This window comes from Corallococcus sp. RDP092CA (assembly GCF_041903675.1).
GTDB lineage: Bacteria > Myxococcota > Myxococcia > Myxococcales > Myxococcaceae > Corallococcus.
This window is the reverse complement of sequence record NZ_JAYESI010000004.1, coordinates 284,358-341,031: the sequence shown is the minus strand read 5'-3', so window position 1 is coordinate 341,031 and position 56,674 is coordinate 284,358. Positions and strand designations below refer to the sequence as shown.

The window sequence follows — 56,674 nt, the reverse complement described above, 5'->3', positions numbered from 1 at the left end:
TCTTCCACGCGACGAACTCCTCCTCGCGCGTGGGCTTCACCTCGTGCTGCTTCTCGCCGCCGTCGTCGTAGCGCACGAGCACGGTGTAGTCCTCCTCGCGCCGCACCCGCTCGTTCGTCCCGGCGGTGAGGTCCGGCCAGCGCGGCGGCCCCTCCGTGCCCTTGAGCTCGCGCGTGTCCACCGGCTTCCACACGTACGTGTCGTAGGAGCACTGCTGCGCGTAGACGGGCTCGTTGCGGTAGCGCGTCTCCGTGTTGCAGTCCTCGTAGGACTCGTTGCAGTACTTCGTCACGTCGTGGCAGACCTCCTCCGCGAAGCCGTTGCCCTTGTCGCGGCGGGTGCACTTCTCCTCGGTGCCGCAGGCCACCTTGCGCGTCTTCGTCCGGCACACGCGCTGGGTGCCGTCCGCCACCCGGCGGGTGCCGCGCTGCCGCGACACGCAGTCGCGGATGTTCGTCACGCCCGCGACCTCGCCCGCGCCGTTCACCGGCATGCGCGGCGAGGTGGTGCTCAGCTCGTCCCGCCAGCCCGTGCGCGTCTCCGGCACGAAGCGCTCCTGCACCACCGCGCGGCGCCAGCTCGTCGCCACCACCTCGCCCTGGATGTCATGCTTCAGGTTGCCCCAGATGCCCACCGCGCAGGTGCCCAGGCAGCAAGAGCTCAGGATGCCCACCGCGATGAGCGCCACCTTCCCGAAGCGGCGGGGCTTGGGCGCGGGCTGCGGGGGCGGCTTGGGGGACAGGTCCGCGAGCGGCGCGGACTTCGCGTCCGAGCCCCGCTCGGCCGAGCACTGCCGGCAGCGCTTGCCATCGCCCCGGTTGGCTGCGCCGCAGTAGGCGCAGAACCAGTCCTCGCCGGCGCCGGCCAGGTCCAGGGCCTGCGCGTCGGTGACGCCCTCGCGGGTGGACCTGCCGGAGGCCGCGTCCACGTCGCCGAAGTCGAACTCGGACTCCTTGCCGGTGAGCTCCCGCGGGTTGTTGCAGGAGGGGCAGTTCTTGTGACGGGCGGGGATGTCCCTGGCGCCACAGGACGTGCAGTTCCAGGTGCCCTCGATGATGCGCCTTCGCTCGGCCATGGGGTGCATCCTAGGGGACCTGTCGCCGTGTGACACATCCGGGTTGGGGGCGCCGTCCTTGTTCCCGCCGGGCCGGAGGTGGGAAGCCGGACCGCTCTCCAGGGATGGGAGCGCGGAGGTTTCTCATGTCGCGTCGAACGGTGGACCGCGTTCCGAAGCACCGGAGGCTGCGCCGCACCCTCTATGGCTTGCTGTTGGCTGCCTCCCTGCTGCCTGGGGGACTCGCCTGCGGCGAGGGGGATGACTACGGGTGCGCCCCCCCCTGCCCGCGCAAAGCGGAGGGCCCCTTGAGCTCGAAGCGGACGGAAACCTGCCCTCGAACCCCTCCTGCGAGGCCTGCCCACCGCATCCTCAAGGTGGCGTCAGGCGCGGCGGGACGCGCTGCGGAGCCTGGGCGAAGCGCTGGAGGGCCACGCTCCGCCGGAGGGGTTGATCCACGACGCGGGCCTGCCCTCGCGCGAGCAGGCGCGGGCCCTGCTCCAGGGCCTCGCGACCCTGACCGCAGAGGGCCGCGCCGCCGCCAGGCTCACACCCAGAGGGCGCGAGGGAAGGGGACCTCCGGCGCGGAGGGCAGGCCCGGACGCAGGGGCCGCAGCATGGGCAGCGACCCCTCCCGCTGCACGCGCACCGCGCCGGGGACCTCGGTGAGCAGGGGGGCCGTCGCGGCCTCCTCCCACCACACCACGCGCCGGAGCCCCGCCGCATGTGCCACGCGGCGGGCCTCGGAGAGCAGCGCCTCCGCCGAGGAGGCCTCCCTCGCGTCCAGCATCAGCACCACCAGCTCGCCGTAGCGCGCGTTCATGGTCCACAGCACGGTGGACTCCCCCACCACGGCGCCGCACGTCCGGGGCCGGGGCCTCGCGAGCAGGTCCGCGTAGATGCGCTCCCGCTCCAGGTGCCAGTCCACCTGCGTGGCGCTGGGCCACAGGAAGAAGGGCGCGTCCGGCCGGCGCATCCTCGCGAGCGCCCCGGCCACGTCCGTCTCCTGAAGCCCGCCGTCCACGGGCCGTCCCTCCGGCGCGGCCGTCGCGTCCAGGTGCCAGTCCCACGCGGGCACCTCCACGTAGCCCGACCGGCGATACAGCGGCGCCCCGACGTCGGAGAAGAGGACCACCGAGTGCGGCCTGGGCGCCACCCGCTCCAGCTCCTCGGCGACGGCGTCCATCAGCCGCGTGGCGTGACCGCGGCCGCGCAGGGCCTCCTCGGTGTAGACGCTGGCGATGGCGTAGCTGTCCCCCTGCGTGAGCTGGCCATCCGCGCCCCGGAGGAAGCTGTCCGTGTGGAAGGTCTCGCACGAGGCCAGCACCCGGACGTCGTCCGCCAGCCACAGCCACGTGTTCATGCCCTCGCGGCTCCACGGGTGCGCGCGCAGCCGCGCTTCGCGCTCCTGGTACTGCGGCACGCTCAGGGGCGAGCCCCACGCGGCGTGGGTGACGGCGTCGCGCTGCGCCTTCTGCGCGTCGGTGGCGAGGACGAGGGTCATGGTGCCGGGCACGCTAGCCACACGCCCCGCTCGCGCGCGAGCGCTACAGCGTCGTGGTGTACGGGAACCGGAAGTGCAACTGCAGATACGCCTGCCCCACGTGGAAGATGCCGTCGCCCAGGGAGTCCGGCAGCCCCAGCCCGCCCAGCTCCTGCGGCACGTAGAAGGTGGACTCCCAGCCCACGCTGAGGAGGAAGCGCTTCGCGAGCTGGAGCTCCAGGTCCGCGCCCAGGCTCGCCCCGGGCCGCAGGAGGTGCGTGTCCGGCAGCGTGTCGGAGAAGATGTACGCGTACGTCAACACCAGCCCCACGCCCAGCTTGAAGCGCACCGGGCTGGAGGACAGCGGCACCCCCAGCCCCAGCGGCTTGAACGTCACCCCGTACATCCCCGTGTCCCGGTACCTGGGGGAGATGATGAGCGAGTCCGGGATGAAGATGGACGGCGAGATGCGCACCTCCTCCATCTGCTGCGCCTGCTTCCGGTAGCGCGCGGGGATGGCGCGCGGGTTCTTGCGCAGCCACTCCTTGTCCAGCACCGCGTCCACCGACAGCTTCAGCCCCGTGTGCAGGAGCTGGTCATCCGCGATGGGCCCGGAGAACACGAACACCGCCGGCCCCACACCCACGTCCACCGGGACGGTGACCTTCTGCGCCGCCAGGGCGACGGCGGGCCACGCGGACAGCGCGAACAGCAGCGGGAGCAGGGCGGGCCTCAAGGGTGGGTCCTCACGTACCGGGTCCAGGGGGGGACCCGCTCTCGGAGACTAGAAGGTCAGGACGCTCCGTGTCCCGCATGCGCTAAGAAGTGCGCGCCGGAAAGGGAGCCGGCCCTTTCACGCTCCCTTGCAGGTCCGCTGTCGCACCTGCCTCACCCAAGGAACTCCGATGGTCTCCGTCGCACTGCTGCTCGCCTCGTCGCTTCAAGCCCAGACGCCCGCGCCCGCCGCCCCGAGCCCCGTCGCTCCTCCTCCGGCCCCCGCCCACGCTCGGGTGCCGCCTCCGCCCCCGCCCCCGCCGCTCGCGGCCCTCCCTGCGGATGCCCCCGCCGCGGAGCGCGCCGCCGCCGCCGCGGAGCGCGCCGCCATCGCCGCGGAGCGCGCCGCCGAGGCCAGCGCCCGGCTCGCGGAGGCCATCGAGAAGCTGGCGGAAGTGACCGCGCGCGGGCCCCTCGTCCCGCCGCCCGCGCCCGTCCCCGAGGCCGCCGCCGAGGCCCCCGCGAAGCCCAGCACCTGGGACGTCAGCGTGGGCCTGAGCCTCATCTCCCTCACCGGCAATGCCTCCACGCTGACCGTGAGCGGCCTGGCCAGCGCGCTGCGCAAGACGGACAAGTGGATCTACTCCGTGAAGGCCTTCGGCGCGTACGGCCGCAGCCGCCCGCCCGAGGTGGAAGGGGAGCCGGAGGCCCTGTCCCAGGTGGTGGCCCTCAACGCGGGCCTCGAGCTGCGCGGGGACCGCCGCTTCACGGAGCAGATCAGCGGCTACCTGCTGGCCGGCGTGGACACGGACCACATCAAGAGCATCGAGGCGCGGCCCTACGGTGAAGCCGGCGCCAGCATCCTCTGGGTCGACACCAAGAAGGACGAGAAGGCCGGCACGCGCGAGGCCACCCTGCGCACCGACTTCGCCTTCCGCTACGCGCGCGAGACGCGCTTCCAGTACTACCCGGTGCGCCTGGACCTGGAGGACGTGGACCTGGGCGGCCCCCGCTTCGGCGCCCTGTTCCGCTACGGCATCTCCAAGGACATCATCTTCCAGGAGGAGGCGGAGATCCTCGTCAGCGTCATCACCGACTCGCGCATCCTCTTCAGCAGCCAGTCGCAGGTGATGGCCAGCCTCACCGACGCGCTGGCCCTGGGCGTGGGCTTCCTCGTGAAGTCCGACAGCGCGCCGCCCCCGGGCAAGGTGTCCACCGACACGGCGCTCTCCTTCAACCTGACCGTCGCCCTGTAGTCCCCGCACGGCGGGCCGCATGCGCCCGCCAAAAGCGACGCGGCGCCTGGGAGGAATCCCGGGCGCCGCGTTCGTGCTTCAGGGGACCTGCGGGAAGCGGGAGCTACTCGTGCACTTCGTGCTCCTGCTTCTTGAGCTGCTCGTGGCCGCCCGCGCGGCCCTCCACCGGGTTCGCGCCGATGTCCACCGCCTGCAGGTCGCTGTACTGCGACCCCGGGGGGTTGGCCAGGCGGAAGCGGGTGCCCAGGTCCATCAGCGAGAAGCCGATGAGCAGCACCACGAAGAGGATGGACACGGCGAACACCAGGCGGTTGGCGCCCTGGTGCTCCGACAGGTGCATGAAGTACAGCGCCACCAGCGTGCCCTTCACGCTGGCGATGACGAGCGCCAGCAGCAGGCCGAAGCTGGGCAGGTGCATGCGGCCGGTGAAGACCGTGACGAGCGTGAGCACCAGCAGGGCAATCCAGATGACCACGTAGCGCCCGGCGCCGTGGTGCTCCTGCATGTTGTGCTCTTCCTGATGCGATTCGTTGGCGATGGCCATGTCGTAACCCTCAGACCAGGTACAGCATCGGGAAGAGGAAGATCCACACCAGGTCGACGAGGTGCCAGTACATGGAGCCCAGCTCGACCTGCGTGTAGTTGTCCGCGCTGAAGTCCCCGACGCGGTACGCGCGCACCGTGGCGAAGCCCAGCACCGTCATGCCGATGATGACGTGCAGTGCGTGCAGCGCCGTGGAGGCGAAGTACACGGTGAAGTACAGCGGCGCGCCCGGCAGCTGGATGCCTTCGTAGAAGTAGTACCGGCCGGGCAGCGTCCCGATGTGGAACTTGTGCTTGTACTCGAAGAACTTGATGACGAGGAAGCCCAGCGCCATCAGGAGGGTGAGCACGTTCATGTGCCCCACCATCGCGTTCTTGCCCTCCTTGGCGTAGTGCACCGCCATGGCGGCGGTGAACGAGGAGGTGATGAGCACCACCGTGTTGATGGTGCCCATCGTCAGGTCCAGGCTGCGGCTGGAGGCCGCCCACGCTTCCGGGAACAGGAAGCGGTAGGCCGCGTAGCACGCGAACAGACCCGCGAAGAGCAGGATTTCCGTGGCGAGGAAGAGCCACATGCCCAGCCGCGCCGCGTGCTTCTGGACGTCCAGCGACGCGAAGTGGGCAGCCAGCTTGGGACCGGGCACCGAGCCCGGCGTCACGTGCGCGCTAGACATCCGACACCTCGCCCTCGGCCTTCTTCGGATCCACGTAGAAGTGCGGCTCCTCGGGGTACGTCGGCTGGGGCCCGATGAAGTTGTGCGTGGGCGGCGGCGACCGGGTCAGCCACTCGTAGCCCTTGCTGTTCCACGGGTTGTCCACGCGCTCGCCGTAGATGAGCGCGTAGGTCAGGTACCCCGCGATGACGAGGAAGCCGAACGCGAGCAGCGTCGCGCCCGCCGTGGACGCCACGTTCAGGGCCTGGAAGCGCTCCGGGTACTCGTAGTAGCGGCGCGGCATGCCCGAGTTGCCCAGCAGGAACTGCGGGATGAACGTCGCGTTGAAGCCCAGGATGATGAGCGCCGCGGACACCAGGCCCCACCCATCGTGGTACATCTTCCCGAACATCTTCGGGAACCAGTAGTGCAGCGCGGCCAGGAAGGCCATGATCGTCGCGCCCACCATGATGAAGTGGAAGTGCGCCACGACGAAGTAGGTGTCGTGCCACGCCACGTCCAGCGACACCGTCGCCACCGCGATGCCCGTCATGCCGCCGAACACGGTGAAGTACAGGAAGCCGCAGAAGTAGGCGAACGGCGTCGTGAACTCCACCGCGCCCTTGTAGACCGTGCCCACCCAGTTGAAGACCTTGATGGCCGTGAACACGCCCACCAGCATCGACAGCACGCCGAACACGCCGGCGTTGAAGGTCGACTGGCCGGACACGAACATGTGGTGGCCCCAGGCGAAGAAGCCCACGAACGCGATGCCCACGCTGGAGTACGCCACCGCGCGGTAGCCGAAGATGTTCTTGCGGCTGAACGCGGAGACGATCTCGCTCATCACGCCGAACGCCGGCAGCACCATGATGTACACGGCCGGGTGGCTGTAGAACCAGAACAGGTGCTGGAAGAGCACCGGGTCACCGCCGCGGGCCACGTCGAACATGCCCAGGCTGAACAGGTTCTCCGCCGTCACCAGGAGCAGCAGCAGGCCGATGACGGGCGTCGCCAGCACCTGGATGCAACTGGTGGCGTAGAGCGCCCACACCATCAGCGGCATCTTGAACCAGGTGATGCCCGGCGCGCGCATGGTGTGCGTCGTGACGATGAAGTTCATGCCCGTGAGGATGGAGCTGAACCCGATGATGAACGCGCCGAAGAGCACCGGCGCCACCGTCGTCGTCGTGTGCGCGCTGTACGGCGTGTAGAACGTCCAGCCGGTGTCCAGGCCGCCGTTGAGCATGCCCCAGAGCGCGAAGGCCGCGCCGGCCAGGTACACGTAGAGCGACATCAGGTTCAGCCGCGGGAACGCCACGTCCTTCGCGCCCAGCATCAGCGGCAGCAGGAAGTTGCCGAAGATGGCCGGGATGGCAGGGATCATGAACAGGAAGATCATGACGATGCCATGCAGCGTGAAGACGCGGTTGTACGTCATCGCGTCCATGATGGTCGGACCGGGCGTGAGCAGCTCGATCCGGATGAGCAGCGCGAAGATGCCGCCCACCAGGAAGAAGAGCAGCACCCAGGCCATGTACATGATGCCGATGCGCTTGTGGTCCACCGTCAGCAGCCACGACTTCACCGTGGTGCCGTCCGTCAGGTAGCTCGGGTGGTGGCCGTGGTCGTCGTGCGCCTCATGGCCGGGGACGGCCCCCGGCGCGGCGATGCTACTGGATGGGGTCATAGGCGGGGCCCTCGGAAGCGGTCTCGCGCACGTTCGCGGTGCGCAGCGTCTTGATGTACTCGACGATGGCGGCCGACTCGGGGCCCTGCAGCTTGCCCTGGTAGGTCGGCATCACGTTCTGGTAGCCGGCGACGATGTGCGCGCCCGGGTCCATCATCGACTGGGTGATGTAGGCCTCATCCACGCGGATGCTCTGGCCATCATCGAGCTTCTCCTCGCGCTCGTACATCCCCAGGAAGGTGGGGCCGATGTGCTTCGAGCCGTCCACCGAGTGGCACTTGAGGCAGCCCTGCGTGCCCACCAGCTTCTGGCCCTGCTCGGCCATGCGGGCGACGGGGGGCACGAGCGACGTGTCCGCCAGCGCGTCCTGCCGGTCCTGCAGGCGGCCGCGCTGCTGCTCCTGCAGCCAGTTCTCGTAGTCCTCCGGCGCGAGCACGACGACCTCCGCCAGCATCTTCGAGTGCGACAGGCCGCAGTACTCGGTGCAGAGCACCTGGTACGTGCCGGGCTTCGTCGCCTCGAACCAGGCCTGCGTGTAGCGGCCCGGCAGCGCGTCCATCTTGATGCGGAAGGACGGGACGAAGAAGGAGTGGATGACGTCGCGGGACGTGATGAGCAGGCGCACCGGGCGGTTGGCCGGCACGTGCAGCACGTTCACGCCGTTGGGGCCCTCCGGGTAGGAGAACTTCCACATCCACTGCTTGCCCATGACGTAGACATCCATCGAGTCCTTGGGCGGAGTGGTGAACCAGGTGAAGTCCCGGAACCCGATGGCGAACCACGCCAGGAAGAACACCAGCGGGACGGAGACGAAGAGGAACTCCGTCTTCAGGTCCGGCACCACGTATTCCGTGTGCTGGTGGGCCTCCCGCCGGCGGTAGCGGAAGAACATGAAGAGCGCCGCGAGGCCGACGCCCGCGGACATCACCATCGTCGTGCCGACGACGAAGTAGTGCAGGAAGTCGACCCGTTCCGCGAACGTGGACGCGCGCTCCGGGAGGAACAGGAATTGATTGGCCAGGTCGCTCATGTAGTCGCGCCTTTCTTCAGCTCGCGCCTCCAGAAATAGATCAGCATCGTGGCCAGGGCGCCGAAGACAGCCAGGGAGCCCAGGCGGATGAACCCGAAGATGTAGAAACCGTACCGCCGCGTGGCGGTGTCATACTTGAAACAGGACATGACGATGCGATCGACGCTCGTCCCGACCCGACCGCCCGCTGCTTCCAGCAGCGAAAGCTTCACGTCCTTGCGGTCGAACGACGTGCCGTAGAGGTAGCGCGAGATGCTCCCCTCCGGCGTGAGCACGGTGACCACCGCGGGGTGGGCGTACTGCTTCGTGCTCGGTTCATACGTGTACTTGAAGCCCACGGCGTCGGCGAGCTTGTGGATGTTCTCGTCGGTGCCGGTGAGGAAGTGCCAGGGAGCCGTCTCCGGCTTGCCCATGGACTGGAGGTACTTGCGCCGCCGCTCGGCGCTCTGCGCCGGGGTGTCCTTGGGGTCGATGCTGACGGTGACGGCCTCGTAGTCCTTGCCCAGCTCCAGGCCCAGCTCGCGCATCACGCGGACCTGCTCGTTGATGACGAGGTTACAGAGCATGGGGCACTCGTAATAGACGAGCGTGAGCAGGGTGGGGCGCGTCTTCGACAGCAGCGTGCCCAGCCGGATCTCCTCCCCCTGGGAGTCCAGGAAGCGGGTCTCCAGGGGGAGCGGCTCCCCCAGGTGCTCCTCGACGTCCACCCCCGTCACCGGCGGGGGCAGGTCGGAGTCCGCCTCCACGATGGCGCGGGGCGTCTTGCCTCCGCCCGGCAGGGCGTGCGCGGGCGTGGCGCTGGTGAGCACCAGCGCGAGCGCCGCGAGGAGCCCGGCGACGCGGGCGGAGGAGGGTGGAAGAAGGGACGGCATGGCGAAGGACGGCTCTGGGTAGGGGGAGCGGGTGGGAGCCTACTTCTTGGGAGCCGGGGCCGGGGGCGCCGCGTGCGGCGCGGGGGCCGGGGCCTCCTGCGGAGCCGGGGCCTCCTGGGGCGCCGGAGCGGGCTCGCGGGCCTTCTGGGCCTCGGTCGTGATGACGTGCTGCATGGCCTGGTCCAGCGGCTTGTGGGCCCTGACGCCCGGCTGGTCACCCCAGCCGTTGTTCAGCGCCTGGTGCTGGCCGCCCAGCTTCTCCGCCGCGCGCCAGTCCTGCTCGAACAGGCGCTGGTTCACGATGCCCACCTCGTACTGGCCCACCGCCGCGGGGCGGGGCGGAGGCCCGTCCGGCTGCGCGGCCTCCATGGTGACGACCTGGATGCGCCAGGCCCACACCGCGCCGACGAGGAAGAGGACCATGGCGCCCACACCGACGCCGATGATCTTCCCCATGACGAGGTGGTCTTCCTCGGCCGCCACGCCATGCGCGCCGACGATGACCCGCGATTCGACTTCGGACTGGGTCTTCTTCATGGCTGCACGTACCTCAGGGACTCCGCGATGTAGGGGTCCTTCACCGGGAAGGTGTACCGGCCGCGCGCCCGGAACAGGGCGTAGCCCACCGAGACCCCGCCCACGCCCACGAAGGCCGTGAGAATCGTCCAGTGGAAGGTCGGCCCGGCCTCACCGGAGAACGCCGGCCAGATGAGCCAATACAGGTCCACGGCGTGCATGAGAAGCAGGTAGGCGGCGGCCACCGCCAGGGTCCCGGGCCGCTCCTTCAGCTTGCGTGACAGCAGCGTGAAGAACGGCAGCACGAAGTGGCCGAAGAAGATGACGAGCGAGACGGTGCGCCACGGGCCGTACATGCGCAGGCCGTACCAGGGGGCCTCTTCCGGGATGTTGGCGATCCACACCAGCAGGAACTGGGAGAAGCCGATGTAGGCCCAGAACGCCGTGAAGGCGAAGATGAGCTTGCCCAGGTTGTGGTAGTGCGGCGTCTTCACCAGGCTGCCGTACAGGTCCTTGCCCTGCGCGTTCACCGTGGCCAGCGCGAGGACGCAGAAGGCGGCCAGGAAGCTGCCGGCGAAGTAGTAGGCGCCGAAGATGGTGGACTGCCACAGCGGGGTGAGGCTCATCAGCCAGTCGAAGGCGGCGAAGGTGATGGTCAGCGCCAGGAAGGGCAGGGCGCCCGGGGAGAAGCGGCGCTGCTTGACGGTGAGCTCCAGCGCGCCGGACTCGTCCTGCTGGGTGCTCCAGCCGTACAGCCGGTGCGAGACGAAGATCCACACCACGAAGTAGAGGGCCTGGCGGAAGGCGAAGAAGGGCACGTTCAGGTAGTGGGCCTTCTTATGGGCCAGGTGCTCCACCTCCACGCCGTGGATGTGCGCGGCCAGCGGGGAGCCGTCCACCCAGGGGTAGAGGTGCTTCATCATCGGGATGAGGGCGAGGATGAGCACCGCGAAGACGGGCACCGCGATGGACATCGTCTCCATGGCGCGGCGCAGGACGATGGGCCACTTCGCCTTGGCCGTGTGGAAGATGGCCAGCATGATGAGGGCGGCCACGCTGATGCCGACCCAATAGGTGAAGCCCAAGAGGTAGCTGAAGCTGGTCGCCTCGGGGTTCATGAAGAAGCCCACGGCGGTGAGCACGAGGCCCACCACGCCCAGGCCGAACGCGGGCACCATCAGCTTGGGCGTGCCGGTGTAGCGCTCCATGGCAGTCATCGGTTCTCCTGCGGGACGGGCTGCGTCCCGGCGGTGCTCCGGGCGGCCTGCAGCGCGCGCACATAGGCGACGACGGCCCAGCGCTCACGCGTGTCGAGCTCACCCGAGAAGGACGGCATGACGCCGTAGCCCTCGTTGATGGCGGTGTAGAAGTGGCCGGCCGGCTTGTCCGCGAGCTCCAGCAGGGACGGCGGCAGGCGCAGCGCCATGTTCTCGGCGACCACGCTGTTGCCGTCGCCGAGCACGCCGTGGCACTGCGAGCAGACGATGTTGTACTTCTTCTGGCCCAGCTCCAGCAGGTGCTTGTCCACCGGCAGCGGGATGGCGTTCACGGCCACGCCGTTGGCGCGGCCCGTGGAGATGCCCGGGTTGCCCACCGGCCGCTCGCGCGGGATGGTGCCGGCGGGGGGGACGCGCATGGCGCGGCCGTCCGGCCAGAACTCGGACGTCTCGTAGTACTCGTACTTGGCCTGGGACTCCATGCGCTGGAGGAACTCCGAGCTGACGTTGCAGCCCGTGAGCGCGGCGAGCCCGGCGGCGGGGATGAGCCACCTCATTCGTTCTCTCCCGACACGACGGTCACGTGGGTCGCGCCCAGCGCCGTCAGCTGGTTCTTGACGTCCGCGGCGTCCGTCCCGGTGGGGTGCGGGATGCTCAGCCAGTAGCCGTGCGTGGACGCGCTGCGGAACTCTTCCGACTCGAAGGCCGGGTGGTAGGGCTGCGGCAGCTTGCTCAGCCCGAGCAGGCCGAAGAAGATGCCGAACGCGGCGAACAGCACGCTCAGCTCGAAGGTGATGGGCACCCACGCCGGGAGGCTCAGCAGCGGACGACCGCCGATGTTGAGCGGATAGTCGATGGTGTTCATCCACGTCTGCATCGTGAGGGCGGTCACCATGCCGGTGAGGCCGCCGCCCAGGGCGATGAAGGGCATGCGGGAGGGCGGCAGACCCAGCGCCTCCGACCCGCCGTGCAGCGGGTAGGGGGAGTAGGTGTCCATGCCCTGGAAGCCCTTCTCCCGCATCTGCCGGGTGGCATCCACGAGGGCTTCCGGCGTGGCGAACTCGGCCAGCACCCAGGAATCAAGGACCTTGGCTTCCATGATGTCAGTGCGCTCCGTGGGTGAGGGTGCCCTCGCCGTGGCTGTTGGCGTGCGCGGCGTGCTTGAGCTCCAGCTGGAGCTCCTTCACCTCGCTCACCGCGACGGCGGGAACGAACTTGAGGAACAGGAGGAACAGGGTGCCGAACAGGCCCAGCGTGCCCACGTAGATGCACCAGTCCACCCAGGTGGGGGTGTAGATGTCCCACGACGAGGGCAGGAAGTCCTGGGAGAGCGACGTCACGATGATGATGAAGCGCTCGCACCACATGCCGATGTTCACCGCGATGGACGCCACCCACATGATGGGGATGCTGGTGCGGCACTTCTTGAACCAGAAGATGTTCGGGGTGATGACGTTGCAGGCGATCATCATCCAGTACACGCCGGCGTAGGGTCCCGTGGCGCGGTTCACGTAGAAGGTCCAGAACTCGTACTGGTTCATGGAGTACCAGGCGATGAAGTGCTCCATCAGGTAGCCGTAGGACACCAGCAGGCCCGTCGCCAGGATGACCTTGTTCATGTTCTCCAGATGGCGGTCGGTGATGACGTCCCGGAGGCCCAGGTACTTGCGGGCGGGCACGATGAGGGTGATCACCATCGCGAAGCCGCTGAACACGGCGCCGGCCACGAAGTAGGGCGGGAAGATGGTCGCGTGCCAGCCCGGAATCTGGGAGACGGCGAAGTCGAACGACACGATGGTGTGCACGGACACCACGAGCGGCGTCGAGAGGCCGGCCAGCAGCAGGTAGCCGATCTTGTAGTTGTGCCAGTGGCGGCCGGACCCGCGCCAGCCGAGGGCGAACAGGCCGTAGATGGTGCGCTGCAGCTTCCCCTTGGACGAGTCGCGCAGGGCGGCCAGGTCCGGGATGAGGCCCACGTACCAGAAGAGCGCGGACACCGTGAGGTACGTGGAGATGGCGAACACGTCCCACACGAGCGGCGAGCGGAACTGCGCCCAGGCGCCCAGGGTGCTGGGGTAGGGGAACAGCCAGAAGGCGAACCAGGGACGGCCCGTGTGGAGCAGCGGGAACAGGCCGGCGCACATGACCGCGAACAGCGTCATGGCCTCCGCGAAGCGGTTGATGCTCGTGCGCCACTTCTGCTGGAAGAGCAGGAGGATGGCGGAGATGAGCGTGCCGGCGTGGCCGATACCGACCCACCAGACGAAGTTGATGATGTCGAACGCCCAGCCGACCGGCTGGTTGTTGCCCCACACGCCGATGCCGCGCGCGAGGGTGTACGTGACACCGACGACCAGCAGGCCCAGCGCCGCGGACGTGATGCCCAGCAGCATGAACCAGCCCTTGCCGGGCTTGCGCCAGACATGGTCGAGCAGCGTTTCATTGAGGGACTTGTCGTCGTGGTGCGGCGCGACGAGGTCCCGGGGCTCGAGGGGGTCGAGCGGGAGTGCGTGTGCGGTCTCGGCCATGACGGTCAGTGACCTCCTTCGTGCGCCGGCGCTTCAGCCGGGGCGGCGGGCACGAGGGCAGGGTTGGGGTTGCGCAGGCGGATGAGGTGGGCGGTGCGGGGGCGGGTGCCCAGCTCGTGCAGCAGCCGGTAGGCACGCTCGTCCTCGTGGAGCTGGGTGACGCGCTGGGCGGGGTCCGCGAGCGAGCCGAAGGCGATGGCCTGCGTGGGGCAGGTCTGCTGGCACGCCGTCTGGAGCTCCTTCTCCTGGATGAGGCGCTTCTCGACGCGGGCGTTGATGCGGACGCGCTCGATGCGCTGCACGCAGTAGGTGCACTTCTCCATGACGCCGCGGTTGCGCACCGTGACGTCCGGGTTCATCAGCATCTTCTCGGTCGGCGTCTTGCCCTGCGTGTAGTGCAGGTAGTTGAAGCGGCGGACCTTGTACGGGCAGTTGTTGGAGCAGTACCGCGTGCCGATGCAGCGGTTGTACACCATGTCGTTGAGGCCCTCGTCCGAGTGCGCGGTGGCGTTCACCGGGCAGACGTACTCGCAGGGGGCCTTCTCGCAGTGCACGCACGCGACGGGCTGCATGACCATGCTGGGGTCGTTCTCATCGCCCTGGAAGTAGCGGTCGATGCGCAGCCAGTGCATCTCGCGGCCGACGCCCACCTGCTGCTTGCCCACGACGGGGATGTTGTTCTCCGCCTGGCAGGCCACGACGCACGCGCTGCAGCCCGTGCAGCGCGACAGGTCGATGGACATGCCCCACTTGTAGCCCTGCTCCGGGGTCTCGGCGTACTGGAAGTCGGGCAGGTTGTTGCGCTTGCCCAGCTCGTACTTGGCCTGGACGGTCTCCAGGACGAACTCCGTCTTCTTCGACGGGTGCTTGAACTCCTCGACGGACATGTCGAGCGCCAGCGGGCGGCCCTCCATGCGCCAGTGGTACTGGGTGCGGGCGAACTTGTGGCTGCCGCGGACCTTGGTCAGCTTCGCGCCGCCGTCGAACCAGGGGGCGTTCACGCTGCGCAGCAGGTTGGCGTTGAAGCCCACGCCCTTGGCCACGACCTCGTGGAGGCCGGTGCGGCCGTAGCCCAGCGCCACGGTGACGGTGTCATCCGCGTGGCCGGGGAGGACGGTGACGGGGACCTGCAGCTTGCGCCCGCCGTACTCCAGCTCCGCGACGTGGTTGTTCTCCAGGTTCAGCCGCTTGGCGGTGGCCGGGCTGAGGATGGCGGCGTTCTCCCAGACGATCTTCGTGATGGGATCCGGCAGCTCCTGGAGCCACGCGTTGTTGGCGAACCGGCCGTCCAGGATCTTGTAGTCGTGGACGAAGTTGATCTCCAGGTCGCCGGCGGCCGGCGGCTGGTAGGCAGCCACCAGCCGGGCCGCGGCGCCCACGTCCGGCGAGGCCGCCACCGCGGAGGCGATGGTGCCGGGGATGACGCCCTCGGAGACCCAGGTCTCCCAGCGGGTCTCGAAGTCGGCGCGGCCGGCCTCGCCGCCCTGCGCGGCCCAGTAGTCGCGCACCAACTGGTAGGCGGGGCGGAAGGGCTCGTCGAGGAACAGCGCGAACAGCTCCGCCTCCGGCACGCCGTTGAAGAGCGGCTGGATGAGGGGCTGCGCGATGCTGACGGTGCCGTCCACCGCGCGGCCGTCGCTCCAGGTCTCCAACTGGTGCGCCAGGGGCACGAACCAGTCGGCGAATTTGGAGGTCTCGTCCTCGTAGTGGCCCGCGTACAGGACGGACAGCGCCTTGCGGTTGGCGTTCTGCTTGGGGTCCAGCACCTCCGCCAGGCCCGCGTCCACCGGCAGGGCGTAGACGGGGTTGGTGGCGGTGATGACCAGCGTGTCCACCTTGCCGGCCTTGATGTCCGCGACCAGCGCGCTGATCTCCGACAGGCCGGAGGCCTCCGGGGCGGCGGCGGGGACGACCTTCACGGTGGTGCCCACGTTGCCCAGCGCGGCGTTGATGGCCTGGGCCAGCGCGTGCACGGCGGCGGGCTGGCGCTCACCGGCGAGGACCACGGAGCGGCCGGCCTTGGACCGGAGGTCCTGGGCCACGGCCTGCACCCACGAGGTGACCTCGGGGCGCACCGCGCCGGCCTTGCCGGAGGCGGCGGCGCCCAGGCTGGCGGCGGGGCCACCCACGGCCTGCGCCAGCGCGGCGGCGATGCCGATGATCTCAGCGGACTTCACGCGCAGGCGGTGGTCCGCCATGCCGCCGGTGATCGACAGGCGGGCCTCCGCCACGTAGAGGCGGTTGAGCTCGCCGTTCTTCGGGTCGCGGCGGTCCGCGAACTGGCGGCTGAGGGCCAGGTTCTCCGGGCGGCTCTCCAGGAAGTCCGCGTCCAGGGAGACGATGATGTCCGCGCGGCCCAGGTCGTAGAGGGCCTGGACCGGCTGGCCGAACAGGGCGCGGTTCGCCTCCGCGGCGGCGGAGTCGGTCGCGGACGCGAACGCGTGGAAGCGCGCGTTGGGCAGCTTCTTCTGGATGCGCGCCGTCAGGTCGCGCAGCGTCGGGGAGCTGATGGGCTCCGTGAGGAAGCGCAGGCGGCTGCCGCCGTCGGCCGCGGCCCGCTGGCTGACGAGGGCGGAGATGTCCTCGGCCAGCACGCGCAGCGAGCGGGGGTTGTTGCCCTGGCGCAGCACGCGGGCGCGCTGCGGGTCATAGAGGGAGAGCAGGAACGCCTGCTCGAAGAGGCCGGCGGCGCCCTGGTTGATGGGGTGCTGGGGGTTGCCCTCGATCTTCACCGGGCGGCCTTCGCGGGCGGTGATGAGCAGGCCGGAGGTGTGGCCGGCCAGCGTCATGCCGGACGCGTAGTGCAGCGGGTTGCCCGGGGTGACCTCCGGCGGCGTCTTCGTGTACGCCACCATCCGCTCATCCTGCGGGCGGGTGCTGCACGCGGTGGCGCCAGCCAGGGCGAGCGACGCGCCCAGCAGCTGCATGAACTCGCGGCGGGCGAAGCCGGTGGGGGGCAGGTCCGCGCCGACGGGGAACTCCGGGCGGGTCTCCTCCAGGAACTCCGGCGTGGCGAGCTTCTCCTCCAGGCCGAGCCAGTACGTCTTGCCGTACGCGCCCTCCGCCGGGACGGCGCGGGTGGAGGCGTGCTCGAGCGCTTCGGTCACGACGTTGTCGTGGGCGTGGGGAGCGGCCTCGTCGCGGCCCGAGACGACCGGGAGCGCGAACGAGGAGGGGGTGTCCTGCGCGGGCGCGCTGTCAGGCTTGGTGTTCATCGGTGGCATGTGGAGCAGCTCGTGCGCGAGTGAACGTCGTATTCCTTGGAGAGCTTCTCGGCGAGGGCCGAGGCTTCCGCCTTATCCGCGGGGGGCGCCCAGGTCATGCTGGTGATGAACTCCGGGGGCCGGAGGTTGGGGCCGGGGTTGCGGTGGCAGTCCAGGCACCAGCTCATCGTCAGCGGGGCGGCCTGCTCGATGGCGCCCATCTGGTCCACGCGGCCGTGGCAGGTGGCGCAGCCGACGCCCTTGCCCACGTGGATGGAGTGGTTGAAGTAGACGAAGTCCGGCAGGTTGTGGACGCGGACCCAGGGGATGGGCTGGTCGGCGAAGAACGCCTTGCGGACCTCGGTGAGGTACGGGCTCTTGTTCCACACCTGCGCGTGGCACGACAGGCACACGGTGGTGGAGGGGATGCCCGCCGACGGGGATTTCTCCACCGTCCAGTGGCAGTAGCGACAGTCGATCTGCTCGTCACCGGCGTGGTGCCGGTGGTCGAACTCGATGGGCTGTTCCACCGGACGCGCCTGATTGGTCACGAGCGGGGAGCGCACGTAGGCCAAGAGGCCGCCGATGGCGATGGCGGGCACGGCGAGGAGCATCGCGGCCGACAGGCGCGACACCGTATTCGTCCAGCGTGGGAAGAGAGGGCCGCTCATACCAGGACCAGGGGCAAGAGGACTGAAGGCGACATGAATGCAGGGGTGGACGCGGGAAAACCGTCCGGCGCGGAAGTCGACGGGGCCATCCCGGTCCCGGTGGACCGGGCGGGCGGTGGCTCCTGGCGCTCAGACGGCAAGGCAGTCACGTCCAACGAACCTCTAGGATGGTGCCGTGGGCGCGGGTCCCTCATGCATTTCCCGACCCAATGCGGCGCGGGACCATCAACCATCAACACGGCAGTGTCAACCATTCTGTGGGGAGTGGGAATAAGGAGCGCTTAGCACCTTCCGGGGTGGTTGCGACAAGTTGCCCGCGCTCGGGGATGAATCCCGCTTCTGGCGATCGGAAGGGGGCATTGCGCGAGGGGACTCTTCCCTCTGGAGATCAATGCCTCTCAGGCGCGCGCTACAGGGTGCGACGGTCCGCGCGACGGCTGAAGAAGAGCTACTGGGCGTCCGGGCCGCGCCAGCGCTCGCGGCGCTTCTGGAGCAGGCGATCCACCAGCTCGCGCGCGCGTGCGTCGCGGTGGAAGTTCGCGTCGTGGCGGCTGCCCTTGCCCTGATTGCAGCGGGCGCAGGCGAGGCCCAGGTTCTCCAGCGCGTCGGCGCCGCCCGCGCCGCGGGGCACGATGTGCTCGATGGTGGCGCGGCTGATCGGCTCGCCATCCAGACTCACGGTGAGGTGGGCGTTGCAGTGCAGGCACTTGCCCTGCCAGACCTCGGCGCCCCGGTGCGGGACGCGCTCGAAGGTGGCGTCGGTGGCGATGATCCCCAGGACTCTCCGGCGCTTGGCGTGGCTCATGGCGCTAGACCTCCACCACCGCGGTGCCGGCGACCGCGTAGACGCGGTCCTTCCTCCCCCGCCGCACGTCCATACCGCCGGTGAAGGCGCTGAACGCGGGGAGGACGCCCACGGCGGGACCCAGGTGGAAGCAGGGCAGCCGCAGCCGGTCCGCTCCGCCCCCGAGCCGCACCATGGGGTGGAGGTGCCCGGCCCAGACGTAGCGACCGGCGGACGGCTCCGGGTGGTGGGCGAAGCGGAACGGGCCTTCGTCTAATACCTCCGCGCGGTCCTCCATCCGCCAGGTGGGCGGAAGCGCCCGGATGTGACGGTCGTGGTTGCCGCGTATCAGCACGACTTCTAGTGAATCATGAGCTTCGCGCCAGGTATTCACGCGGCTGATGATCTCCGCGGTGAGCCCCTGTCGCGAGTGCACGAGGTCCCCCACCAGCAGGAGGCGGCGGGCGCCGGTGGCGGTGAGGGCGGCGGAGAGGCGGGCCAGGTCGTCCTCCAGGACCCCCAGGGGCAGGGGGATGCCGTGCTGCTGGAAGGACTCGGTCTTGCCCCAGTGCAGGTCGGCGACGGCGAGCACGCCGGCGTCCGGCCAGTGCAAGGCCCGTTCCGGGAGCAGCTCCACGTCCGCGTTGGCTACGCGGGTCTGGCATCGGGCTGGGACCATCGCTCCTTGAGGCGCTGCACGCGGTCCAGCAGGGATTCGTTGGACACGCTCGCGCTGATGCGCTCGACGACCAGGGGGAAGCCCAGGGGCGAGGGCCGGGGGACGTGGACGACCTCGACGGGGTTCGCCTCCAGGCGCTCCAGGGTGCGCGCGAGCCGGCCCTGTTCGAGCGGGTGTTCCAGGACCTCGCGGCGCGCCTGTCTCAAGAGGAGGTTGTCCGGATCGTATTTCGCGAAGACGTCGTAGAGGAGCGCCGCGCTGGCCTGCACCTGGCGGGTGGACTTGCGCGCCCCGGGCAGGCCCGGCATCACCAGCCCGGCCACGCGGGCGATGTCCCGGAACTGCCGGCGTGTGAGCTCGCCCAGGTTGACGCTCTCCAGGATGTCCTCGACCAGGTGCTCGCGGGTGAAGAGGGCGGGCCGCAGGGCCTCGTCGAAGGGGAAGGGCGTGGGGGTGAGCAGCTCCAGGCCGTAGTCGTTCACGGACAGGCTGAAGGTGGCCTTCTGGAGGCGCGTGAGGCGCAGGGCGAGCAGCGCCGCCAGGCCCTCGTGCACGCGCCTTCCTTCAAAGGGATAGAGGAAGAGGTGGTGGCCGTCCCGCGTGCGGCAGACCTCCGCCAGGCAGCGGCTGGCACAGGGGATGCGCGACACGCGGGCCTGCGCGTCGAGGATGGGCCACGCGGCGGCGACCTCGTCCCGGGTGACGTCGCCCTGGCGCGCGGCCTCCAGCGTGCGGCGCATCGCGGACGCGAGCGACGTGGACAGGGGCAGGCGGCTGCCGCCCCACCGGGGTGTCTGCGTGGCCCGGGCCTTCGCGGGCTTCACGTAGGCCGTCATGTCCTTGAAGCGGCTGAACTCCAGCCGGCGACCCGCGAAGAGGAAGGTGTCGCCGGGCCTGAGGCGGCTGACGTAGGACTCCTCCACCGTGCCCAGCGTTCCGCCGCTCCAGTAGCGCAGCTGCACGGACGCGTCCGAGGTGATGGTGCCGATGTTCAGCCGGTGCAGCCGCGCGAGGCGCGCGTCGGGCACGCGGAAGCGGCCGTCCACCTCCACCACGCGGCGGAACTCCGGATAGGCGCGCAGCGTGGGGCCGCCTTCGCGCACCAGCGTGAGGACCTGGTCGAACTCCTCATCCGTCAGGGACGCGTAGCTGGTGGCGGTGCGGACCTCGTCGCGCAGGGCCTCGCGGGTGAAGCCTCCTCCCAGCGCGCACGTCACCAGGTGCTGGGCCAAGACATCGAGCGGCCTGGACAGCGGCGTGCGCGGCTCCACCTCGCGGCGCGCGATGGCGTCGCGGGCGGCGGCCATCTCCACCAGCTCGAGCGCGTGCGTGGGGACGAAGAGGATGCGGCAGGTGGCGCCGGGGCGGTGCGCGCTGCGGCCCGCGCGCTGGAGCGTGCGGCCGATGCCCTTGGGGCTCCCTATCTGGACGACGCGCTCCACCGGGCCGAAGTCCACGCCCAGGTCCAATGAAGACGTGCACACGACGAGGCGCAGGCTGCCGTCCTTGAGGCCCCCCTCCACGCGCTCGCGCTCCTCGCGGTCGATGGAGCCGTGGTGCAGCGCGAGCAGGTGCTCCCAGTCCGGGCGCAGGTAGCGCAGGCCTTCGAACCAGCGCTCCGCCTGGGCGCGGGTGTTGGTGAAGAGGAGCGTGGACTGTGTCGGATCCAGCCACTCCGCCACGCGCGGCAACATGGAGAAGCCCAGGTGCCCGGCCCACGGGAAGGCGTCCACCTCCTCCGGCAGCAGGGTCTCCACGTCCACGGGCCGCTGGAGGTCCGCGCTCACCAGGGTGGGCTCGCGGTCCGCGCCCACGACGGTGCGCGCGGCCTCGTCCAGGTTGGCGAGCGTGGCGGACAGCGCCCAGATGCGCGCGCCTGGCGCGAAGTGGCGCAGGCGGGCCAGGGCGAGCTCCACCTGGGTGCCGCGCTTGGTGGCGAGCAGCTCGTGCCACTCGTCCACGATGACCGCGCGCAGCGAGGCGAAGTGCTCCGCCGCCTGCTCCTGCGTCAGCAGCAGGGACAGGGACTCCGGCGTGGTGATGAGGACCTGGGGCAGGCGCTCGCGCTGCCGCTGCCGCAACGAGGAGGAGGTGTCACCCGTGCGGCTCTGCACCTCCAGGTCCGCGTCCAATGCCACCAGGGGTTCGCGCAGGGCCTGCTCCACGTCTCGCGACACTGCTCGCAGCGGCGTGAGGTAGAGGATCTGAAGGCCCTTCGCGTCGCGCTCCGCCACGTCCGCGAGCGGGCCGAGGTAGGCGGCGTAGGTCTTTCCCGCGCCGGTGGGCACGTGGATGAGGCCGCTGTCTCCTCGCGCGTAGGCGGCCCAGGCCTCCTCCTGGAAGGCGTAGGGCGTCCAGCCCCTGGCGGCGAACCACTGGCGGAGCTGCTCCAGCGGTGTGCCCGGGTAGGGCGAGGGGCTTCGGGGGGCGGAGCGCTTCGCGCGGGGGCGCTTGGGGAGCTCGACCGGCGCTCGCGGCGCACGCTCGCCGCGCATGCGGTTGCGGCGGGGCCTAGTGGGCCGCATGGAGCAGCCCCTTCAGCGAGTCGAGCGTGTCCGCGTCCCTGGCGGTCTTGTCCGCGCGCCAGCGCGCGATGCGGGGGAAGCGCAGGGCGATGCCTGACTTGTGTCGCGGGGACGGGGCGATGGCTTCGAAGTGCAGCTCGAACACCTGCTCCGGCTCCACCGAGCGCACCGGGCCGAACTTCTCCCGCGTGTGCGCGCGGATCCATCGGTCCAGCTGGCCAATCTCCTCGTCGGTGAGGCCCGAGTAGGCCTTCGTCACCGGGAGCAGGTCGTCGCCGTTCCACACCGCGAAGGTGTAGTCCGTGTAGAGCGACGAGCGCCGGCCGTGGCCCGGGTGCGCGTAGAGCAGCACCGCGTCCACCGTGTACGGGTCGATCTTCCACTTCCACCAAGCGCCCCGCTTGCGCCCCGTCTGGTACGCGGAGTCCAGGCGCTTGATCATCAGGCCTTCGACGTTGCGCGTCCGCGACTCCTCGCGCAGCTCCGCCAGGGCCTCCCATGACGGCGCCGTCACCGCGGGCGAGAGGGGGAAGCGCGGGTGGTCCCTGAGCAGGGCCTCCAGCCTCGCGCGGCGCTCGCGCAGGGGCAGGCCGCGCACGTCCCTTCCGTCCTGCTCCAGCAGGTCGTAGACGACGAACGCGGCGGGGGCCTCCGCCAGCACCCTGGGCGTGAGCTTCTGTCTGCCGATGCGGCGCTGGAGCCGGGCGAAGGGCAGGGGCACTCCGGCCTCGTAGGCCATCACCTCGCCATCGAGCACCGTGCCTTCTGGCAGGGCGCGGGCGGCCTCGGTGATCTCGGGGAAGCGTCCGGTGATCAGCTCCTCACCCCGGCTCCAGAGGAACACGTCGCCCTGGCGGCGGATGAGCTGGCCCCGGATGCCGTCCCACTTCCACTCGACGAGCCAGTCCTTCAGCTCGCCCAGCGACTCCGCCGGTTGCTCCAGGGGCGACGCGAGGTAGTACGGATACGGGCGCGACACGTGCCCGTCCGACACGTCCGGCGCCACGAGCTGTTCGAAGAACGCCTTCGTCGGCGTCCACGCGCCCATCAGCCGGTGCGCCACGCTGGGCGCTGGCAGGCCCGTGACCTGCGCGATGGCGCGCACCACCAGCGTGCTGGACACGCCCACTCGCAGCTCGCCGGTGAGCATCTTGTTGAGCAGGAACAGCTCGCGGCGGGGCATGGACTTCCACCAGCCCACCACGCGCTCGCGCTGCTCCGCCGCGTCCAGGCCTCGCAGCGGCAAGAGGCGCTCCTCCAACCAGCGTGAGAGGGGGAGCTCCTCGGCGTGCTCGGGCGGGAGGTTCGCTCCGTCGAGCAGCAGGGCAATCACCTCCGCCAGGTCTCCCACCGACGCGTAGACCTCCTCGAAGAGCCAGTCCGGGATGCCCGTCAGTTCCTGCGTCCAGCCCACCAGCAGCTTCGACGTGAGCAGCCGCTTGAGCTTCTGGCCCGTGAGGAAGAACAGGCCCCAGGCGGCGTCCTCCGGCGGCGTCGTGCGGAAGTAGCGCGCCATCGCCTCCACCTTCGCGTTGGTGGAGGTCGTCTGGTCGAGCGTGTCGTAGAGGTCGGCCAGGGCTCGCACGCGTCAGTCCTCCGCCTCGCCCTCGAAGGGCGTGGCGAGCGGCGAGGCATCCACGCCCCGCTCCCTCAGGTAGCGCGACAGCGGGTCGGTGTAGCCGTGCGTGACGAGCACCCTCTGCGCGCGCGTGTCCGCCACCGTGCGCAGCAGGTCCGGCCAGTCCGCGTGGTCGGAGAGCACGAAGCCCCGGTCGTAGCCTCGGCGGCGGCGGTTTCCGCGCACGCGCATCCAGCCGGACGCGAAGCCTGTCTCCGCCTCGCCGAAGCGGCGCATCCAGGGGGAGCCGGCCGCGCTCGGCGGCGCCAGCACCAGCGCGCCCGCGAAGGACGTGCCCTTCTCCGTCTCCGACACCCGCTGCGTGGGCAGCATCGCGATGCCTGCTTCGCGGTACGCCGTGACGAGCCCGCTCACCGCGCCGTGCACGTAGGCCGGCCGGTCCGTCAGCCTGCCCAGCTCCGCCAGCAGCCGCTGCGCCTTGCCCAGCGCGTAGCAGAACAGCACCGCGGAGCGCCCCGCCTCGCGGTTCGCGTCCCACCAACGCAGGATGTCCTGCGCCACGAGGCGCGGATCATCCCAGCGGTAGATGGGCAGGCCGAACGTCGCCTCGGTGATGAAGGTGTGGCAGCGCACCACCTCGAACGGCGCGCACGTGGGGTCCGGCGTGCGCTTGTAGTCGCCGGAGATGACCCAGACCTCGCCCCGGTGCTCGACGCGGAGCTGCGCGCTGCCCAGCACGTGGCCCGCCGGGTGGAAGCTCACGGTGGTGTCGCCCACCTTCAGCGGCTCGCCGTACTCCAGCGTGTCGATGACCGCGTCCGCGCCCAGCCGGCGCTGCAACAGGCTCCGTCCGGGAGCAGCGCCCAGGTAGCGCTGGCTGCCGCTCCGGGCGTGGTCGCCGTGCGCGTGCGTGACGAGCGCCCGCTCCACCGGACGCCAGGGGTCGATGTGGAAGTTCCCCGCCTGGCAATACAGCCCCTGTGGCGTCACGGAAACCAGCGGCGTTCGTTCCTGGTGGGTCGCGGTGGCCACGGTCCTCTAGAAGTAACGAGGCCTTGCGACAGGAGCCACCCGCGGCCGGCGTGGCTGGCGCGCTCCGCTGACAAGGGGGCGGGCGTCCGTCCGGGCCCTGCTTGCGATCCAAACGACGAAGCCAGGGACCGGAGGGCCCCTTGGATGGGGATCGTGGACAGGGGATAAACCTGGAAACCCTCCGCCTCGGGCCCCTTCGTGATGATGCCGTCCGCGCTCCTCGTGTCCCTCACCCTGGCGCAGTCCACCCCGGCCTCGGACGCCGTGCTCGAATACAGCGCGCCGCTGGCGGAGGAGGGCGCGCCGGATCCGGCGTCCTTCGAGTTCACCGCGTTCACGGCGGGGCAGACGGTCTACCTGGGCGTGGACGAGGCCAACCTGCGCGCGAGCGTGGCGGCGGACGCGTCCGTGGTGCGGACGCTGATGCTGGGCACGCCCGTGAAGGTGCTGAAGGCGGGGGCGCGCGCGAAGGTCGGTGACTACGTCAACACCTGGTACCAGGTGTCCGTCGTGGACGCGAAGGACGCGGCCCCTGTCACCGGCTGGGTCTTCGGCAACACGCTCACGCCGTTCCGCTTCGAGGCCGACCTGGACGGGGACGGCGAGCTGGAGGTGGCCACGGTGGTGATGAGCAACGAGTTCAAGGCGCGCGTGCGCGTGCTGGAGCCGGACGTGAAGCCGCCGCGGCGGGTGAGCAGCGTGGACGTGGCGGTGGCGTCCACGAACTACGGCAGCGGCCGGGGCGGTCCGGTGACGGTGAAGCTCGTGCCCGCGAAGCAGGCGGGCGTGACGCTGCTGCAACTGGACTCCTCGCCGGAGCGCTGAAGAGGAAGAAGGCAGGCCCCAGAAGGTTACGGAGCGCGAGGTCTATCAGTGGAAGGACGGCGTGTTCGCCCAGGCGAAGCCCGTCGCGAAGCCGTAGGTGCAGGGCCCGGAAGGCCGGGCACCCGGGCGCCCCTCCGGGTGATGGATGAGGGGCTCAGGGCAATCGACCATGGATGCGCAGGAGCGGAAGGCAGCCTACCGGCAGCGCGCGGAAGCGGGTCAGGCGGTGCCGGTGTCGGTGGAGCTGCCGGCGGACCTGGACACGCCGCTGTCGGCATACCTGAAGCTGGGCGGTGGAAGCCGCGGCTTCATCCTCGAGTCGTGCTACGGCGGCGAGCGCTTCGGGCGCTACAGCCACGTGGGCGTGAGCCCGGCGGGCCGCGTGCGGCTGGACCGGGACGGGCTCACGCTGTGGCGTGGCTCGCGGGAGGAGCGCCGCGAGGGCCGGCCGCTGGACGTGCTGCGCGCGCTGTGGCGCGAGCTGTCCGTGGCGACGCTGCCGGGCGAGGCGCCCTTCCTGGGCGGGCTCGTGGGCTACCTGGGCTACAACGCCACGTCCTGGTTCGAGCCGAGCGTGCCGGACCGCCACCCGCGCGACACGGGCTTCCCGGACTCCGAGTGGCTCGTGGCCGAGGACTTCGTCACCCACGACACGCGCACCCAGACGCTCAGGGCTACCGCCATCGCGCGGCCCGCGCTGCACGGCGGCGTAGCGGCGGCGCTGAAGGACGCGGAGGCGCGCGCGGAGGCGCTGGCGGAGAAGCTGCGCCGGCCGCTGCCGCCGGAGGCCTACGCGGTCGTCCCCGCGCAGAAGAACGCGCCCGCCCCCGTCGCGTGCTGGGACCGCGAGGGCTACGCCCGGGCCGTGGAGAAGGTGAAGGAGTACGTGCGCGCGGGCGACTGCTTCCAGGCGGTGCTCGCGCGCAGGTTCGAGGCGAGGGGCGCCCTCCCGCCGCTGTCGCTCTACCGCGCGCTCCGGCGCGTCAATCCGTCGCCATACCTGTTCCTGGTGGACCTGGGCGAGGCGCGCGCGCTGGTGGGCGCGTCACCGGAGCTGCTGGTGCAGGTGCGCGACGGGGACGTGGTGGTGCGGCCCATCGCGGGCACGCGCCGCCGGGGCGGCTCCGAGGCCGAGGACCAGCGGCTGGAGCAGGAGTTGCTCGCGGACGAGAAGGAGCGCGCCGAGCACATCATGCTGGTGGACCTGGGGCGCAACGACGTGGGGCGCGTGGCCGCGCCGGGCACGGTGCGCATCGAGGACCTGATGATCATCGAGCGCTACAGCCACGTGATGCACCTCGTGTCCCAGGTGCGCGGCAGGCTGGACACCTCGCGCTTCGACGCGCTGGACGCGCTGGCGAGCACCTTCCCCGCGGGCACCGTGTCCGGGGCGCCGAAGATCCGCGCGATGCAGATCATCGACGAGCTGGAGCCCATGCGGCGCGGGCCCTATGCCGGCGCGGTGGGCTACCTGTCCTTCTGCGGCACGCTGGACGTGGCCATCGCGCTGCGCACCTTCTTCGTGGACGGCGACCGCACGATGTGGACCGCCGGCGCGGGCTTGGTGGCGGACTCGGACCCCCTGAAGGAAGCGGACGAGACGGAGGCGAAGGCGGGCGCCATGGCCGCCGCGCTGCGCCTGGCGCGCGATGGAGGCGGGCGGTGATCCTCGTCATCGACAACTACGACTCGTTCACCTTCAACCTGGTGCAGCTGCTCTACACGCTGGGCGCGGAGGTGAAGGTGGTGCGCAACGACGCGCTGGAGGTCGCGGGCATCGCGGCGTCGGGCGCGTCGCACCTGGTGGTGTCCCCGGGGCCGTGCACGCCGCACGAGGCCGGGGTGAGCGTGGCGGCCATCTCCCAGTCGCGCGTGCCGGTGCTGGGCGTGTGCCTGGGACACCAGTCCATTGGCGCGGCGTTCGGCGGGCGGGTGGTGCGCGCGCCGGAGCCCGTGCACGGCAAGGCGGCCCGCATCCGCCACGGCGGCGCCGGCGTCTTCACCGGCCTGCCCCAGGGTTTCCAGGCGGCGCGCTACCACTCGCTGGTGGTGGCGGCGGAGTCCATGCCCGCGGAGCTGGAGGCCACGGCGTGGAGCCAGGACGGGCTGGTGATGGCGCTGCGCCACCGGACGCGGCCGGTGGTGGGCCTGCAGTTCCATCCGGAGAGCGTGCTCACGCCGGAGGGGCCGTCGCTGGTGCGCAACTTCCTGGAGGGGCGGCTGTAGCGGGCGTCACTCCTTCAGGTGCGTGGTGTCGTTCCAGCTCACGAGGACCGGCTGGCTGCCGCCGGCCTCGGAGCCCAGCACGCTGATGGACGCCGTGCCCAGGTGGAACAGCCTGCCTCCGTCCGGGGGCAGGCCCAGCCAGCGCGCGGCGAGGATGCGCAGCATGTGCCCGTGCGAGAAGAGGAGCACGTCGTCCTGGAGGGCTCGCGCCTCCGCGATGAGCCGGTCCGCCCGGGCGCCCACCTGCTCCAGGGTCTCGCCGTTGGGGACGCCGTCCTTCCACAGCGTCCAGCCCGGGCGCGTGGTGCGGATGTCCGCGCCGGTGCGGCCCTCGTAGTCGCCGTAGTTGAACTCCCTCAGGTCGTCCTTCTTCTGGGCCACGTCGCCATAGCCCGCGATGACGCACGTCTCCAGGGCGCGCATCAGCGGGCTGGTCCACACGGCGGCGAAGCGCCACTTGTTCAGCGGCGCGCGGAGCCGCTCCGCCATCTGGCGGCCCTCTTCCAGCAGCGGCAGGTCCGTGCGGCCGGTGTGCTGACTGCTGCGGCTCCACTCCGTCTCACCGTGACGGACGAGGACCAGCTGGGGCGCGCGTGAGTTCATGGCCCCAATCTGTGTCAGCCCGCGGCGGGACGGGAGGGAAAAGTGCGGGGGCTACCGCTTGCGTGTCCGCCACTCCTCACGGCTCTGCCCCCAGAGCTCCACGTCGTGGTCATTGTAGGGCGGAGGCAGCATGCCCATGCGCAGGAAGCGCGAGCCCAGCCGGCGGGCCACCTGCTTCGACGGCTCGTTCGGCGGGGAGATGGAGTGGATGACCTCCGTCCACCCCAGCTGCTCGAAGGCCCAGTCGATGGTGGCCGCCGCGCCCTCCGTCGCGTAGCCCTTGCCCCAGGCGTCGCGAGACAGGCCCCAGCCGATCTCCGGGCCCGGCCAGTCCGCGGGCTGCCAGGGCCCGAGCCGGCCCACCCATCTGCCGGTGGCCTTCTCGATGACGGAGAACATGGAGAAGCCCTGGAGCGCCCAGGAGCCGGCCATGGTGCAGACGGCGCGCCACACCGTGGAGCGCGGCTGGAGGCCGCCGATGTACCGCGCGGTGTCCGGGTCCGACATCATCGCCACGAAGCCATCCAGGTCCTGGAGGGTGGGGGGGCGCAAGATGAGGCGCGGCGTTTCGAGGGTGGGCCCCAGGATGGGCGGCGTGTGCATGTCCGGTCTCCAGGCGCCGGCGACGTGCCGGCGCGTGGAGCGGACCTTAGCGCTTCAGGCCGCGCTTGATGTCCGCGCAGAGCTGCCTCGCCGCGGCTGGGCCGTCCGCGTGGGCGGCCTTCACCAGCGCGCTGCCCACCACGACGCCGTCCGCGTGGGCCACCAGCGGCCGGGCCGTGTCCGCGTTGGAGATGCCGAAGCCCGCCACCACCGGCACGGACGCGGCGCGCTTCACCAGGTCCAGCCGCCGCGACAGGTCCGGCGGCAGCGCCGCGCGCATGCCCGTGACGCCCGCCACGGACACGCAGTACACGAAGCCCCGCGCGTCCCTCGCGATGGCCTCCGCGCGCGCGGGCGGCGTCGTGGGCGCGCACAGCGGCACCAGGTCCACGCCCTCCTTGTCGAACGCGGCGCGGACGCCCGCGCTCTCCTCGGGGGGCAGGTCCGGGAGGATGGTGCCGGAGATGCCCCGCTCGCGCGCGAGCTTCGCGTAGCGCTCCTCCCCCAGGGCCATCACCACGTTGACGTAGGTCATGATGACCAGCGGCGTCTCCGGGCAGCGGCGGCGCACCTCCGGCACGACCTCGTTCAGCACGCGGCGCAGGGTGGCGCCGGCCTTCAGCGCCCGCTCGGACGCGGCCTGGATGACGGGGCCGTCCGCGATGGGGTCGCTGAACGCCACGCCGAGCTCCAGCACGTCCGCGCCGCCCTCCACCAGGGCGGTGAACACGTCCACGGACCTCGGCAGGTCCGGGTCGCCCGCCATCGCGTACGCCACCAGCGCGCCCTCGCCGCGGGCCTTCGCCCGGGCGAACGCATTGCCCAGCTCCGTGCTCATGACCTCACCCCCGTGGCCGGCGGCACGCCGCGCGCCGAGATGGTCGCCACGTCCTTGTCGCCCCGGCCCGAGCAGTTGATGACCAGGTGCTTGCCCTGGCCCAGGTCGCGGGCCAGCGAGCGCGCCGCCGCGAACGCGTGCGACGTCTCCAGCGCGGGGAGGATGCCCTCCGTGCGCGCGACCTCGTAGAAGGCGGCGAGCGCCTCGTCGTCCGTGGCGGTGCGCACCTCCATGCGCCCCGTCTTCGCCAGGTGCGCCAGCTCCGGCCCCACGCCCGGGTAGTCCAGGCCCGCGGAGATGCTGTGCGCCTCTTGAATCTGGCCGTGCTCGTCCTGGAGCACCAGCGAGCGCGAGCCGTGCAGCACGCCCTCCGTGCCCAGCGTCAGCGACGCGCCGTGCTGGCCGGAGTCCAGGCCGTGGCCCCCGGCCTCCACGCCCACCAGCCGCACCGCCGCGTCCGGGATGAAGGGGTGCAGCGCGCCGATGGCGTTCGAGCCGCCGCCCACGCACGCGATGATGGCGTCCGGCAGACGGCCCATGGCGGCCAGCGTCTGGGCGCGGAGCTCGCGGCCGATGACGGCCTGGAAGTCGCGCACGAGGGTGGGGTAGGGGTGCGGGCCCGCCGCGCTGCCGATGACGTAGTACGTGTCCTGCACCTGCGACACCCAGACGCGCATGGCCTCGTTCATCGCGTCCTTGAGCGTGCGCGAGCCGGACTCCACCGGCCGCACCACCGCGCCCAGCGCGCGCATGCGGAAGACGTTGAGCGCCTGGCGCTCCACGTCCAGCGCGCCCATGAACACCTCGCAGGGCAGGCCGAAGAGGGCGCACGCGGTGGCGGTGGCCACGCCGTGCTGGCCCGCGCCCGTCTCCGCGATGACGCGCTGCTTGCCCATGCGCCGGGCGAGCAGCACCTGGCCCACGGTGTTGTTGATCTTGTGCGCGCCCGTGTGCGCCAGGTCCTCGCGCTTGAGCCACACCTGCGCGCCGCCCCAGGCCTCCGTGAGGCGGTGCGCGGGCGTCAGCGTGGTGGGGCGGCCCACGTAGTCGCGCAGCACGCGCGAGACCTCCTCGCCGAAGGACGCGTCCGCCTGCGCCTTCGCGTAGGCCTCTTCCAATTCGAGCAGCGCCGGGACCAGCGTCTCCGGCACATAGCGTCCGCCGTAGCGGCCGAAGCGGCCCACGGCAGTGTCCGTCGTCATGGCACGACTCCTCAGAGGTTGAGGGACCGGACCGCGCGCACGAAGGCGCGCACCGCGTCCAGGTCCTTGATGCCAGGGGAGGACTCCACCCCGCTGGCCACGTCCACGCCGTAGGGCCGGGTGGCCTTCACGGCCTCGGCCACGTTGGAGGGCTTGAGGCCGCCCGCCACCAGCACGGGCAGGCCGCAGTCCGACAGCTGCGTCACCAGCGACCAGTCGAAGGTGACGCCGCCGCCGCCGTAGCCCGGGGCCGCGCCGTCCAGCAGCAGCCCCGCCACGTCGCCCACGCCCACGTAGGTCCGCGCGAGCGCGACGTCGTCCGGGCCGCGCACGCGCAGCGCCTTGATGACGGGCACGCCATGGCCGGAGCAGGCCTCGGGCGGCTCGTCGCCGTGGAGCTGCACGGCGGTGAGGCCGCACTCGCGCACGCGCACGCGGATGTCCTCCGGCTTCGCGTTGACGAACACGCCCACCACGGCGGCCAGCGGAGGCCGCGTGCGCGCGAGGGCCACCGCCGTCTCCAGGTCCACGAAGCGGGGCGAGGGGGGATGGAAGTTGAGCCCCATGGCGTCCGCGCCCGCCGCCCACACGCCCTTCGCGTCCTCGACGCGCGTGACGCCGCAGACCTTGACGAGGACGGTCACGGGCCGCCGCCTTCCAGCCCGAGCAGCCGCCGCAGGGCCCGGCCCGGCTCCGCGTCACGCAGCAGGGATTCGCCCACGAGCACGGCGTTGGCGCCCGCGTCGCGCGCGGCGGTGAGGTCCGCCAGGTGCTTGAGGCCGCTCTCCGCGACCAGCGCGGTGGACCGGGAGCGCAGCGCGGGCATCACCCGGAGCGCCGTGCCGGTGTCCGTCTTCAGCGTGGCGAGGTCGCGGTTGTTGAGGCCGATGAGGCTCGCGCCCGCGGCGAGCGCGCGCTCGGCGTGCGCCTCCGTGTGGGCCTCCACGAGCGCGGCCACGCGCACCTGCTTCGCGGCGGCGATCATCTCGCGGAGCTCCGAGTCTCCGAGCGCGTCCGCGATGAGCAGCACCGCGTCCGCGCCCCAGGCCGCGCTCTCCTCCACGTCGCTGGCGGCGACGAGGAAGTCCTTGCGCAGCACGGGGATGGAGACGGCGGCCCGGACCGCGACCAGGTCCTCCAGGCTGCCGCCGAAGTCCGGCCCGTCGGTGAGCACGCTGATGGCGCACGCGCCGGCGGCTTCATAGGAGCGGGCCACCGCGACCACGTCCGCGTGGGGGAAGGCGCCGCCCGAGGGGCTCTTGCGCTTCACCTCCGCGATGACGTTGACCGGGTGGCCGGGCACGCGGCGCACCAGCGCCTGGGCGAAGTCCCGCGTCGGGGGATGCGCGCCATGCGTGGGGGGCGGGCGCGTGCCCAGCTCCCGGCGCTTGCGCGCCATGATGACGTCCAGCGTGCCGGGCGCCTGCGCCGGCTTCGCCGCCGAGGATGAGGTCGTCATGACGAAGTGCCTCGCGTGCCGGAGGTGTCCGCCGTGAGCGAGCGCACGACAGCGCCCCGCGTGCGGAGGGGCGCGGCTGGCTTCAGGTCGGAGGTGCGCGTCATGCCGCGGCCCTCTGGATGAGCGCCGCGAGCTTGCGCTCGGCGGCCCCGGAGTCGATGGCGTGCTCGGCCCGCTTCACGCCCTCCTTCAGGTCGTCCACCAGCCCCACGATGAGCAGGGCGGCGGCCGCGTTGAGCAGCACCGCCGTGCGCACCCCGTCGCGCTCTCCCGCGAGCAGCGCGCGCAGGCGCTTCGCGTTCTCCTCCGCGTCGCCTCCGGCGATGGACTCACGCGGCACCGCAGTCAGGCCCGCGTCCTCCGGCGTCACCGTGAAGCGGCGCACGGTGCCGTCCGCGCACAGCTCCGCGACCTCCGTGGGCGCGCACGGTGAAATCTCATCCAGCCCGTCGTGGCCGTGCACCACCCAGGCGCGCCGGCTGCCCAGCCGCCCCAGCACGCGCGCGGTCTGCTCCACGCGCTGCCGGTCGAACGTGCCCAGCAACTGGTAGCGCGCCCCCGCGGGGTTCGTCAGCGGCCCCAGCAGGTTGAACACGCTGTGGAACCCCAGGTCCCTGCGCGCCTGCGCCACGTGCCTGAGGGCGCTGTGGTGCGAGGGCGCGAAGAGGAAGCCCACCCCGTGCTCGTCGATGTCGCGCGCCACCTGCGCGTGCGCCCGCTCCATGGACACGCCCAGCGCCGCCAGCACGTCCGCGCTGCCGCAGCGGCTGGAGACCGCGCGGTTGCCGTGCTTGGCCACCGTCGCCCCCGCCCCGGCGACCACGAAGGCCACCGCGGTGGAGATGTTGAAGGTGTGCGCCCCGTCACCCCCCGTCCCGCAGGTGTCGAGCACCACCTCCGCCTGGGGAGCGATCCTCGCCGCGCAGGCCCGCATGGCCTCCGCCGCGCCGAGGAGCTCGTCCTCGGTCTCCCCCTTCATGCGCAGCGCGGTCGCCAGCGCGCCAATCTGCGCGGCGGACGCCTCGCCCGCGAGCATCTGGCCCATGACGGAGGCCATCTCCTCGCGGGAGAGGTCGCGCCGGCCCACCACCTTGCCCAGCGCTTCCTTGAGCGTCATGGGCTATCCCAACCTGACCGCTTCGCGTCCCATCGCGGTGGCGATGGCCCGCACCTCGCCCATGGCCTTCTCGAACTCGGAGAAGTCCAGCGACTGGAAGCCGTCCGACTTCGCGCGCGGCGGATCCGGGTGCACCTCCACGATGAGGCCGTCCGCGCCCGCGGCGACCGCGGCCCGCATCATCGCGGGGACGGCCTTGCGCACGCCGATGCCGTGCGACGGGTCCACGAACACCGGCAGGTGCGTGAGCGCCTTGAGCATGGGCACCGCGTTCAGGTCCAGCGTGTTGCGCGTCATCGTCTCGAACGTGCGGATGCCGCGCTCGCAGAGGATGACCTGGGTGTTGCCGCGCGCGACGATGTACTCGGCCGCCATCAGGAGCTCCTTGAGGGTGGCGCTGATGCCGCGCTTGAGCAGCACGGGCTTGCGCGTCTCGCCCACCGCCTCCAGCAGGCTGAAGTTCTGCATGTTGCGCGCGCCCACCTGGAGGATGTCGGTGTGCTCCGCGACGGCGGCCAGCGTCGCCGTGTCCTTCACCTCCGTCGTCACCAGCAGGCCCGTCTCCTTGCGCGCCTCCGCGAGGAGCGCCAGGCCGTCGCCCTTGAGGCCCTGGAACTCATAGGGGCTGGTGCGCGGCTTGAACGCGCCGCCGCGCAGCATGGTGGCGCCCGCCGCCTTCACCGCCTGGGCGGTGGAGATGATCTGCTCGCGCGACTCCACGGAGCAGGGGCCCGCGATGACGTGGATGGCGGCGCCGCCGAGCGTGAGGTCGCCCACGCGCACGAGGCTGTCCTCCGGCTTCACCTCACGGCTGACCAGCTTGAACGGCTGGGAGATGGCGACCGCGTCCGCGACGCCGGGCAGCACGCGGAAGGGCTCCGGCTCCACCGCGCCCGGGTTGCCGGTGATGCCGATGGCGGTGCGGGAGCCTCCTGGGATCGCGTGCGGCTGCCAGCCGCGGCGGCGGATCTCATCGTTCACTCGCTCGATGTCCTGGGCCGTCGCGTCGGGGCGCATCACGATCAACATGGGGGGACTCCTGCTCTTTCTCTCCAAAGGGCACGCGGGCGGAGACCTGCGTGGGTGTGCCTGGAGCACCGTGCACGGCAAGACCATTGCCGCAACTGTCGGATGCCCGCAACCGAACCGGAGTCTCGCTTGCACGTCCTGGCGTTATCAAGCCACGGTCCGCACGCTCGCTGGACGGGAGGCGGACCATGGCGAAGCGGCCCGGGGTCATCGTGGTGGGCGGCGGGCTCGCGGGCCTGGCGTGCGCGACGGCGCTGTTGGAGGCGCGCGTGGACGCGCACGTGCTGGAAGCAGGGGACGCGCCGGGCGGCAGAGTGCGCACCGACTCTCACGAAGGGTTCCTGCTGGACCGGGGCTTCCAGGTGTACCTCACGGCCTACCCGCAAGGTCGGCGGGTGCTGGACCTCGAGGCCCTCGCGCTCCAACGCTTCATGCCGGGCGCCAAGGTGTGGCGGGGTGGGCGGCTGCACACGCTGGCGGATCCGCTGCGGCGCCCCTTCCTCGCGGTGTCGCACCTGTTCGATGCGCCGGGTGGGCTGGCGGACAAGCTGCGCGTGCTGGAGCTGCGGCAGCTCGCCACGTCCGGCGAGCTGGGAGACTTGTGGCAGCGACCGCAGCAGGAGTCGCGGCGCTTCCTGCGCGACCTGGGCTTCTCCGAGGAGATGCTCGACGCGTTCTTCACGCCCTTCCTCGGCGGCATCTTCCTGGAGCGCGGGCTGACGACGTCCAGCCGGATGATGCAGTTCGTGTTCCGGATGTTCGCGACGGGCCACGCGGCCGTCCCCGCGCGGGGGATGGGCGCCATCCCCGACCAGCTGGCGTCGCGGCTGCCGTCGGCCGCGCTGCGGATGCGCGTGCGCGTGGAGGAGGTGTGGGGACACCGCGTGCGCCTGCCGCGCGGGGAGCTGCTGCACGCGGACGCGGTCGTGGTGGCGACGGAGCCGAGCGCCGCGGCGTCGCTGCTCGTGGGCATGCGGGCGCCCCGGATGAACCGCGTGACGTGCCTGTACTTCGCCGCGCCGGAGCCGCCGGTGGAGGGGCCGTGGCTGGTGCTCGACGGCGAGGGGCGCGGGCCGGTGAACAACGTGGCGGTGATGAGCGAGGTGTCCGCCGCGTACGCGCCCAGGGGCCAGGCGCTGGTGTCCGTGTCGGTGGTGGAGGACGCGGGCGGCGCGGAGTCACTGGAGGCGCGCGTGCGGGCGCAGCTCACGGAGTGGTTCGGCGCGGCGGTGTCCGCGTGGCGGCATCTGCGCACGTATGTCATTCCGGAGGCCTTGCCCGCGCAGCCTCCGCCCGCGCTGGTGGAGCCGCACCGGCCCGTGCGGCTGGCGGCGGGGCTCTACGTGTGCGGAGACCATCGCGAGAACGCGTCCATCGACGGGGCGCTCGCGTCGGGGCGCCGCGCGGCGGAGGCGGTGTTGCAGGACCTGGGGCGCTAGGACGCTGGGGGCGGTAAACTTCATCGAGAGGAAGCGCGGCGAGCAGGCCAGCGGCCAGCCAGTCGAATGGCGGCTGGACGCATTGCCCGCAGCGGACCTAGGGTCGGACGGGCACACTCGTTCTCCAAGGATTCCGCTCATGCTCCGCCGCCTTGCCCTCCTGGGGTTGCTCGGTCTCGTGGCCTGTCCCGGCAGCAAAAGTGGTGATGACGACGACACCAACACCCCCTCGTCGAAGGGGGCCGTCTCGGGGACCCTTCAGCCGTTCCAGGCCGGCTCCGCCGCCGCGAACGGCGGGTCGTCGCTGGACGCGTTCTTCTCCCTGCCGGGCGCGAAGAGCCTGTCGCAGAAGGTCTCCCGGATCCTGGCGGCGCGGGGCGTGTGGCGCACGGGCATCCCGTCCAAGCCGCTGACGCACCAGGCGTCGCTGCTGCCGGGAGAGCTCATCGTCCACTTCGACACGCCCAACCTGTCCGCCGAGGAGGCCGTCGCGCAGGCGCGCGTCGCGGGCTACCACGTCGTGCACCAGGCCTTCCTGAGCGAGACGCAGCACCTGCTCCGCTACGAGGTGAGCCAGCCGCAGGCGATGTCCGGCGGCGCGCCCACCGTGCGCGCCCTCACCGAGGCCGAGCACGTGCGCGTGCTCCAGCAGGTGCAGGCCGTGCCGGGGGTGCAGAACGCGGAGAGCAACCTGCGCGTGCGGGCGCTGGCCGTGCCGAATGATCCGCTCTACTCGCGGCAGTGGCACTACAAGAACATGAACCTGCCGGCGGCCTGGGACCTGGGCACGGGCAGCGACTCCATCGTCGTGGCGGTGGTGGACACCGGCATCACCAAGCACCCGGATCTGAACTCGCGCATGCTGGACGGCGTGGACCTCATCTCCAACGCCGCCAACGCGGGCGACGGCGACGGCGTGGACTCCGACCCGACGGACAACGGCAAGGACCTGCCGAACGGCGGCTCGTCGTTCCACGGCACGCACGTGGCGGGGACCATCGGCGCGTCGTCCAACAACGGCACGGGCGTGGCGGGCGTCACCTGGTCCGGGCGGAACATCCTGCCGGTGCGCGTGCTGGGCACGCAGGGCGGCTCGCTGGCGGACATCATCGCGGGCATCACCTGGGCCAGCGGCGGCAGCGTCCCGGGCGTGCGGGCCAACACCACGCCCGCGCGGGTCATCAACATGAGCCTGGGGGGCAACGGCTCGGCGTCCCCGGAGATGCAGAGCGCCATCAACGCGGCCATCGCGCGCGGGGCCATCCTGGTGGTGGCCGCGGGCAACGAGAACGCGAACACCTCCAACAGCTTCCCGTGCAACCAGCAGAGCGTCATCTGCGTGGGCGCGGTGCGCTTCAACGGCAAGCGCGCCAGCTACTCCAACTACGGCGCGCAGGTGGACGTGATGGCCACCGGCGGCCAGACGAGCGAGGACCGCAACGGCGACGGCTTCCCGGACGGCGTGCTGTCCACGCTGCCCAACAGCAGCAACCAGCCCTCCTATGAGTGGTACCAGGGCACCAGCATGGCCACCCCGCACGTGGCGGGCATCGTCGCGCTGATGCTGGCGCAGGACCCCACCCTCACGGCGGAGGACGTGGAGAACATCCTGAAGGACACCGCGGACCCGTCCAGCCAGTGCTCCGAGGGCTGCGGCGCGGGCCTGGTGGACGCGTACGCCGCCGTGCTGCGCGCCGCGGGCGGCGGGGACACGTCGCTGCCGCCGAAGCTGGCCATCACCACCACGCAGCTGTCCTTCACCGGCGCGTCCTCGCAGTCGCTGACGGTGCGCAACAACGGCGGTGGCACGCTCCAGGTGAGCGTGGCCGTCTCCGGCGCCAACGCCGCCGAGGTGTCCGTCTCCAGCACCTCGCTGTCGATCCCCGCGTACAAGTCCGCGACGCTGAACGTGAGCGTCAACCCGGGCTCGCTGGCGGCGGGCTCCTACGTGGCGCAGCTGGACCTGACCGGCGCGTCGGGCGCGGGCAACGCGCAGGTGCTGGTGAAGTTCCGAGTGGGCGCCACGGATGAGAAGGACGCGCTCATCGGGTTCGCGTACCTGGACGCCGCGGGCGAGGTGCAGGTCGACGACGACGGCGTCGCCCTGGTGCCCGCGGGCGGTGGATACAACTACAACGTGAAGCTGGACCCGCACGACTACCTGGTGCTGGCGTCCATCGACGACACCGGCGAAGGGGACTACTTCGACGACGGCGACCGCGTGGGCTTCTGGCGTGACACCACCCAGGTGGAGACGGTGACGGTCACCAAGGGCAAGACGACCAGCGGCATCAGCTTCACCCTGGTGCCGTACCAGTCGGACGACGACCACCAGCCCACGACGACCATCGGCGGGGCCTGCACGACCAACGGCTCGTGCGGCACGGGCGGCCTGTGCCTCACCGGCACCAGCTTCCCAGGGGGCTACTGCACCCAGGACTGCGTGAAGACGAGCTGCCCGTCGGGCTCGGCCTGCTACAGCAACGACCGGGGCGCCACCGCCTACTGCTTCGTGTCCTGCACGCCGCCGGCCAGCGGCAGCGGCCAGGGAACGTGCCGCTCCGGCTACCTGTGCGTCAGCGACAACGCGGGCAGCGGCGCGTGCCTCCCGCAGTGACGTGAAGGTCCGCTTCGCCGCCGGCGGTGCACGGGTGAACGTGCCCGCCGGCGTCCGTCGCGCCGGGGTACGCTGCCGCGCGCGATGACCGCTTCTCCCGTGGGACCGCCGTCCGCCGATGAAGCGGCCCTGCCTCTCTGGCGGGCCGCGGCCGCGGGCGGCGCGCTGGCCTGGACGGCGCTGGTGCACGCGCACCCGCCGCGCTTCTTCGCCGTCGCTTCCGTCTTCTGCGCCGCATGGCTCGCGGTGACGTGGCGGGCGATGGGCCCCTGGCGCAGGCGCGCGCCCGCCCTGTCGTCGCGGGACGCCGCGTGGGGCGCCGCCCAGGCGGTGGTGCTGTACGCGGGCGCGCGGGCCTTCCTGTGGGCCGGCTGTGGCGGCGTCACGGACGCGCTCTGCGGGCCGCTGCAAGCCATCTACTCGACGTTCGGCACCGGGTCGCTGGGGACGGCGCTGGCCCTGGCGCTGCTGCTCGTCCCCGCGGAGGAGCTGTTCTGGCGCGGCTGGGTGCAGGGCGCGCTGCGTCCCTGGCTGGGGCGGTGGGGCGCCGTCGCCGGGTCGGCGGCGCTGGCGAGCGCGGTGCTGCTGGGGTTCGGTGAGCCCTTGCTGGCCCTGGCCGCGCTGCCCACGTCGCTCGCCTGGGGCGCGCTGGCCGAGTGGCGCCGGACGCCCCTGGCGTCCTGGGTGAGCCATGCCTTGTGGGACGTGCTCCTCGTCGTGGTGTGGCCCGCGACGTGAGCGCGCGTGCCAGAATGCGCGCCCATGGCCTCGGCTCCTGAAATCTGCGTCTTCGGCGCGGGCAGCATCGGCTGTTACGTGGGAGGGCGGCTCGCCGCGGCGGGCGCGACGGTGCGCTTCATCGGGCGCGAGCGGGTCGTCTCGGAGGTGCGCGCGCACGGCCTGCACCTGACGGACTGGCGGGGCGCGGACCTGAAGGTGCCCGCCGCGGACGTGCGCATCGGCACGGAGCCGGACGCGCTGGCCACGGCGGACCTGGTGCTCGTCACGGTGAAGTCCGCGGCGACGGAGGAGGCGGGACGGACGCTCGCGGCGCGGCTCAAGCCCGGGGCCCTCGTCATCAGCTTCCAGAACGGGCTGCGCAACGCGGAGGTGCTGCGCGGGCTGCTGCGCGGCCGCCCGGTGCTCACGGGGATGGTGCCCTTCAACGTCGCGGCGCAGGGGCAGGGCGGGTTCCACGCGGGCTCGGAGGGCACGCTGGAGGTGGAGCGACACGCGGGGCTCGCGCCGTTCCTGGAGGCGTTCGCCCGCGCGGGGCTGCCGCTGAAGCAGCACGCGGACATCGTCGCGGTGCAGTGGGCGAAGCTGCTGCTCAACCTCAACAACGCGCTCAACGCGCTGGCGGACCTGCCGCTCAAGGAGGAGCTGTCACGGCGCGCGTGGCGGCGGTGCCTGGCGCTCGCTCAGGGCGAGGCGCTGGCGGTGCTGGGCCGGGCCGGGGTGAAGCCCGCGAAGCTGACGCCGCTGCCGCCGGGGTGGATCCCCGCGCTGCTGGGCGCGCCGGACGCGGTGTTCACGGTGCTGGCGAAGAAGATGCTGGCCATCGACCCGAAGGCGCGCTCGTCCATGTGGGACGACCTGCACGCGGGCCGCAGGACGGAGGTGGACTACCTCAACGGCGAGGTGGTCCGGCTGGCCCGGCAGCACGGCGTCTCCGCGCCGGTGAACGCACGGCTCGTGGAGCTCATCCGCGAGGCGGAAGGGGGCAACCGTCGCGCGTGGACCGGAGAGGCGCTGCTGGCGGACCTGGAGCAGGCGGAGCGCGCGAACCGGGCGTGAGGCGGCGGCGCGGGAGCCCAGGCCCCGCGCCGCTCGACGCGCCCACGGCTCCTCGACCTGCGCCGGAGGCGCGCGGCGGGTGCCCTCGCCGCGCCCTTCCTTGGAGCCGAGGGGCAGGGCGCGCGGCCCCGCCCCGTGAGGCTCAGCTGGACTGCGTCTGGGGCTGCGTCGCCGTCGTCGCGGCGGGCGGCGGCACCTGGGCGGCGGCCGGGACGCCGTTGTTCGTGGACGTCCCCGCGCTCGCGGCCACCTGCGTGAGCAGCGCCGTCATGCGCCGGGCGAAGCGGTTCGGGTCGCTCAGCGGGCTGCCCTCGGTGAGCAGCGCCTGGTCGTGGAGCAGCTCGATCCACTCGCCCACCTGCGGCGCGGCCGGGTCGCGCGCGAGGAGCCCGCGCAGGTGCTCGATGACCGGGTGCCTGGGGTTGACCTCCAGGATGCGCTTGATGCGCGGCAGCCCCTTGCCGCGCTCCTTGAGCAGGCGCTCCAGGTAGGCCGGCGTGCCGCCCTCCGACACCACCAGGCACACCGGCGAGTCCGTGAGGCGGTCCGACACGCGCACCTCGCGCACGTCCTCCTTCAGCACGTCCTTCATCTTGTCCGTCAGGCCCTTGAGCTCCTCGGACACCTGCTCCTTCGCCTTCTTCTCCTCCTCCGTGGACTGGAGCTTCAGGTCCGCGTTCAGCGCGGAGACCAGCGGCTTGCCCTGGAACTCGCGCAGGCCCTGCGCGGCCCACTCGTCCACCGGGTCCGTCATGAAGAGCACCTCGTAGCCGCGCTGCTTCAGCGCCTCCAGGTGCGGGCTGTCCGCCACCGCCTTCCGGCTCTCGCCGTAGACGTAATAGATGGCCTCCTGGCCCTCCTTCATGCGGCCCACGTAGTCCGCGAGCGACGTGAGCCCCTCCTCGCGCGAGGACTCGTAGCGCACCAGCGCGCCCAGCTTCTCGCGGTACTCCGTCTCCAGCGTGAGGCCCTCCTTCAGCACCGTGCCGAAGGCCTCCCAGAACGCGCGGTAGTCGTCCGGCCTGTCCTTGGCCAGCTTCTCCAGGAGGTCCAGCGACTTCTTCACCACGTGCTTGCGGATGGCGCGCACCACCGCCGAGTCCTGCAACATCTCACGCGACACGTTGAGCGGCAGGTCGTCCGAGTCGATGACGCCGCGCACGAAGCGCAGCCACTGCGGCACCAGGTCCTCGCAGCGGTCCATGATGAACACGCGCCTCACGAACAGCCGCACGCCGCGCTGCTGCTGCGAGTTCAGGTCGAACGGCGGGTGCTTGGGCACGAAGAGCAGGCCGGTGAACTGCTGCGTGCCGTCCGCCTTGAAGTGCGTCCACGCCAGCGGCTTGTCGAAGTCGTGCGTCAGGTGCTTGTAGAACTCCTGGTACTGCTCGTCCGAGATCTCGCTCTTCGCGCGCTGCCAGAGGGCGCTGGCCTTGTTCACCACCTCCAGCGCGGTCTCCGTGGCCTGGGTGTCCCCGCTGCCCACGTGCTTGGTCACCTGGAGCTTGATGGGGTGGCCCACGTAGTCCGAGTACTGGGTGATGAGCTGGCGCAGCTTCCACTCGTCCAGGAACTCCTTCTGGTCCGCCTTCAGGTGCAGCGTGATGGCGGTGCCGCGCGTGGCCTTCTCCGCGGGCTCCACCGTGAAGGTGCCGTGCGCCTCCGACGCCCACTTCCACGCCTCCGTCGCGCCGGCGGCGCGGCTCACCACCTCCACCCGGTCCGCCACGAGGTACGCGCTGTAGAAGCCCACGCCGAACTGGCCGATGAGCTGCACGTCCTTCTGGCCCTTCTGCGCCAGCGCCTGGAGGAACTCGCGCGACCCCGAGTGCGCGATGGTGCCCAGGTTCTTCACCAGCTCGTCGTGCGTCATGCCGATGCCGGTGTCCTCGATGGTGAGGGTGCCCTTGTCGGCGTCCGGGACGATGCGCAGCTCCAGGGCGGGCTCGTCCTTGAGCAGCTCCGGCTCCGTGATGGCGCGGAAGCGCAGCCGGTCCAGCGCGTCGGAGGCGTTGGACACCAGCTCCCGGAGGAAGATCTCCTGGTGGCTGTAGAGCGAGTTGATGACCAGGCTCAGGAGCTGCTGGATCTCCGCCTGGAATGAATGGGTTTCCCGCTGGGGATGGGTCTCTGCGGACATGAAGGCCTCCGGGCGCCGGCTGACGCGCCAATGCCCTTCCCCATAACCATGCCCGCCGGCTTGTCGAGAAGAGGCAATCCACCTACACCCGCCGCTGGGAGACAGGGGCGGGTTGGGGTAGGGAAGGGGGCATGCCCAAGTCCAGAACCCTGCTGCCCCTGCTCGGCGCGCTGCTCCTGTCGGGCGCCGCCTCCGCCCAGGAAGCCCCCGCCCGCCTGCCCGACGCCGCGACGCTGAAGCGGATGACGGCGCGCTTCGCCCCCGTGGACGTCAAGGTGGACGTGTCCAAGCTGCCGGACGCGGAGAAGCGCGCCCTGGCCAAGGTCCTCCAGGCCGCGAGGATCATGGACCCCCTCTTCCTGGGCCAGGCGTGGGCGGGCAACCCGACGCTGCTGCTGGACCTGGTGGAGGACACCACGCCCCTGGGCAAGGAGCGGCTGCACGCGTTCCTCCTCAACAAGGGCCCCTGGTCCCGCCTGGATGAGGCCCGGCCGTTCATCCCCGGCGTGCCGCCCAAGCCGGACGAGGGCAACTTCTACCCCGCCGGCGCCACCAAGGCGGAGGTGGAGGCGTGGGTGAAGAGCCTCCCGGAGGCGCAGCAGCACGCGGCCACGGGCTTCTTCACCACGCTGCGCAAGGGGCCGGATGGCAAGTTCATGACCGTCCCCTACAGCGTGGAGTACCAGGGCGAGCTGGGCATGGCCGCGCAGCTCTTGCGCGAGGCCGCGGCGCTCACCCAGCAGCCCACGCTCAAGCGCTTCCTGGAGACGCGCGCGGAGGCGTTCCTGTCCAACGACTACTACGCGAGCGAGGTCGCGTGGATGGAGCTGGACGCGAGCGTGGAGCCCACCATCGGGCCCTACGAGGTCTACGAGGACGGCTGGTTCAACTACAAGGCCGCGTTCGAGGCCTTCATCGGCCTGCGCGACGACGCGGAGACGCAGAAGCTGGCGAAGTTCAGCGCGGAGCTCCAGGAGCTGGAGAACAACCTCCCGATCGAGCCCGCCCTGCGCAACCCGAAGCTGGGCGCGCTGGCCCCCATCCGCGTCATCAACAGCCTCTACTCGTCCGGCGACGGCAACCGGGGCGTGCAGACGGCGGCCTACAACCTGCCCAACGACGAGCGCGTGGCGGCGGAGAAGGGCACCAAGCGCGTGATGCTGAAGAACATCCAGGAGGCCAAGTTCCAGCGGGTGCTGGTGCCCATCGCGAAGGTGGCGCTGCCCGCGAAGGACCGCAAGGACGTGTCCTTCGACGCCTTCTTCACGCACATCCTCATGCACGAGCTGATGCACGGCCTGGGGCCCCACAACGTCACCGTGGCCGGGAAGCAGACCACGGTGCGTCAGGCGCTGCAGGCGTCCTCCAGCGCCATCGAGGAGGCCAAGGCGGACATCTCCGGCCTGTGGGCGCTCCAGCGGCTGGTGGACAAGGGCACGCTGGACAAGCAGCTCCAGCGGACCATGTACACGACGTTCCTCGCGTCGGCGTTCCGCTCCATCCGCTTCGGCATCGACGAGGCGCACGGCAAGGGCATCGCGCTCCAGCTCAACCACTTCCTGGACGCCGGCGCGGTGAAGGTGAACGCGGACGGCACCTTCGAGGTGGTGCCGGACAAGATGCAGGCCGCCGTCACGTCGCTGACGAACCAGCTCATGTCGCTCCAGGCCCGGGGCGACCGCGCCGCCGCGGAGGCGCTGCTCGCGAAGCAGGGCGTGGTGCGCCCGTCCGTGCAGAAGGTGCTGGAGCGGCTGAAGAACGTGCCGGTGGACATCGAGCCGCGCTACGTCACCGCCGACTCGCTGGTGAGGGACTTCGGCGCCCCGGCCGCGACGCCCGCGGCGAAGTAACACCCCGGCCGAGCCCCGTCCCGCCCGCACGCCCTCCCGTGCGCCCGGGGGCGGGGCCTGGCCCGTCAGGGAGCCATGGTGCCCGAGCCCTCCACCCGTCCGCCGCCACCCGACCCGTGGGGTGTCGTGCTCGCGCTCGCGGTGGGGGGCGCGTGGGGCGGGCACCTGGCGTGGATGCTGGCGGGCCCGGCCCTGGCGTGGGGCTCACCGCGCCCCTGGCTGCACGTCGTCCTCCAGGCGTGGCTGTCCACCGGCCTCTTCATCACCGGGCATGACGCCATGCACGGCACCGTGTCCCTGAACCGTCGGGTGAACGCGGCGGTGGGCGCGCTGGCCTGCTTCCTCTTCGCGGGGCTGTCCTACCGCCGGCTGGTGCGGAACCACCGCGCGCACCACGCGGACCCCACCGGCGACCACGACCCGGACTTCGCGGCCCGGGGCCAGTCGTTCTGGCCGTGGTTCGGGGCCTTCATGGTGCGCTACACGACGTGGCCGCAGCTCGCGGTGATGGCGCTGAAGTTCAACGCGCTGCTCTGGCTGGGCGTGCCCCAGGCGCGCATCCTGGCCTTCTGGGTGCTGCCGTCGGCGCTGGCCACCGTGCAGCTGTTCTACTTCGGCACCTACCTGCCGCACCGCCGCCCGGACGTGGAGGGGATGGCGCCGCACCATGCGCGCACCCTGCCGCGCAACCACCCGTGGGCCCTGCTGTCGTGCTTCTTCTTCGGCTACCACTGGGAGCACCACGACTCCCCCGGCACGCCCTGGTGGCGGCTGTGGCGGGTGAAGGACGCCCGGCGGTAACCGGGCGGAGGGCTCGGGCGTTATAGAGGGAGCCATGCGCGACACGCTTCCTCCCGAGCCCCCCGGCTCCGAAGTCACGCCCGAGCAGCTCTACCTGCGCCGCCGCGAGTTCATCAAGAACGCGGGCCTGTTCGCGGGGACCGCCGCCGCGGTGGGAGGCGGCCTGTACCTCCTGGGCATGAAGCGCACGCGCCCCATGGACGGCTTCGTGCCGGACGCGGGCGCGGTGGACCAGCCGGTGGTGCCCGCCCAGGGCCTCTTCGACACGCGTGAGCCGCGCACCCCCTACGAGGACATCACCACCTACAACAACTTCTACGAGTTCGGCCTGGACAAGAACGACCCGGCCCGCCGCGCGCACCTGCTGAGGACGCGGCCGTGGACCGTGGTCGTCGACGGGGAGGTCCACAAGCCGTGGACGGTGGACGTGGATCAGCTCATCTCCGCCTTCCCGCTGGAGGAGCGCGTCTACCGGATGCGCTGCGTGGAGGCCTGGTCCATGGTGATTCCGTGGCTGGGCCTGCCCCTGGGCCGGCTGCTGGACCGCGTGCGGCCCACGTCCTTCGCGAGGTACGTGGCCTTCACCACGCTGTCGGACCCGGAGCAGATGCCCGGCCAGAAGAGCCCGGTGCTGGACTGGCCCTATGTGGAGGGCCTGCGGCTGGACGAGGCCCAGCACCCGCTGACGCTGCTGGCCACCGGCCTGTACGGCAAGCAGCTGCCCGCGCAGAACGGCGCCCCGCTGCGGCTGGTGGTGCCGTGGAAGTACGGCTTCAAGGGCATCAAGTCCATTGTCCGCATCACGCTCACGCGCGAGCAGCCGCCCACGACGTGGAACCTCGCCAACAAGCGAGAGTACGGCTTCTACGCCAACGTCAACCCGGCGGTGGACCACCCGCGCTGGAGCCAGGCCACGGAGCGCCGCATCGGTGAGACGGCGCGCCGGCCCACGCTGCCCTTCAACGGCTACGCGGACGCGGTGGCCGGCCTCTACCGCGGCATGGACCTGAAGCGGGACTTCTGAACCATGGCCTCCTCCAAGCTCTCCTGGCTGAACCCCGCCGTCGCCGTCGGCGGCCTCTCCCCGCTGCTGCAGCTCGCGGTGCAGGGGGCGCAGGGGCAGCTGGGGGCCAACGGCATCGAGTTCGCCCTCAACCAGACGGGCCTCTTCGCGCTGGCGGTGCTGCTGGCGTCGCTGGCGTGCACGCCCGTGCGGCTGCTGACGGGCTGGACGTGGCCCGCGCGCATCCGCCGCACGCTGGGCCTGCTGGCCTTCACCTACGCGGCCGCGCACCTCCTCACCTACGCGGTGCTGGATCAGGGCCTGGACGTGCGCGCCATGGCGGAGGACGTCTTCACCCGGCCCTTCATCACCGTGGGCTTCACCGCCTTCGTGCTGCTGGTGCCGCTGGCCGTCACCTCCACCAACGCGTGGGTTCGCAGGCTGGGCTTCCCGACGTGGCAGCGCCTGCACCGGCTGGCCTACGTGGCCGCGGTGCTGGGCGTGGCGCACTTCATCTGGCGGGTGAAGAAGGACGTCACGGAGCCGGCGCTCTACGGGGCCGTCCTGGCGCTGCTGCTGGCCGTGCGCGTGGCCGAGGCGCTGCGCAAGCGGCGGGCGCTCGCGCGGGAGCGCCCGGCCTGAGGCGGGCTACTTCGCGGCGGCGCGGGGCAGCGGGAGGATGGTGTCCACCAGCGTCATCAGCTGCGCGCAGCTCACCGGCTTGCGCACGAAGGCGCTGATGCCGGCCTTCTGCCCCAGGGCGCGCACCTCCGCCACGTTCGGGTCGCCCGTCATCATCAGGATGGGGACCTTGGACAGCCTGGCGTTGCTGCTGGCGCGGATCTGCCCGGCGAAGTCCGCGCCGTTCATCCCGTCCATGTGGAAGTCGGTGAGGATGAGGTCCACCGGCTCCACCTCGGCGATCTTCAGGCCCTCCTCGGCGGACTCGGCCTCCAGGAACTCGAAGCTGCGGGCCATGAGGTAGATCTTCAGCAGCGTCCGGATGGAGCGGCTGTCGTCCACCAGCAGCACGCGCTGCGCCCCCCCTCCGGCCGGGCGGACCGTGGGCGTGCTTCCCGTGAGACGGGAGGGCGCGGTTTCGGGGGCGGAGAGAGGGCCGGCCTTCATCGGAATCAAGACCTCGGGGGGAGCGGAATGCCTCCAGCGGCTCCACCCATGGTCGCGGAAGGGCCCCGCGAAGTCAAAGCAACCCAGGGCCCTCCGCCCCGATTTCAGGAGGGCGAAACCGACCTCAGCGCACGTCCAGGACGAAGGCCTGGGACTGCACGCCAGGCAGCCCGGCGGCCTCGGCGAGCGCCGGGTCCAGCTCGTTCGGCAGTCGCCAGGTCTGTCCCGTGGACTGGAGCAGGGTGACGCTGTAGCGCCCCGGGGGCACGGCCGCGAGCGGCGCGGGCGCGGCGGGGTCGCGCACGTCCAGCGCCTGGGCGCGGATGGCCACCACCAGCTTCGGCGCGAGGATGGGCTGCGGAGAGGGGGACTCCTGCCCGTCCTGCGGCGCGGGGAGCAGGGGGTCGGACACCAGGCCGGCCATCAGCACCACCGCGTCCGGCTTGCCGTCCTTGCCGCCGCTGGCGCGCGCGTAGTCCACGCCCTCCTCATCCACCACGCCGTCGCGGTCCAGGTCGTTCTCGTCCACGTAGCCCGTCACGCCGTCCGCCAGCTTGCGGACGATGACGCGCGGCCAGACGATGGGCGGCGGCGCGTCGCTGCCGTTGCTCTCGCCGAGCTGCACCCAGAAGCCGGGAGGCCGCTGATCCACCGCGCCGGTGAGCGCCAGCGGCGTGAGCGTCAGCATCTTCGTGGCCGTGGTGGCGGTGTTGAACTCGCTCGCGTCCGCGGTCTGGAACGCGGGCCGGTCGAAGGGCACGGTGGCCGAGTCCGCGAAGGACACGGACACGCCCGTGAGCGGCTGGGGCCAGCCGTCCGCGTCCGTGGTCACCTCCAGGACGCGCGTCTCGCTGCTGACGGGGTCCACCGCGCCGCCGCCCACGTCGCCCGCGTTGGGCTCCGAGGTGACGCCGTACCAGGGGTTGAAGTCGGGCACGTGGCAGGGCTGCGGCGTGTTCCGGCAGGTGTCCGCGTCGATGAAGCCGCGCAGGATGTAGCGGCCGGGCTCCACGAGGCTCAGCGCGAACGGCGCGGTGAACGGGCCGGTGGAGTTGTCCCCCAGCGACGCGCCGAACAGCTCCGCGGCGGTGACGACGGTGAAGGCCCGCGGGCGGCCGGAGCCTGCGGGCGGCGGCGGGTTGGCCGCGTCGTAGAGGAACACGATGGCGTTGCCGCGGGCGCGCGACTGCACCACCAGGCTGCCCTCGATGCGGGCGGCGCGCGTGTGCTGACGGCCATCCGCGGTGGGCACCACGTCCGGGGCATCACAGCCGCCGGACAGGAGCGACGTGAGCGCGAAGGCGAGGAGGGGAAGGGCGCGCTTCATGGGGTCACCGTGACGTTGGCGAACACGCGCCGTTCGATGCGGTTGCCGAAGGGATGCTCCGCGTGGCTGCCCCCGAGCTGGCTGCCCTGCAGCGCCACGGAGACGACGTCCTTCACCACGGTGTAGCCCACGCGGGCGTTGACGACGGTGTACGCGGGGAGGTTGTTGGCGGTGAGGTCCACGCGCGTCGGGTCGGACGCGGAGGGCTCGCGCTCCACCCAGGTGGTGGAGGAGGTGAACGCCGCTTCGATGCCGAACTCCAGGTCCGTGCGCGTGCGGTAGGTGATGCCGCCGAAGAGCCGGAAGGCCGGCGCCTGGCTGCACGTGCCGCACTGGCCGTCGTCCGGCATGTCGGAGCTGACGTGCTGGTACGCGGCGCTCGCCTTCACGCCCAGGCCGTCGATGGGGGACAGGTTGATGCCCGCCTCGACGCCGCGCGCGGTGTAGATGGCGGCCTCGTTGGTGAACATCGAGCGGCCCAGCAGGTAGCTGCCGCTGCCGCTGTCGTAGGACTCGCCGGCGGGCAGGGGCTGCACGGGGGACAGCGCGATGAGGTCCTTCACCGTGTTCTGGTAGAGGGCCACGTCCCAGTCCAGGCCCAGGCGCGGGGACTCCCCGCGCCAGCCCAGCTCCAGCGCGTTGAGGCGCTCGGGGCGCAGCGTCCGGTTGCCGGTGGTGAGCAGGCTGACGCCGTTGACGCCCGGCACGGGCACGGGCAGCCGCGTGTAGCTCTCCAGGAACGTGGGCTCGCGGAAGGCGGTGGCCACGGACGCGCGGAAGGCGTGCCCCTCCAGGGGCTGGAACACCGCGGACAGGCGCGGCGACTGCGCGAGGCCCGGGTTGCCCTTGTCGAGCAGCGGGTGGCGGTCCACGCGGTAGCTGACGATGACGCGCAGGGGCTGCACGATGCGCCAGTCGTCCTGGACGAAGGCCGCCGCGTGGAACTCCTCGCGCAGGTCGTCCAGGTAGGTGAAGGCCACGCGCTTCAGGCGGCCCTCCACGCCGATGTTCACCTGGTGCTCACCGGCCAGCTCGAAGCCGCGCGCGTAGAGCGCCTCGCCGTTGAAGACGTTGGAGGCGACCTGGATGCCCAGCGAGCGCTGGCCGATGGCCTCGTACTGGGGGCCCGCGTCGCCGGACAGGTGGTTCCAGAACGCCTTGAGCTTCACCGCGCCCAGCTCCACGTCGGCCTTGGCGTACGCGCCCAGGCCGTCGATGTAGTAGTTGCGCAGCAGGCCCAGCGGGTAGATCTCCGTGAGGTAGCGGTGCACGCCGCCGGAGAGGCCGATCGAGCGCCCCTCCTCGAAGGTGTAGACGGTGGACAGGTTGGCGCGGGCCCCGCGCTGCCCCAGGTCCGGATCCGCGGGCCCCTCCATGGCGAAGTCCGGGCGGCCGCTCTCGTAGTCGCGGCTCCACTTGTCCTCCTGCCGGTACGCGGCGGACGCGCGGTAGCGCAGGGCGCCGTTCTGGCCGTGGCTGACGAAGGAGCCCTGCACCGTGTTGCCGCCGCCCGCCATGGCGCCGAAGCGCGCGCGCCGCCCGGTGCCGGGGGCCTGGGTGATGATGTTGATGACGCCCAGCATCGCGTTGGCGCCGTACAGCGCGCTGCCCGGGCCGCGGATGACCTCGATGCGGTCGATCTCCTCCAGGCCGATGGGCAGCCCCGCCCACAGGGTGAGGCCGAGGAAGTCCTGGTACTCGGTGCGGCCGTCCACCAGCACCAGCACCTTGTTGGCCAGGCGCTGGTTGAAGCCGCGCAGGCTGACGTTGGCGCTGCCCACGCCCATGGCCATCACGTCCGCGCCGGGCACGCGGCGCAGCAGCTCCGGCAGCGTGGTGGCGCCGGACATGCGGATGTCCTCCGCGGTGATGACGGTGGTGGCGTTGGGCGCCTCCAGCGAGGACTGGGCGCGGCGGCTCGCCGTCACCACGCGCTCCTCGTAGGGCACCAGGCCCTGGTCGCCGGAGGTGTCGCCGGACTCGGCGCCGCCGCTGGAGCCGCCGGTGACGCCGGCCGCGGCCGCGGGCTGCTGCGCGGCCTGGGGCTGGGAGGAGATGGACTCCGCGCGGGCGACGGCCTTCTCCAGCCGCTCCATGAGCGCGGTCAGCTGCTGCTGGGCCTGGATGCTCGTGGGCGGCGGCGGGGGCATGGGCAGGCCGGTGGTGCCCGCCGCGCCGGCCTCGGTGCCGGGCGCGGGCGCCTCCGCCTGGGCCGCCTTCTGCGTGGCCTCCAGGCGCGTGACCTGGGCCTGCACGCTGGCGGCGTCGGGCGGGTTGGAGGCGAGGTAGCGCCTGTAGGCGTCCAGCGCCTCGTCCAGCCGGCCCGCGTCCTGGTACGCCCGCGCGATGTTGTAGAGGACGCTGGGGTGCGGCTTGATGTTGTAGGCCTCTTCCAGCTCGGCGATGCCCTCATCGAACTGCTTCTGCTCGATGAGGCTCATGCCGTTGCGGAAGTGGCGGCGCGCTTCGAGTCGCGCGTCCGCCAGGGCCTCGGTCGCGCAGAGACACAGCGCGAGGAGCGCCCCACGTCGGAAGGCTGTCGGGGGATTCACTGGTACGGATTGTCCTTGTACTGGGAAGCGGGAGCCTTGGGGGCGGGCTTGGGGGCCTGCTTCTTGATGCGCGCCAGCTTGATGTTCATGAGGAGGGTCTGCCCCGGCTCGCCCGCGAAGACCTTGCTCAGGGGCTGGAAGCCGTCCAACGCGAACGACACCTCCACCTCCGCGAGGCCCGGGCCGTCCGGGGTGTGGGTGAGCGTCATCGGGGTGGTGCCGCGCACCTTGCCGTCGACCAGCACCTCCGCGCCCGGCGGCTCGCTCGTCACCTCGAAGCGGACGGGCTGGAGGCGGGCCGGGGGCGGCGCCACGGCGGGCGCTTCCGCGACGGCGGCGGGCTCGCGCGCGGGCGGCGGCGCGGCGCGCGCCGCGGGCGTGGACGGGGCGGGCTCCACCGGGGGCTTCTGGAGGCCGCGCAGCACGAAGAAGCCCGCCACGCTCAACCCCACGAGCAGGGACGCGCCGAAGAGGGCGATGCCCAGGCCCTTGTTGGACTTCCGCAGCGGGAGGCCGCCGGCCTCGTCCACGGAGATGTCCAGCGCCATGGTGTTGGGCGCGGGCGTGGGGCCGGAGCCCAGGTGGTGGGGGCCGGTGTGGATGCCGCTGTGCGGACCGGAGCCCACCGCGTTGAGGCCGGTGCGCGTGGCGAAGACGCCGCTGACGCCGGAGGCGGACGCCGCGGCGCGCATGCCCTGGAGCACGGCGTCCATGGACGCGTAGCGGTCCACGGGGCGCTTGGCCAGGCACTTCATCACCAGCGCCTCCACCTCCGCGGGCACGTCGTGGTCCGGCCACATCGTGTGGAAGGGGGGCGGCGGTTCGTTGATGTGCTTGACGATGACGTCGATGCTCTGCGCCGCCTGGAAGGGCGGGCGGCCCATCAGCGTCTGGTAGAGCACCACGCCCAGGCTGTACACGTCGCTGCGCGGATCCGCGATGTTGCGCGCCTGCTCCGGCGCCATGTACTGCGGCGAGCCCAGGATGACGCCCGCCTGCGTGAGGGTGGTGTCCTCCTTCATGGAGGCGTCGCCCGCGAAGGACTTCACCAGGCCGAAGTCCAGGACCTTCACCACGTCGTGGTCCGACTCCTGGTTGAGGATCATCACGTTGGCGGGCTTGAGGTCGCGGTGGATGAGGCCGACCTTGTGCGCCTCGCGCAGCGAGCGGGCCACCTGCTGCCCGATGGCGAGCGCGCGCTCCCACGGCAGCGGCCCCTCCTGGGTGAGCAGCTGCGACAGCGTCAGCCCCTCCAGGTACTCCATGGCGATGTAGTAGATGCCGTCTTCCGTCTTGCCGTAGTCGATGACGGTGACGGTGTTCGGATGCCGCAGCTTCGCGGTGACGCTGGCCTCCAGGAAGAAGCGCTTCTGGAAGCCGGGGTCCTTGCCCTCGCCGCTGTACTGCGGATTCAGGACCTTGAGCGCCACCAGCCGGTCCAGGGGCGCCTGCATGGCCTTGTAGACGCGGCCCATGCCTCCGGCGCCAAGCGTCTCCAGGATGCGGAAGCGCTCGTTGAGGACCCGCCCGAGCAGGGGATCCGGCACGTCGGCGGGCGCACCCCTGCGGGGGGCGTCGCTTTCGATCATCTGTTCCCCCAAGGCGAAGAGAAGAACGGCATACGTCGTTTCGGACCCGGTGGATGCTAGCACCGCCTGGGAAAACCGCCCAAGAGACGTGCCGCGATCTTCGCCGCGCCCGGCGCCGAGTTTCCGGCCCGCGCCGCGCGCTCGCCCTCCCACACCTCCCGTGCTGCCGCGTCCACCGGCGGGTTTGGAAAACGCGGAAATCAGCGTCCGCTCCCGCACAGTCCCCGGTGGGTGGTGCGTCGCGTCATCCCCGGTGGAGGGGGCGCGGGCGGGGTAGGGTCTCCCGCATGAATGCCCAGCTGTCCGCGCTGTTGTCGTCGGCGCCGCGCCATCCGCGGCGGGTGGTGTGCCTGACGGAGGAGACGACGGAGGTGCTCTACCGCATCGGCGCGGGGGACCTGGTCGTCGGCGTGTCGGGGTTCACGGTGCGCCCGCCGGAGGCGCGCAAGAAGCCGAGGGTCAGCTCGTTCCTGGACGCGAACTTCGAGCGCATCCTGGAGCTGAAGCCGGACCTGGTGCTGGGCTTCAGCGACCTGCAGGCGGACATCGGCCGGGAGCTGTGCAAGCGCGGGGTGCCCGTGTTCCTGTTCAACCAGCGCTCCCTCGCGGAAATCCTACAGGCGGTGCGGCTGACCGGGGCGCTGGTGGGACGCGCGGAGCCCGCGGAGGCGCTGGCGCTGGAGCTGGAGAAGAACCTGGAGCGTCACTCGGACGCGGCGCAGTCGCTGCCGAGGCGGCCGCGCATCTTCTTCGAGGAGTGGCACGAGCCGCTCATCTCCGGCATCCGCTGGTGCTCGGAGCTGGTGGAGGTGGTGGGCGGGGTGGACGTGTGCCAGGAGTCGCGCGCGTCGCAGGGGGCGAAGGGCCGCATCTTCGACCCCGCGGAGGTGGCGAGGCGCGACCCGGAGGGCGTCATCGCCAGCTGGTGCGGGCGCAAGGCGAAGCGCGAGAAGATCATCTCCCGGCCGGGCTGGGACCGCGTGCGCGCGGTGCTGGACGACCAGCTCTACGAGGTCAAGAGCACGTACATCCTCCAGCCGGGGCCGGCGGCGCTGTCGGACGGGGTGGAGCAGCTGGCCCGCATCGTGGCGGCCATCGCCCGGGGGGAGCCGCTGCCCATGGCCCGGCCGGGAGACCTGCGCACCGCGCTATAGTTGGTTGAGCGCCTCAAATTAAAAGCGGCTTCCTCATTATTATGGTCACGGCTGGTGACGCCGCTCGATGGAAGGAACAGGCGCGTCACGTGATGGATCACCTGTAGGTGATTGCTCCCTTGAACGTAGGTTTTTGTCGGTTCCAGACTGCAGATGCATAAACATTGAGATTCACCATGCAGCCTGGAGCGGAGTTTTGCTAATGCCTACTGCTTCCCAGACAAGAACCGTCGCAACCCCGTCACTCCAAGCGCCGACGATTGTCGTTGGCGCTGCCGATGCTGCACGGGCATGGAACTGGGTGAAGAACCACGTGTCGCCAAGACCCCCTTATTCCGGCGGCGCGCAGCTTGTTTATGATTGTAAGTCCTGGTCATGTTGCCCTAGCCCAGGAGCACTAACGCCGACTGCTGATATTGCCGAGATGCTTGCTTGCCTGTACTGGGTGAGCCAGGTCGGAGATATAAAGCAGGTAACTGAGTTGGTTAATGGCGGTTCGCCGTTTGACGTTCGTCTGTTCGGACCAATTGATGCTGACGTCAAGGGAGTCGTCGATAAGGCTGTGCGGTTCAGAGCCGCGTTGGCAGAGCACTTGGCTTTCTGGGTAAGCCTTGGATCTGCCGCAAATATCGCCGGAGGTAGATTTGCGTGCTCGAAGCCAAACATTCAGCCTGAGGATAAAGGCCCTGATGGTGTGTTTGTTCGATTGAAAAGAGGCGCAAGAGTGGATCGTGCCCATGTTGAGATTCATTCCGTCAAGAATTCAATAAATAGCCCAAGGCAATTGGTGGCGTCTGGGGGTTTTCGAAAAAGGGGGATGCCGAAAAAGGGAAAGGCGCTTGATGATTTTCGAAGGTTGTCTGTCGAATCTTTTGGATTTGTTCGATACGATGCGTCGCTTTCTCAGGTGTCTAGTCAGTTGGGCTTGTCGCCGGCGGATGAGATTAGGGCCGGGTTGATAGCCGGATGTGGATATAATGTGATTGTTGTGGCGGACCATGCACATGCCGATGTTGATGTTTTTGATGGATATCGGTGGTTGACCAAGCTGCCCGCGCGGCATGTCGGCACGTATGTTGGGGCGACTAAGTGGAGTAAAGTTTCTGAGTTGACGCGAAAGTCCGTACGTAAAATGTTGAAGGCGGCGGGAGGGGGCTAAATGTACTCCACGCGGATGCAGGAACTCGTCAGAGGTCTTGGAATCGGTGTCGATGCCGAGGAGGCATCGCTTTCATTGCTGGATGACTTCTTCGCATGCTTTGTGGGGGCGCTGGGAAGCGCAATGGATGCCGATGTCCGTCCCTACAAAGATCCGCTGGATACGTCGTTACGTCTAATGATGTTGAGCAGGGGGCTTGCTAGGAGTGAGCCGAGTGCGAATTTGGATGGCGCACATTACGTTGTTGGGATGGGATTAGAGCAAACGGGTTATCTGGTTGCGAGAGGGCGAGTGGGGCAGCCTGTTGAGGTTGTGTCGCCATTGGAAGATGACGATTGGTATCGCTTTACTTTGTCGTTCCTTCATTATTTGGCAGGTGGGTATAGGGTCCAAGCTCTGAGTGTTCTCCGCCTCTTGCAGCGCATTTCGGTTGACAGAGACCGAAGGCAGTCACGCGCTGGTTATGCTCAGTTTTATCGCGCTCTGGCTTCTTTGCATGCTGGTCGATTCAATGAGGAGGAGACTGTCGATCGTAATGTGTGGCGGTTATTGTTTTCGCCCGACAATGGCGTGCAGCAATGGCCGTCCGATGAGCAGCACTCACGCGTGTCGCGATTGGCTCAGCATGTTCATCGTCGTAGAGATGTTGTCCTGTCAGCTCTTGGGCGGGATGGGGTTGAGCCGTGGTTGGCGAGTCGCGGCGTTCAACATGTTGATGATTTCTGGATGCAGTATTTGAAGCGTCTCGAATCTCGAGGTGTATCCACGTTCACTCCAGAGCAAGTAGGGGAGGGATTTGATGTATGGTTGCGAAACGAGAAGGACCTCGTGGTTGTTCTCCCGACAGGTTCGGGAAAGACGATTGTTGGTGAACTTCGAACAGCGTTAGTTCTCGCCAATCAACGCCAAGTAGTGTGGATCCTGCCGACGAGAGCGCTTGTGAGGCAAGTCAAGCGTGACCTGCAGCGTGCTTTTGATTCGCTTGAGGTTGTGATCGAGGAACTGCCGACAACAGAAGACTTTGATCCTCTTTTTCAGGATGTTGATTTTTCTGAGAGGCATGTGTCGGTCACTACGCCGGAAAAGCTGGCTGCGTTGCTGAGAGTGAATCCCTCTGCGCTGAGGGGGGTTGGTTTAGTGGTGTTTGATGAGGCTCAGTTGTTGTTAGAAACCTCTAGGGGGCCCGTTGCTGAGTTTGTGCTGCAGAAGGCGCGTCAGGTTGATGGGTGCCGTTTGGTTCTGATGACGGCCTTCCTTGAGGCGCAGTCATCTCTTGAGATGGTGATTGAGAAGCTTGGGGGGGAGTTCAATAGGTTGATTTCAGATGTTCGTCCCACCAGACGTACCTATGGTGTTGTAGAGAGTTTTCCCTATGGTTCGTATAGGCGTGTTGGTGTAGCCTTGTATCCACCAGGGGTCCAAGGCGAAGACGATGTTACTCGGCTCGATGTTGGGCTTGATTTGCGAACGGCGAAGTATCGCTCGCGCCCCAATGCCCTAAGGAATGCTGTTCATGTTGCTCGATGCGCGGCGCGCGGAGGGCTTCGCACGGTTCTCTTTGTTAGGGACCGGCGCTCGACAGAGGCTCAGGCTGACCGGATTGCGAAATTTATCAGAAAAGTTGTCAAATTGCCTCCCGGTGATGTTGGTCGAATGAAAGTCGAATTGGGGCGGAATTCAGCTGTCTTGGGTGGAGCGACTAGAGGTGTTTTGCCTCACCATGCGGGGCTTTCACCGTTGGAACAGCATATTGCCGAGAAGTGGGTTCGGGATGGATTGATCTCGGCGGTCGTTGCCACGCCGACCCTGGCGCAGGGAGTGAATCTGCCGTTCGATTTGTCTGTTGTGTCGTATACGTCTCGATTCGATGATCGTTTTAATGAGATGAGAGAATTGCCTCAGAGTGAAGTGATGAACATGCTTGGGCGTGCCGGACGCGCTGGATATGTGTCTGATGGCGTTTGCTTGTTGGCAGTCGAGAATAGTGGGTACGTCCGGGATGGGTCTCTTGATAGCGCGCGAAAATGGTTCTTTAGGCATCAGGATTCAGCTGTTAAGCATCTTGGTCTGGCAGGGTTGATGGTTAGGGCGGATAATGCGCAGGTGGGGCGCGTTGGATGGATGGAAGAATTAGATGGGTTGAGCTTTGGAGAGGCTCAGGTAGTGCTTGGGTATGCAGGGGCGGCA

Annotated in this window: 48 protein-coding genes (2 of these 48 only partly in view); 15 read left to right on the top strand and 33 right to left on the bottom strand. The window is 70.4% G+C overall.

All coding sequences use genetic code 11. From position 1 onward, the window contains the following. The 3 genes from U8525_RS07475 to U8525_RS07465 form a co-directional block, all read right to left on the bottom strand. On the bottom strand, positions 1–1,075 hold the 5' portion of the coding sequence (locus U8525_RS07475) for a hypothetical protein (RefSeq protein WP_374263024.1). 65 nt of this gene lie to the left of the window's left edge; the window shows 1,075 of its 1,140 coding nt (coding positions 1–1,075); the start codon lies at positions 1,073–1,075; its stop codon lies off the left edge, out of view. Between the two features lie 526 nt (positions 1,076–1,601). Then, positions 1,602–2,558: a GNAT family N-acetyltransferase gene (locus U8525_RS07470; RefSeq protein WP_374263021.1), complete on the bottom strand. Its 957-nt coding sequence runs from the start codon at positions 2,556–2,558 to the stop codon at positions 1,602–1,604. A 43-nt stretch (positions 2,559–2,601) separates the two neighbouring features. Continuing rightward, complete coding sequence (locus tag U8525_RS07465; protein WP_374263018.1) at positions 2,602–3,273, bottom strand: hypothetical protein; 672 nt, start codon at positions 3,271–3,273, stop codon at positions 2,602–2,604. A gap of 169 nt (positions 3,274–3,442) precedes the next feature. Here U8525_RS07465 and U8525_RS07460 point away from each other — a divergent pair, with 169 nt between their 5' ends. After that, positions 3,443–4,507 (top strand): DUF481 domain-containing protein, encoded by a 1,065-nt coding sequence (locus U8525_RS07460; protein WP_374263016.1) that lies wholly within the window; start codon positions 3,443–3,445, stop codon positions 4,505–4,507. A gap of 103 nt (positions 4,508–4,610) precedes the next feature. On the opposite strand, the gene U8525_RS07455 is transcribed toward U8525_RS07460, so the two are convergent. The 17 genes from U8525_RS07455 to U8525_RS07375 form a co-directional block, all read right to left on the bottom strand. Then, positions 4,611–5,051, bottom strand: a complete 441-nt coding sequence (locus U8525_RS07455; protein ID WP_374263013.1) for a cytochrome C oxidase subunit IV family protein — start codon at positions 5,049–5,051, stop codon at positions 4,611–4,613. Positions 5,052–5,061: 10 nt separating this feature from the next. Beyond that, a complete protein-coding gene (locus U8525_RS07450) occupies positions 5,062–5,724 on the bottom strand; it encodes a cytochrome c oxidase subunit 3 family protein (protein ID WP_374263010.1) in 663 nt (220 codons plus the stop codon). Continuing rightward, positions 5,717–7,393, bottom strand: a complete 1,677-nt coding sequence (locus U8525_RS07445; protein WP_374263008.1) for a cytochrome c oxidase subunit I — start codon at positions 7,391–7,393, stop codon at positions 5,717–5,719. Before U8525_RS07445 ends, U8525_RS07450 begins: the two co-directional genes overlap by 8 nt. Continuing rightward, the gene (gene coxB / locus U8525_RS07440) at positions 7,377–8,423 is read right to left on the bottom strand and encodes a cytochrome c oxidase subunit II (RefSeq protein WP_374263005.1); all 1,047 of its coding nucleotides are present in this window, start codon (positions 8,421–8,423) and stop codon (positions 7,377–7,379) included. Before coxB ends, U8525_RS07445 begins: the two co-directional genes overlap by 17 nt. Beyond that, positions 8,420–9,295, bottom strand: coding sequence for an SCO family protein (locus U8525_RS07435; RefSeq protein WP_374263002.1), 876 nt, complete (start codon positions 9,293–9,295; stop codon positions 8,420–8,422). The genes coxB and U8525_RS07435 overlap by 4 nt, the downstream gene beginning before the upstream one ends. Before the next feature lie 39 nt (positions 9,296–9,334). After that, positions 9,335–9,832 carry a hypothetical protein gene (locus U8525_RS07430; RefSeq protein WP_374262999.1) on the bottom strand — a complete coding sequence of 166 codons (498 nt, stop codon included), beginning with the start codon at positions 9,830–9,832 and terminating at the stop codon, positions 9,335–9,337. Then, a complete protein-coding gene (locus U8525_RS07425; RefSeq protein ID WP_374262997.1) occupies positions 9,829–11,028 on the bottom strand; it encodes a hypothetical protein in 1,200 nt (399 codons plus the stop codon). Before U8525_RS07425 ends, U8525_RS07430 begins: the two co-directional genes overlap by 4 nt. Beyond that, positions 11,025–11,585, bottom strand: a complete 561-nt coding sequence (locus U8525_RS07420; RefSeq protein ID WP_374262994.1) for a cytochrome c — start codon at positions 11,583–11,585, stop codon at positions 11,025–11,027. Before U8525_RS07420 ends, U8525_RS07425 begins: the two co-directional genes overlap by 4 nt. Then, positions 11,582–12,127 carry a DUF3341 domain-containing protein gene (locus U8525_RS07415; RefSeq protein WP_374262991.1) on the bottom strand — a complete coding sequence of 182 codons (546 nt, stop codon included), beginning with the start codon at positions 12,125–12,127 and terminating at the stop codon, positions 11,582–11,584. The genes U8525_RS07420 and U8525_RS07415 overlap by 4 nt, the downstream gene beginning before the upstream one ends. Positions 12,128–12,131: 4 nt before the next feature. Continuing rightward, entirely contained in the window at positions 12,132–13,556 is a 1,425-nt protein-coding gene (gene nrfD / locus U8525_RS07410; protein WP_374262988.1) for an NrfD/PsrC family molybdoenzyme membrane anchor subunit, read from the bottom strand. A gap of 5 nt (positions 13,557–13,561) precedes the next feature. Next, positions 13,562–16,771, bottom strand: a complete 3,210-nt coding sequence (locus U8525_RS07405) for a TAT-variant-translocated molybdopterin oxidoreductase (protein ID WP_374263060.1) — start codon at positions 16,769–16,771, stop codon at positions 13,562–13,564. Then, a complete protein-coding gene (locus U8525_RS07400) occupies positions 16,768–17,430 on the bottom strand; it encodes a cytochrome c3 family protein (protein WP_374262985.1) in 663 nt (220 codons plus the stop codon). Before U8525_RS07400 ends, U8525_RS07405 begins: the two co-directional genes overlap by 4 nt. A 448-nt stretch (positions 17,431–17,878) precedes the next feature. After that, complete coding sequence (locus U8525_RS07395; RefSeq protein ID WP_374262982.1) at positions 17,879–18,235, bottom strand: HNH endonuclease; 357 nt, start codon at positions 18,233–18,235, stop codon at positions 17,879–17,881. A 4-nt stretch (positions 18,236–18,239) separates the two neighbouring features. Then, positions 18,240–18,893 (bottom strand): ligase-associated DNA damage response endonuclease PdeM, encoded by a 654-nt coding sequence (gene pdeM / locus U8525_RS07390; RefSeq protein WP_374262979.1) that lies wholly within the window; start codon positions 18,891–18,893, stop codon positions 18,240–18,242. Then, the gene (locus tag U8525_RS07385; RefSeq protein ID WP_374263056.1) at positions 18,863–21,388 is read right to left on the bottom strand and encodes a ligase-associated DNA damage response DEXH box helicase; all 2,526 of its coding nucleotides are present in this window, start codon (positions 21,386–21,388) and stop codon (positions 18,863–18,865) included. The genes pdeM and U8525_RS07385 overlap by 31 nt, the downstream gene beginning before the upstream one ends. Before the next feature lie 16 nt (positions 21,389–21,404). Continuing rightward, positions 21,405–23,003 carry an ATP-dependent DNA ligase gene (locus U8525_RS07380; protein WP_374262977.1) on the bottom strand — a complete coding sequence of 533 codons (1,599 nt, stop codon included), beginning with the start codon at positions 23,001–23,003 and terminating at the stop codon, positions 21,405–21,407. A 3-nt stretch (positions 23,004–23,006) separates the two neighbouring features. Next, a complete protein-coding gene (locus U8525_RS07375; protein WP_374262975.1) occupies positions 23,007–24,029 on the bottom strand; it encodes a ligase-associated DNA damage response exonuclease in 1,023 nt (340 codons plus the stop codon). A 201-nt stretch (positions 24,030–24,230) separates the two neighbouring features. On the opposite strand from U8525_RS07375, the gene U8525_RS07370 reads away from it, so the two are divergent. The 3 genes from U8525_RS07370 to U8525_RS07360 all read left to right on the top strand — a co-directional run bounded on the left by U8525_RS07370 (position 24,231) and on the right by U8525_RS07360 (position 27,080). Then, positions 24,231–24,854, top strand: coding sequence for an SH3 domain-containing protein (locus tag U8525_RS07370; protein ID WP_374263053.1), 624 nt, complete (start codon positions 24,231–24,233; stop codon positions 24,852–24,854). A 169-nt stretch (positions 24,855–25,023) separates the two neighbouring features. Then, entirely contained in the window at positions 25,024–26,520 is a 1,497-nt protein-coding gene (locus U8525_RS07365) for an anthranilate synthase component I family protein (RefSeq protein WP_374262972.1), read from the top strand. After that, a complete protein-coding gene (locus U8525_RS07360; RefSeq protein WP_374262969.1) occupies positions 26,517–27,080 on the top strand; it encodes an aminodeoxychorismate/anthranilate synthase component II in 564 nt (187 codons plus the stop codon). The genes U8525_RS07365 and U8525_RS07360 overlap by 4 nt, the downstream gene beginning before the upstream one ends. A 6-nt stretch (positions 27,081–27,086) precedes the next feature. On the opposite strand, the gene U8525_RS07355 is transcribed toward U8525_RS07360, so the two are convergent. The 8 genes from U8525_RS07355 to aroF all read right to left on the bottom strand — a co-directional run bounded on the left by U8525_RS07355 (position 27,087) and on the right by aroF (position 33,931). Continuing rightward, positions 27,087–27,683 (bottom strand): histidine phosphatase family protein, encoded by a 597-nt coding sequence (locus U8525_RS07355; RefSeq protein WP_374262967.1) that lies wholly within the window; start codon positions 27,681–27,683, stop codon positions 27,087–27,089. Positions 27,684–27,734: 51 nt separating this feature from the next. After that, positions 27,735–28,286 (bottom strand): GNAT family N-acetyltransferase, encoded by a 552-nt coding sequence (locus U8525_RS07350; RefSeq protein WP_374262964.1) that lies wholly within the window; start codon positions 28,284–28,286, stop codon positions 27,735–27,737. Between the two features lie 46 nt (positions 28,287–28,332). Continuing rightward, positions 28,333–29,124 (bottom strand): tryptophan synthase subunit alpha, encoded by a 792-nt coding sequence (gene trpA / locus U8525_RS07345; RefSeq protein WP_374262961.1) that lies wholly within the window; start codon positions 29,122–29,124, stop codon positions 28,333–28,335. Beyond that, complete coding sequence (gene trpB / locus U8525_RS07340) at positions 29,121–30,326, bottom strand: tryptophan synthase subunit beta (protein ID WP_374262958.1); 1,206 nt, start codon at positions 30,324–30,326, stop codon at positions 29,121–29,123. Before trpB ends, trpA begins: the two co-directional genes overlap by 4 nt. An 11-nt stretch (positions 30,327–30,337) precedes the next feature. Then, entirely contained in the window at positions 30,338–30,970 is a 633-nt protein-coding gene (locus U8525_RS07335) for a phosphoribosylanthranilate isomerase (protein ID WP_374262955.1), read from the bottom strand. Next, positions 30,967–31,785 carry an indole-3-glycerol phosphate synthase TrpC gene (locus U8525_RS07330; protein ID WP_374262952.1) on the bottom strand — a complete coding sequence of 273 codons (819 nt, stop codon included), beginning with the start codon at positions 31,783–31,785 and terminating at the stop codon, positions 30,967–30,969. Before U8525_RS07330 ends, U8525_RS07335 begins: the two co-directional genes overlap by 4 nt. A 100-nt stretch (positions 31,786–31,885) precedes the next feature. Continuing rightward, positions 31,886–32,902: an anthranilate phosphoribosyltransferase gene (gene trpD / locus U8525_RS07325; protein WP_374262949.1), complete on the bottom strand. Its 1,017-nt coding sequence runs from the start codon at positions 32,900–32,902 to the stop codon at positions 31,886–31,888. Positions 32,903–32,905: 3 nt separating this feature from the next. Continuing rightward, positions 32,906–33,931, bottom strand: a complete 1,026-nt coding sequence (gene aroF / locus U8525_RS07320; protein ID WP_374262946.1) for a 3-deoxy-7-phosphoheptulonate synthase — start codon at positions 33,929–33,931, stop codon at positions 32,906–32,908. A gap of 188 nt (positions 33,932–34,119) precedes the next feature. Here aroF and U8525_RS07315 point away from each other — a divergent pair, with 188 nt between their 5' ends. From U8525_RS07315 to U8525_RS07300, 4 genes are all read left to right on the top strand, one after another. Beyond that, positions 34,120–35,370 carry an NAD(P)/FAD-dependent oxidoreductase gene (locus tag U8525_RS07315; RefSeq protein WP_374262944.1) on the top strand — a complete coding sequence of 417 codons (1,251 nt, stop codon included), beginning with the start codon at positions 34,120–34,122 and terminating at the stop codon, positions 35,368–35,370. 139 nt (positions 35,371–35,509) lie between these two features. After that, the gene (locus tag U8525_RS07310; RefSeq protein ID WP_374262941.1) at positions 35,510–37,987 is read left to right on the top strand and encodes a S8 family serine peptidase; all 2,478 of its coding nucleotides are present in this window, start codon (positions 35,510–35,512) and stop codon (positions 37,985–37,987) included. 84 nt (positions 37,988–38,071) lie between these two features. Continuing rightward, the gene (locus U8525_RS07305; protein WP_374262939.1) at positions 38,072–38,725 is read left to right on the top strand and encodes a lysostaphin resistance A-like protein; all 654 of its coding nucleotides are present in this window, start codon (positions 38,072–38,074) and stop codon (positions 38,723–38,725) included. Between the two features lie 24 nt (positions 38,726–38,749). Further along, on the top strand, positions 38,750–39,784 hold the full coding sequence (locus U8525_RS07300; RefSeq protein ID WP_374262937.1) for a 2-dehydropantoate 2-reductase: 1,035 nt from the start codon (positions 38,750–38,752) through the stop codon (positions 39,782–39,784). A gap of 142 nt (positions 39,785–39,926) precedes the next feature. On the opposite strand, the gene htpG is transcribed toward U8525_RS07300, so the two are convergent. Beyond that, complete coding sequence (htpG, locus tag U8525_RS07295) at positions 39,927–41,924, bottom strand: molecular chaperone HtpG (protein ID WP_374262934.1); 1,998 nt, start codon at positions 41,922–41,924, stop codon at positions 39,927–39,929. Between the two features lie 131 nt (positions 41,925–42,055). Here htpG and U8525_RS07290 point away from each other — a divergent pair, with 131 nt between their 5' ends. From U8525_RS07290 to U8525_RS07275, 4 genes are all read left to right on the top strand, one after another. Then, a complete protein-coding gene (locus U8525_RS07290; RefSeq protein ID WP_374262931.1) occupies positions 42,056–43,774 on the top strand; it encodes a hypothetical protein in 1,719 nt (572 codons plus the stop codon). A gap of 75 nt (positions 43,775–43,849) precedes the next feature. Further along, entirely contained in the window at positions 43,850–44,575 is a 726-nt protein-coding gene (locus tag U8525_RS07285; protein WP_374262929.1) for a fatty acid desaturase, read from the top strand. 34 nt (positions 44,576–44,609) lie between these two features. Next, positions 44,610–45,599, top strand: a complete 990-nt coding sequence (msrP, locus tag U8525_RS07280; protein ID WP_374262927.1) for a protein-methionine-sulfoxide reductase catalytic subunit MsrP — start codon at positions 44,610–44,612, stop codon at positions 45,597–45,599. A 3-nt stretch (positions 45,600–45,602) separates the two neighbouring features. Next, positions 45,603–46,220 (top strand): sulfite oxidase heme-binding subunit YedZ, encoded by a 618-nt coding sequence (locus U8525_RS07275; protein WP_374262925.1) that lies wholly within the window; start codon positions 45,603–45,605, stop codon positions 46,218–46,220. Positions 46,221–46,226: 6 nt separating this feature from the next. Here U8525_RS07275 and U8525_RS07270 read toward each other — a convergent pair whose 3' ends face one another. From U8525_RS07270 to U8525_RS07255, 4 genes are all read right to left on the bottom strand, one after another. Continuing rightward, complete coding sequence (locus tag U8525_RS07270; protein WP_374262922.1) at positions 46,227–46,610, bottom strand: response regulator; 384 nt, start codon at positions 46,608–46,610, stop codon at positions 46,227–46,229. A gap of 220 nt (positions 46,611–46,830) precedes the next feature. Further along, complete coding sequence (locus U8525_RS07265) at positions 46,831–48,033, bottom strand: hypothetical protein (RefSeq protein WP_374262920.1); 1,203 nt, start codon at positions 48,031–48,033, stop codon at positions 46,831–46,833. Next, positions 48,030–50,585 carry a TonB-dependent receptor domain-containing protein gene (locus tag U8525_RS07260; RefSeq protein WP_374262918.1) on the bottom strand — a complete coding sequence of 852 codons (2,556 nt, stop codon included), beginning with the start codon at positions 50,583–50,585 and terminating at the stop codon, positions 48,030–48,032. The genes U8525_RS07265 and U8525_RS07260 overlap by 4 nt, the downstream gene beginning before the upstream one ends. Beyond that, positions 50,582–52,174: a serine/threonine-protein kinase gene (locus U8525_RS07255; protein WP_374262916.1), complete on the bottom strand. Its 1,593-nt coding sequence runs from the start codon at positions 52,172–52,174 to the stop codon at positions 50,582–50,584. The genes U8525_RS07260 and U8525_RS07255 overlap by 4 nt, the downstream gene beginning before the upstream one ends. A gap of 287 nt (positions 52,175–52,461) precedes the next feature. Here U8525_RS07255 and U8525_RS07250 point away from each other — a divergent pair, with 287 nt between their 5' ends. From U8525_RS07250 to U8525_RS07240, 3 genes are all read left to right on the top strand, one after another. Beyond that, the gene (locus tag U8525_RS07250) at positions 52,462–53,328 is read left to right on the top strand and encodes a cobalamin-binding protein (protein WP_374262914.1); all 867 of its coding nucleotides are present in this window, start codon (positions 52,462–52,464) and stop codon (positions 53,326–53,328) included. A 301-nt stretch (positions 53,329–53,629) separates the two neighbouring features. Then, positions 53,630–54,487: a hypothetical protein gene (locus U8525_RS07245; protein ID WP_374262911.1), complete on the top strand. Its 858-nt coding sequence runs from the start codon at positions 53,630–53,632 to the stop codon at positions 54,485–54,487. Further along, positions 54,488–56,674 carry the 5' portion of a DEAD/DEAH box helicase gene (locus U8525_RS07240; protein WP_374262909.1) on the top strand. The gene runs 840 nt beyond the window's last position, so 2,187 of the gene's 3,027 nt are visible here — the first part of the coding sequence; the start codon lies at positions 54,488–54,490; its stop codon lies beyond the right edge, outside the window.

What these genes read in the sequence shown, in the direction of transcription:
- U8525_RS07470 (WP_374263021.1), bottom strand. Translation starts at nt 2,558, where the DNA reads ATGACCCTCGTCCTCGCCACCGACGCGCAGAAGGCGCAGCGCGACGCC.
- U8525_RS07460 (WP_374263016.1), top strand. Translation starts at nt 3,443, where the DNA reads ATGGTCTCCGTCGCACTGCTGCTCGCCTCGTCGCTTCAAGCCCAGACG.
- U8525_RS07455 (WP_374263013.1), bottom strand. Translation starts at nt 5,051, where the DNA reads ATGGCCATCGCCAACGAATCGCATCAGGAAGAGCACAACATGCAGGAG.
- U8525_RS07450 (WP_374263010.1), bottom strand. Translation starts at nt 5,724, where the DNA reads ATGTCTAGCGCGCACGTGACGCCGGGCTCGGTGCCCGGTCCCAAGCTG.
- U8525_RS07445 (WP_374263008.1), bottom strand. Translation starts at nt 7,393, where the DNA reads ATGACCCCATCCAGTAGCATCGCCGCGCCGGGGGCCGTCCCCGGCCAT.
- coxB (WP_374263005.1), bottom strand. Translation starts at nt 8,423, where the DNA reads ATGAGCGACCTGGCCAATCAATTCCTGTTCCTCCCGGAGCGCGCGTCC.
- U8525_RS07435 (WP_374263002.1), bottom strand. Translation starts at nt 9,295, where the DNA reads ATGCCGTCCCTTCTTCCACCCTCCTCCGCCCGCGTCGCCGGGCTCCTC.
- U8525_RS07430 (WP_374262999.1), bottom strand. Translation starts at nt 9,832, where the DNA reads ATGAAGAAGACCCAGTCCGAAGTCGAATCGCGGGTCATCGTCGGCGCG.
- U8525_RS07425 (WP_374262997.1), bottom strand. Translation starts at nt 11,028, where the DNA reads ATGACTGCCATGGAGCGCTACACCGGCACGCCCAAGCTGATGGTGCCC.
- U8525_RS07420 (WP_374262994.1), bottom strand. Translation starts at nt 11,585, where the DNA reads ATGAGGTGGCTCATCCCCGCCGCCGGGCTCGCCGCGCTCACGGGCTGC.
- U8525_RS07415 (WP_374262991.1), bottom strand. Translation starts at nt 12,127, where the DNA reads ATGGAAGCCAAGGTCCTTGATTCCTGGGTGCTGGCCGAGTTCGCCACG.
- nrfD (WP_374262988.1), bottom strand. Translation starts at nt 13,556, where the DNA reads ATGGCCGAGACCGCACACGCACTCCCGCTCGACCCCCTCGAGCCCCGG.
- U8525_RS07405 (WP_374263060.1), bottom strand. Translation starts at nt 16,771, where the DNA reads ATGAACACCAAGCCTGACAGCGCGCCCGCGCAGGACACCCCCTCCTCG.
- U8525_RS07400 (WP_374262985.1), bottom strand. Translation starts at nt 17,430, where the DNA reads ATGAGCGGCCCTCTCTTCCCACGCTGGACGAATACGGTGTCGCGCCTG.
- U8525_RS07395 (WP_374262982.1), bottom strand. Translation starts at nt 18,235, where the DNA reads ATGAGCCACGCCAAGCGCCGGAGAGTCCTGGGGATCATCGCCACCGAC.
- pdeM (WP_374262979.1), bottom strand. Translation starts at nt 18,893, where the DNA reads ATGGTCCCAGCCCGATGCCAGACCCGCGTAGCCAACGCGGACGTGGAG.
- U8525_RS07385 (WP_374263056.1), bottom strand. Translation starts at nt 21,388, where the DNA reads ATGCGCGGCGAGCGTGCGCCGCGAGCGCCGGTCGAGCTCCCCAAGCGC.
- U8525_RS07370 (WP_374263053.1), top strand. Translation starts at nt 24,231, where the DNA reads ATGATGCCGTCCGCGCTCCTCGTGTCCCTCACCCTGGCGCAGTCCACC.
- U8525_RS07365 (WP_374262972.1), top strand. Translation starts at nt 25,024, where the DNA reads ATGGATGCGCAGGAGCGGAAGGCAGCCTACCGGCAGCGCGCGGAAGCG.
- U8525_RS07355 (WP_374262967.1), bottom strand. Translation starts at nt 27,683, where the DNA reads ATGAACTCACGCGCGCCCCAGCTGGTCCTCGTCCGTCACGGTGAGACG.
- U8525_RS07350 (WP_374262964.1), bottom strand. Translation starts at nt 28,286, where the DNA reads ATGCACACGCCGCCCATCCTGGGGCCCACCCTCGAAACGCCGCGCCTC.
- trpA (WP_374262961.1), bottom strand. Translation starts at nt 29,124, where the DNA reads ATGAGCACGGAGCTGGGCAATGCGTTCGCCCGGGCGAAGGCCCGCGGC.
- trpB (WP_374262958.1), bottom strand. Translation starts at nt 30,326, where the DNA reads ATGACGACGGACACTGCCGTGGGCCGCTTCGGCCGCTACGGCGGACGC.
- U8525_RS07330 (WP_374262952.1), bottom strand. Translation starts at nt 31,785, where the DNA reads ATGACGACCTCATCCTCGGCGGCGAAGCCGGCGCAGGCGCCCGGCACG.
- trpD (WP_374262949.1), bottom strand. Translation starts at nt 32,902, where the DNA reads ATGACGCTCAAGGAAGCGCTGGGCAAGGTGGTGGGCCGGCGCGACCTC.
- aroF (WP_374262946.1), bottom strand. Translation starts at nt 33,931, where the DNA reads ATGTTGATCGTGATGCGCCCCGACGCGACGGCCCAGGACATCGAGCGA.
- U8525_RS07315 (WP_374262944.1), top strand. Translation starts at nt 34,120, where the DNA reads ATGGCGAAGCGGCCCGGGGTCATCGTGGTGGGCGGCGGGCTCGCGGGC.
- U8525_RS07310 (WP_374262941.1), top strand. Translation starts at nt 35,510, where the DNA reads ATGCTCCGCCGCCTTGCCCTCCTGGGGTTGCTCGGTCTCGTGGCCTGT.
- U8525_RS07305 (WP_374262939.1), top strand. Translation starts at nt 38,072, where the DNA reads ATGACCGCTTCTCCCGTGGGACCGCCGTCCGCCGATGAAGCGGCCCTG.
- U8525_RS07300 (WP_374262937.1), top strand. Translation starts at nt 38,750, where the DNA reads ATGGCCTCGGCTCCTGAAATCTGCGTCTTCGGCGCGGGCAGCATCGGC.
- htpG (WP_374262934.1), bottom strand. Translation starts at nt 41,924, where the DNA reads ATGTCCGCAGAGACCCATCCCCAGCGGGAAACCCATTCATTCCAGGCG.
- U8525_RS07290 (WP_374262931.1), top strand. Translation starts at nt 42,056, where the DNA reads ATGCCCAAGTCCAGAACCCTGCTGCCCCTGCTCGGCGCGCTGCTCCTG.
- U8525_RS07285 (WP_374262929.1), top strand. Translation starts at nt 43,850, where the DNA reads ATGGTGCCCGAGCCCTCCACCCGTCCGCCGCCACCCGACCCGTGGGGT.
- msrP (WP_374262927.1), top strand. Translation starts at nt 44,610, where the DNA reads ATGCGCGACACGCTTCCTCCCGAGCCCCCCGGCTCCGAAGTCACGCCC.
- U8525_RS07275 (WP_374262925.1), top strand. Translation starts at nt 45,603, where the DNA reads ATGGCCTCCTCCAAGCTCTCCTGGCTGAACCCCGCCGTCGCCGTCGGC.
- U8525_RS07265 (WP_374262920.1), bottom strand. Translation starts at nt 48,033, where the DNA reads ATGAAGCGCGCCCTTCCCCTCCTCGCCTTCGCGCTCACGTCGCTCCTG.
- U8525_RS07255 (WP_374262916.1), bottom strand. Translation starts at nt 52,174, where the DNA reads ATGATCGAAAGCGACGCCCCCCGCAGGGGTGCGCCCGCCGACGTGCCG.
- U8525_RS07250 (WP_374262914.1), top strand. Translation starts at nt 52,462, where the DNA reads ATGAATGCCCAGCTGTCCGCGCTGTTGTCGTCGGCGCCGCGCCATCCG.